The following is a 57,671-nucleotide window of genomic DNA, read 5'->3' as shown; positions in this document are numbered from 1 at the left end:
ACTACACCGGGCTTCAGTGGCTCCAAATCTGACCTAGCTGATCGTTTCGGGCATTACGATGAAGAGCTTTACGACCTTCAGGAGCGTCTCTTTGCCAATGGCCGCGCCCACGAAGAAGGCGCTCCTTCCTTGCTCGTAGTTTTACAAGGAATGGACACCTCCGGCAAAGGCGGTGCCATCCGTAATGTCTTTTCGGTCTTTGACCCGCAAGGCACCAAAACTGTCGGCTTTGGCAAACCGACAGACGAGGAACTGGAGCACGACTTTTTGTGGCGCATTCGCAAACATGACCCCGTGCCGGGCCAAATCGTGGCGTTCGACCGCTCCCATTATGAAGATGTGCTCATCCAGCGGGTGCATAAATGGGTAGACGAAGACGAAGTGGACCGCCGTTTTGCAGCCATACGGGACTATGAGCAGGAACTGGCCGGCAACAACGTCAAGATTTTAAAGATATTCCTGCATATCTCTCCACAGTTCCAAAAAGAAAACTTGCTGGAGCGCACCGAACGCGAGGACAAATATTGGAAATACGACCCCTCCGATATTGAGGAGCGCGGATACTGGGACGAGTACATGGCTGCTTATGAAGATGCCATTCGCCGAACGGATGAGATCTGGGCACCGTGGTACGTCATCCCCACAGATAATAAGAAGTACGCCCGCATGGCATTGAAGTTCCTCATCGTGGACGCGCTGCGCCACCTAGAGCTTTCTTGGCCCGCACCGGATTTTGATCCGGAAGAAGAACGCCAACGCATTCTCGACGCCGAGTAATTGTGCACAAAAAGCTCCCTTTCTGCCGCCTTTTCCATGTGAGGAACGGCGGGCTCAGGGAGCTTGGTTCTTTGGCGGGCTTAGCTAACTCGTGGCATCTCCAGCACCCGAGTTATCGCCTTCCGTGCTGGCCTTGCCAGCAGTTTCGGAGCCAAACTTGGCCATCTCTTCTGCAGCAGAGACCATGGCGTCCTGCCCACGAATTACGCCGTCTACTGCAGACTTTAAGGCTGCCTGCAGCTGCTCGTCATTCATACCAGCGGCAGCGGGGATATCGCGCTCGGTGCGCACGACGAGCATGTCATCGTGCTCTGAGATAACCGCGCGCGCACCGAAAGCTACCGAGTTGATCTGGTTTGCAGCCAAGAATAGGCCGGCGTCGGCCTTGGAATAGGCGGCGTCGGTAGGCACGTCGCAACGAACGATAACGACGGAGTCTAGTACCGCGAACATGGTGGGCAGGCCATTGAGGTTAGCGGTGGCTGCGTCGATATCAGCGTCCATTGTGGTCAGCTCAATATCGAAGGTACGCATTGCCTCGATAACGCGGTCCAGGCTGATTTCTGGCAGGTTATTTTCCGTAGATGCATTAGTCATGGTTGTGCTCCTCCCAGGTCACGAGCTGTGGGTAATGTTCCTCGACGAAGGCGAAGGACTGCAGCATAGAGTCCAGGGTGGACATCACAAAGGAACCAATCTGGTTCCGGGATAGGCCGTGTGCCACATTAATTTCGCGTACACCGGAGACCGCGAGGTTGTTTTCTGCGGACTCGAAAAAGCGCAGGGTCGGTGCAAAGTGCTGCTGGTTCCACTGGTTGAGAACCATCAGCAGGCTAGGTCCCTCAGAAGAAGGGACGTTGCCGCGCCACACAGAATCGGCGACGAGGACGTCATCGCGAACCTGCATAGCAATGGCAACATTGGAAAAGCCGGTACGCAGGATACGTACGGTCTCGTCCTCGCCTACAGGCTGCTCTTCTAGGCGGTACTCGAGGTTTTCGGACTCAAAGATCTCACCAATACGCTCGAGAGTAACGGGCTCTACCGGCGTATCGGGATACAGGGTTGGTTCTTCAGACACTTAAACAGTCTCAATCCATGTACTAATCGGGGTTAAGGTCAACCCTTCCTAGCCTACCTAACTACACCCGTGCTTTCCGGCAGGAGAAGAACACCGCAGGTCTTGCTCGGAAGTTATATCGGGGTGGTGCAGTACGTGCGCGTTGCCGCAACGAGCTGCGATGGTGAATCACTGCCCACAACCTTTGGCTGACCGACAAATTGCGTCGCACTCCGGTGGCGCTGCGCCAAACGTGTCTGGGGCGTCCACGGGGAGTGGCCCGCAATTAGCAGAGGCTTTCGCCACCCAGTTCATGCGCCAAGGCGGCGTCGATAGTGGAGTAGCGGAAGCTATGACCGATCTCGGTGAGCACGGTGGGGGCTACGCGCTGTTCTGCCAAGGCTAACTCCTGGGCGCCCTCGCGCCCGAGCAAGAGCGCAGGACCAAAGGAGGGCACGGGCACAATAGCCGGCCGGTGGAGCTCTTTGCCCAATGCAGCAACGAACTCCTTATTTAGGACCGGGTTGGGGGAGGCCGCATTGACCGGGCCGGAAAGCGAATCATCCACGATGGCGCGGAAATAGGCATCCGTAAGGTCATCGATAGCAACCCAGCTAAACCAGAATTTGCCATCGCCAAAGGGGCCACCCAGTCCGGTGGAGAAGAGGGCTCGCAGCAGCGGCAGTAGGCCGGAGCCGCCTGACATGGCAATGCCGGTGCGGATATTGACTACGCGGGTGCCCGCTGCGCGGGCGGGTTCGCAGGCGTCCTCCCACTGGCGCACGACATCGGCTAAGAATCCCTCTCCCGGTTCGGAGTCCTCAGTTAAGACTTCCTCGCCCCGGTTTGCGCCATAAAAGCCGATAGCAGAGGCGCACACCATGGCCTTTACGGATGGCGTTTCGCCGGCGATGCGAGCCAAGCTCCGGGTAGGGCCCACGCGGGAATCCCGAATGGCAGCCTTGTGTTCCTCATTAAAACGGCCGAAGATGGGCTCGCCCGCCAGGTGGACAAGGACGTCCACGCCGTCTAGCAAGTGCGGATCGGGGAGGTTGGTATTCCAGTGGCGCTGGCCACTGCCCGCCTTACCACGCACGAGCTGGATCACTGTATGGCCGGCGGTACGTAGCTGCGCGGTAAGCGCCGTGCCGACACTGCCGCGCGAACCTGTCATCGCAATGGTCAATGGTCGGGTATTAAGTCCTGCATCGCGCAGGCGTTTGAAGAAGGCAAAGTCTTCAATCAGCTGATGCTGCCGATAAGCAAAGACTGATTTCAATGCGGCGGAAGGAACGCGCGTGTCCACCTCATCCGTCACCCGGGTACCGGCTGGGTCCTCGGCGAAGGTGTGGGTGTGGCGCCACTGAGTCAGCTGGCGCAGTGGGGAATTGACGCACTCATCACTAAAGGAATAGCCCTCCTGGTAACGGGACAACACATGTTGTGCCTTCCACTGCAGGCCACCAGGCAAGCGCAGAATCGAAGTGCCATCACCCAGGCTCTGTGCTTGTTGCACTGGGGTCATAAAGGCGAACGGGGCGTTGAGCCGGGTGAGAGCACCTGGGCGGGTATGCCAGGCCCAGACATCTGTGCGGGGTGCAGGGACTACGTGTTGTGCAGAAAAACTCACCGTCGAAGTACCTTTCTGGGTTGCCTCACCCGAATGGCGGGTGGGGTGCTAAAGTATCTTGTGTCTAACACCATAGACACTTTTGAGACCATCTATCGGCATCCTTTAAAGACCGCACCGTGAGGCGGGGAAGGAGGTCACGATGAGTGAAACTAACGCTACCGCGAAACAATTGGAGCTTTTAAGCTCCGATGATGTCTCGCGTACCGTTGCACGCATCGCGCACCAGATCATTGAAAAAACGGCGCTCGATTCCGCGGAGGCTCCGCGGGTCATTCTGCTTGGCATTCCCTCTGGTGGCGTGCCGCTAGCACAGCGTCTTGCACTTAAGATCGCAGAATTTTCCGGGGTAGAAGTCCCATGGGGCTCCCTCGATATCACCCTCTACCGCGATGATTTGCTCAATAAGCCGCATCGCGCATTGCAACCCACCACCATTCCTACCGGCGGTATCGATAACGCGATTGTCATCCTGGTTGATGATGTTTTGTATTCCGGCCGCACGATTCGCGCCGCCCTTGATGCGCTAAGCGACGTTGGCCGGCCCGATATTATCCAGCTCGCAGTTCTGGTAGACCGCGGCCACCGCGAAGTTCCCATCCGCGCAGATTATGTGGGCAAAAACCTGCCTACCGCGCGAGAAGAAGACGTCACCGTATATAACAATGAGATTGACGGTCGAGACGCAGTCGTGCTGACCCGAGCTGCCGTCAACCTCGATGCCGCAGGCACTGAGAAGGGGGAGGCATAACCATGAAGCACCTCATCGATATGGCGGAGCTCGATAAGTCTGAAATTATCGGCCTGATGGATGAAGCGGATCGCTTCCGCGAGGCCCTCGAAGGCCGCGAAGTTAAAAAGCTTCCTACCTTGCGCGGGCGCACCATCTATACGCTTTTTTATGAAAACTCCACTCGCACCCGTTCCTCCTTTGAAACGGCCGGCAAGTGGATGTCGGCGGACGTCATCAACCTATCCGCCTCTACCTCCTCGGTAAAGAAGGGCGAGTCCCTGAAGGATACGGGCCTTACCTTGGCCGCCATCGGCGCCGATGCGATCATCATGCGTCACCCTTCCTCTGGTGCACCGCAGCAGCTGGCCCAGTGGGTAGCCCCTGAGGGCAAGGGCCCCTCCGTTATCAACGCCGGTGATGGCGCCCACCAGCACCCAACGCAGGCGCTGCTTGACGCGGTAACCATGCGGCAACGACTCGGCTTGCAGGGCGAGCAAGGCTTTGCCGGTCTCAAAGTGAAAATTGTGGGCGATTGCCTGCACTCGCGCGTGGTGCGCTCTAACGTGGATTTGCTTAACACGCTGGGGGCAGAGGTAACCCTCGTGGGGCCAGCTACGCTCATGCCCTTCGGGGTGGAGAATTGGCCGGTGCGCGTGTCCTATGACTTTGATGCAGAGATCGCCGAGGCCGATGTGGTCATGATGCTGCGCGTGCAGCAAGAGCGCATGAATGGCGGTTTCTTCCCGTCCCACCGCGAATACGCCAACCTCTTCGGCCTGTCCAAGGACCGCGCGGCGGCAATGCACAAAGACGCCGTTGTCATGCACCCTGGCCCTATGCTGCGCGGCATGGAGATCAACTATGGCGTGGCTGATCTGGATAAAACCGCCGTCCTGCAGCAGGTACACAACGGCGTGCACGCCCGCATGGCCGTGCTGTTTACGCTGCTGACCAATGGCGAAAACGCCGGCATTTAATATCGCGACCCGCAATCAACCTTAGGGAGAGAAAATGACTACTTACCCAGAAACCGGTCGCCTTTCCGCGCCGGCGGAATCCCCACTTGTGATTAAGAATGTGCGCTTGTATGGCGAAGGCGAGCCCACCAATGTGCTGGTTAAAGATGGCGTTGTTTCAGCCATTGGCGGTGACGTTGCGGCACAAGACGCTAAGGTCATCAACGGCGAGGGCAACGTTCTTCTACCGGGGCTCGTAGATATGCACGTGCACCTGCGCGAGCCCGGCCGTGAGGACACCGAAACCATCGGGACCGGCTCCAAGGCTGCCGCTAAGGGTGGTTTCACCGCCGTGTTTACTATGGCCAATACCAACCCGGTGACCGATCAGCCGATCATCGCGGAATCCGTGTGGGCTAAATCCCAGGCCTTAGCGCTGTGCGACGTCCACCCAGTGGGCTCTATTACCAAGGGCCTGGAGGGCAAGACCCTTACCGAGTTCGGCATGATGGCCCGCTCGGATGCCAAGGTCCGCATGTTCTCCGATGATGGCAAGTGCGTCCAGGATCCGCAGCTGATGCGTCGCGCCTTGGAGTACGCCAAGGGTATGGATGTACTGCTGGCTCAGCACGCCGAGGATGACCGCATGACCGGCGGTGCTTCGGCGCACGAAGGCGAGACCGCAGCCAAGCTAGGCCTGCGCGGCTGGCCGCGCGTGGCGGAAGAATCCATCGTGGCCCGCGATGCACTCTTGGCGCGCGACTATGGCAATCGCGTGCACATTTGTCACGCATCCACTCAGGGAACCGTGGAGCTGCTCAAGTGGGCCAAGGAGCAGGAAATCCCGCTGACCGCTGAGGTCACCCCGCACCACCTGTTGATGACTGACGATAAGCTGCGCACCTACGATGGCCTCTTCCGCGTTAACCCGCCGTTGCGCGAGAAGCGCGATACCGAAGCCCTGCGCCAGGCGCTGCTCGACGGCACCATCGACTGCGTGGCCACTGACCATGCCCCGCACGGCTCCGAAGACAAGTGCGTGGAGTTTGAAAATGCCCGACCAGGCATGCTGGGCCTGGAATCTTCCCTGGCCGTTATCGCCAAAATCTTCGTTGAGACCGGACTGGCCGATTGGCGTTTTGTCGCCCGCGTCATGTCCGAGCGCCCGGCGGAAATCACCCGCCTGCCGGGTCACGGTCGCCCCATCGCAGAAGGCGAGCCCGCGAATTTGACCATTGTGGACCCAGCCCACCACTGGGTGTCTGATTCCTCCAAGCTGGCATCCAAGTCCGAAAACAACCCGTATGCAGGTGAAGAGTTCGGCGCCCGCGTTACCCACACCATTTTGCGAGGAGCCGTCACTTTTGACTTGGCAGCCTCCGAAGAAGACTAACCTTGCACACTGAGACCACCTATATGGCAGAGAAAGGCCACGACGTGACTGATAGAACCCCAGCAATCCTCGTTCTCGCGGACGGGCGCACCTTCCGCGGTTATGGCTTTGGTGCCACCGGCACCACCTTGGGTGAGGCCGTATTCACCACGGCGATGACCGGCTACCAGGAAACCATGACGGACCCGTCCTACCACCGCCAGATTGTGGTTTCCGCAGCGCCGCATATTGGCAATACCGGGTGGAATGACGAGGACAATGAGTCCCACGGCAACCGTATTTGGGTTGCTGGCCTCGTTATCCGCGACCTCGCCCAGCGCGTATCCAACTGGCGCGCAGAGCGCAGCTTGAGCGAGGAGATGGAAAAGCAAGGCGTCATCGGTATTCGCGGTATTGATACCCGCACCTTGGTACGCCACCTGCGCAACTACGGCTCTATTTCCGCCGGTCTTTTTTCCGGCGAGGATGCGCAGCGTCCAGTAGAGGAGCTGCTAAAGGAAGTAAAAGCCCAAGACTCCATGGAGGGCGCTGACCTTGCCGCAGAGGTATCTACGAACGAGCCCTACACGGTTGAGGCCGTGGGGGAGAAGAAGTACACCGTCGTTGCCTTCGATATGGGTGTGAAGACCGCGACCCCGCGCCACTTCTCGCAGCGCGGGATTGAGACCATCGTTGTGCCTGCAAATACCTCCTTTGACAAGGTGAAGTCCTATAACCCGGATGGCGTCTTCGTCTCCAATGGCCCGGGCGACCCGGCTACGGCCGATGAGATGGTAGGCATCATCAAGCAGGTGCTTGAGGCAAAGATTCCGTTCTTCGGCATCTGCTTTGGCAACCAGCTCCTCGGGCGCGCGCTGGGCCTGGATACCTACAAGATGAAGTTCGGCCACCGTGGCATCAACGTGCCGGTGCGCAATAACTTAACCGGCAAGATCGACATCACCTCGCAGAATCACGGCTTCGCGCTCAAGGCGCCGGAGGGCTATGACCTAGAGAGTAAAGACGCCGAGTTTGACACCGACTTCGGTCCCGCGCAGGTCACCCACATCTGCCTCAATGACGACACGGTGGAGGGCGTTGCTTTGAAGAATGGCATGGCCTATTCCGTGCAGTATCACCCCGAGTCCGCAGCTGGACCGCACGATGCCAATCCACTTTTTGATCAGTTCGAAGAACTGATGGCTAACCACACCCCGAATAAGTAAACAACCAGGAAAAGGAAGAAAAACTATGCCAAAGCGCAACGACATCAACCACGTCCTGGTCATCGGCTCCGGACCGATCGTCATCGGCCAGGCTTGCGAGTTCGACTACTCCGGCACTCAGGCCTGCCGCGTGCTCAAGGAAGAAGGCCTTCGGGTAACCCTGGTCAACTCCAACCCGGCCACCATCATGACCGACCCTGAGTTCGCGGACCACACCTACGTCGAGCCCATTGAGCCGGACTACATCGAGAAGATTTTGGTCAAGGAGCGCGAAGAGGGACACCCTATTGACGCTGTGCTCGCCACCTTGGGTGGCCAGACCGCGCTGAATGCGGCAGTCCAGCTGGACCGCAAGGGGATTTTGGACAAGTACGGCATTGAGCTCATCGGCGCCGATATTGACGCCATTGAGCGCGGTGAAGACCGCCAGAAATTCAAGGATATTGTCGCCTCCATTGGCGGCGAGTCCGCTCGCTCCGCGGTGTGCCACAACATGGATGAGGTAAACGAGACCGTCGACAAGCTCGGCCTGCCCGTAGTGGTCCGCCCCTCCTTTACCATGGGTGGCTTGGGCTCTGGTCTGGCCTTCAATAATGAGGACCTAGACCGCATTGCTGGCGGCGGCCTGGCCGCGTCCCCTGAGGCCAACGTGCTTATTGAGGAGTCTATTCTCGGCTGGAAGGAATATGAGCTCGAGCTTATGCGCGATGGCGACGACAACGTCGTGGTCGTGGCCTCCATCGAAAACGTTGACGCCCTCGGCGTGCACACCGGCGATTCCGTTACGGTTGCCCCAGCGCTGACCCTGACCGACCGTGAGTTCCAGAAGATGCGCGACCTCGGTATCGCGATTATCCGCGAGGTCGGAGTCGATACCGGTGGCTGCAATATCCAGTTCGCCGTCAACCCGGAAGACGGTCGCATCATCGTCATCGAGATGAACCCGCGCGTGTCCCGTTCCTCCGCGCTGGCGTCCAAGGCCACCGGCTTCCCCATTGCTAAGCTGGCTGCCAAGCTCGCCATTGGTTATACCTTGGACGAGGTGCAAAACGATATCACCGGCGAAACCAAGGCCGCATTCGAGCCGACCTTGGACTACGTCATTGTCAAGGCCCCGCGCTTTGCCTTTGAGAAGTTCCCGGGCGCAGACGATACCCTGACGACCACCATGAAGTCTGTGGGCGAGGCCATGGGCATCGGCCGCAACTACATCGCGGGCCTCAATAAGGTCATGCGTTCTTTGGAAAACAAGCCCAATGGCTTCTGGACCAAGCCGGATGAGTACTTCGCCGGCGAGCGCGCTGGTGACCTCAAGGCGGTACTCAAGGATCTTGAGCGCCCGACCGAGGGCCGCATGTACGACATTGAATTGGCCCTGCGCCTCGGCGCCTCGGTGGACGAGGTCCATGAGGCTTCCGGCGTTGACCCGTGGTTCATCGCTGAGCTGGCCACGCTGGTAGCCTTCCGCCAAGAGCTTATCGATGCCCCAGTGCTCACCGAGGAGCTGCTGCGCGAGGCCAAGTTCTTTGGGCTTTCCGACGCCCAGATTGCCGCCCTTCGCCCCGAATTCAACGGCGAAGATGGCGTACGCAGCCTACGCTGGCGCATGGGTATCCGCCCTGTCTACAAGACCGTTGACACCTGTGCCGGCGAGTTCGAGGCACAGACCCCATACCACTACAGCTCCTATGAGCTTGATCCGGAAGCCGAGACCGAGGTTCGCCCCGCACCGGAAGGCTCCAAGGGTAAGGTCATTATTCTGGGCTCCGGACCGAACCGCATCGGTCAAGGTATCGAATTTGACTACTCCTGCGTGCACGCAGCTCTCGAGCTCTCGGAGCAGGGCTATGAGACCGTCATGGTCAACTGCAACCCAGAGACCGTGTCCACTGACTATGACACCGCGGACCGCCTCTACTTCGAGCCGTTGACCTTCGAGGACGTCATGGAGGTCTACCACGCAGAGGCCGCTTCCGGTGATGTTGCCGGCGTCATTGTTCAGCTCGGCGGCCAGACTCCACTGGGCCTTGCAGCCCGGTTGGAGGAGGCAGGAGTTCCTGTTGTGGGCACCAGCCCAGCAGCTATTGACTCCGCTGAGGACCGCGGCGAGTTTGGCAAGGTCCTCGACGAAGCCGAATTGGCAGCACCAGAGTATGGCACCGCCACCTCCTTTGCTGAGGCGCGCGAGGTTGCCTCCTCTATCGGCTACCCAGTATTGGTCCGCCCGTCCTATGTTTTGGGCGGCCGCGGTATGGAGATCGTCTACGACGAAAAGGCGCTGGAAGACTACATCGAACGTGCTACCGAGCTTTCCCCGGACCACCCGGTCCTAGTGGACCGTTTCCTAGATTCCGCGATCGAGATCGACGTCGACGCACTCTGCGACGGCAACGAGGTCTACTTGGGCGGTGTGATGGAGCACATCGAGGAAGCCGGCATCCACTCGGGCGACTCTTCCTGTGCACTGCCGCCTATGACGCTGGGACCAGAGGATATCGAAAAGGTCCGCACCTCCACCCGGCTTCTAGCGGAGGGTATTGGCGTCAAGGGCCTGATGAACGTTCAGTTCGCCCTGAAGGACGACATCCTCTACGTCATCGAGGCCAACCCACGTGCTTCCCGTACCGTGCCATTTGTCTCCAAGGCGACCGGCGTTCCACTAGCTAAGGCAGCTTCTCGCGTCATGATGGGCTCTACCATCGCGGAGCTGCGCGCCGAAGGCATGATTCCTTCTGAATATGACGGTGGTTCCTTGCCGCTGGAGCACCCGATCGCAGTCAAAGAAGCGGTCTTGCCGTTTAACCGCTTCCGCCGGACCGATGGCAGCCTGCTCGATACGCTGCTGTCGCCGGAAATGAAGTCCACCGGTGAGGTTATGGGCTTGGCTACCAACTTCGGTGCGGCCTACGCCAAAGGCGAAATCGCTGCCTTCGCCGTGCCGCCTACGGAGGGCACTATCTTCGTATCCGTCGCCAACCGGGACAAGCGCACCTTGATTTTCCCGATCCAGCGCTTGGCGAACATGGGTTACAACATCGTCGCTACCGCCGGTACGGCGCAGATGCTGCGCCGCAATGGCATCGAATGTGAGGTTGCCGCCAAGGTCTCTGAGGCTAAGGAAGGCGAAGAGTCCATCGTGGATAAGATCTTCAACGGTGAAATCGACTGGATTCTCAACACCCCTGCGGGCTCTGCAGGCGCGCGCCACGACGGTTACGATATCCGCGCTGCCGCGGTCCACATGGAAATCCCGCTGGTAACCACCGTGCAGGGCGTAACCGCAGCCGTCCAAGGTATCGAAGCGATGCGCATTGGCAACCTGCAGGTACGCGCGCTTCAGGAGCTTGAGCATGGCCCACAAAACTAAGGGATTTGGTGAGCTGCTTGAGGCAGCGGGCCAGGCGCGTGGTCGCCTCTGTGTGGGTATAGACCCGCATCCGTATCTGCTGGAAAAGTGGGGACTGGAGCCCACCGCTGATGGTCTTCGGACCTTCAGCATGCGCTGCGTAGAAGCCTTCAGCGATACCGCTGCCTTGGTAAAGCCGCAGGTTGCCTTCTTCGAGCGCTTCGGTTCCCAGGGGTTTGCGGTCCTCGAGGACGTCTTGGCGTCCCTACGCGAGGTGGGATGCCTGACCGTGGCCGATGCCAAGCGTGGCGATATTGGCTCGACCATGGCCGGCTACGCAGATGCTTGGCTAGGTGATAGCTCACCCCTGCGCGCAGATTCGGTGACCGTGTCTCCCTATCTAGGCGTTGGTGCGTTAGGCCCGGTGTTTAGCAAGGCCGAAGAAACCGGACGCGGCGTATTCGTCTTGGCGGCTACCTCCAACCCGGAGGCACGTGCCATCCAAGCTGTCCCAGTAGGCGAGGAGAGCACCATCGCACAAGGAGTGGTCGATGAATGTGCCGCGCTCAATGTAGCGGCGCAGAAGGCCGACAAGCCGGGAGACATCGGGGTAGTCGTTGGGGCTACTTTGGACAATCCACCTCGCCTGGATGCGCTCAATGGCCCGGTTCTTCTGCCAGGCGTTGGCGCCCAAGGTGCTGGCCCAGAGCAAGTGCACAGCATTGTCTCTGCTCGGCCATCGCTGGGATTCGCGAACGTGTCCCGAGCAGTATTGGAACAAGGACCTGCTCTCGCTGACCTGCGCAAAGCGGTGAATCGCGTGGCTCAGGAGTTCCGGGACTAAAAGGGGCGGCGTGGCAGATTACTGGCCGCGCTGCTTACCTGGTACTTTGTTTAAGGTATGTGCGGTGACGTGCTAAAATAGGCGTGCTTTTGGACCCGCTAATCGTCACCGTTCAATGAGCAGTGCTAGGATTACCAGAAGTCGGTTTGCCCGAAGGTTATTGATAACTTTCCGCGGTGTATAAACTGCGTTAGGCAACCGTAATCTGGTACCAAGTACTAGACGTAACAGAATCAATCTAATGAATCGGAGGAAACCCGTGGCCCTTCCAAAGTTGACTGATGAGCAGCGCAAGGAAGCTCTCGCAAAGGCCGCTGAGGCCCGTAAGGCTCGCGCTGAGCTCAAGGCTGCGCTCAAGCGCGGCGAGACCGACCTGAAGGACGTGCTCGAAAAGGCTGAGACCGATGAGATCATCGGCAAGACCAAGGTTTCTGCACTCCTCGAGGCTCTGCCGAAGGTTGGCAAGGTCAAGGCTAAGGAAATCATGGAGGACCTGGAGATCGCTCAGACCCGTCGTCTGCGCGGCTTGGGTGAGCGTCAGCGTCGTGCTCTCCTCGAGCGTTTCGGTTACGGCGAATAGTTACAACCATGGCTGACGCAACTGCACGCGGTCGCCTCGTCGTTCTGGCGGGGCCATCCGCAGTGGGAAAATCCACCGTGGTTTCGCGTCTGCGCAGTGACGTCGAGGGGCTGTACTTTAGCGTGTCGATGACTACGCGCCAGCCCCGTCCCGGGGAGCAGGATGGTGTCGACTACTTCTTCGTCACCCCAGAAGCCTTCCAGCAGCGAATCGACGCCGGGGAAATGCTCGAATGGGCTGATATTCACGGTGGATTGCAGCGCTCTGGAACCCCTGCTCAGCCGGTAGAGGAAGCTTTGGCCGCAGGACGCCCAGTGCTCGTTGAGGTTGATCTTGCGGGCGCTAGGAGTGTTAAGAAAGCACTGCCGGAGGCAGACTTGGTCTTTTTGGCACCCCCATCATGGGACGTGCTTGTGGAGCGGCTCACCGGCCGCGGTACCGAGCCGCAAGACGTCATTGACCGTAGGTTGCAAACTGCGCATGAGGAACTAGCCGCACAGGATGAGTTCGACCACGTCGTTGTTAACGAGGATTTGGACCAGGCAGTGGCTGCCATCAGTGATATCCTGCAGGCATAGACCTCCTTTTTGACCATCTTCAATCAATGTAAAGGTGCATGTGACTAACGTGACCACCCCTTCTAACACTGAAGCCGCAAAGGCGGAGCCAGTATTTGATGATCCGATCGGCATTACTGATCCCCCGATCGATGAGCTTTTGGACAAGGTTTCCTCTAAGTACGCTTTGGTCATCTTCGCTGCTAAGCGCGCCCGCCAGATCAATAGCTACTACCAAGAGCAGGATGAAGGTGTCTTCGAATTCGTAGGCCCACTGGTTACTCCAGAGCCAGGCGAAAAGCCTTTGTCCATCGCATTGCGCGAAATTGACGCTGGCTTGCTGGACCACGAGGAAGGCAAGTAGCTAGCGCACAAGCGTGCAATAGCTTGTAGGCTCCACGCGTCGCCACGGACGTGTATCCCCGGCTAGGGGTGCACCTTCCCGGGGCGGCGAGTGGGGCCTTTCTTTGTGCCGCCAGGTACCATCGTGCGGTGTGATTGAAAAAGATAGCTCTCGCAATATTGTTGTAGGCGTTGCTGGCGGCATCGCCGCCTACAAAGCGTGCCACCTTGTGCGCAATCTCAAGGAGGCGGGCGATGATGTGCGCGTTGTCCCTACGGAAAGCGCACTAAACTTTGTTGGCGCTGCAACGTTTGAAGCCCTGTCCGGCCACCCGGTTTCCACCAGCGTTTTTGAGGCTGTGGATGAGGTGCAGCACGTTAACATCGGGCAGCGGGCGGATGCTGTGGTAATTGCGCCCGCAACTGCGGATCTAATCGCGCGACTGGCCGCCGGTCGGGCTGATGATCTACTTACGGCGACCGTGTTGGTGGCGACGTGCCCGGTCATCATTGCTCCGGCCATGCATACAGAGATGTGGCACAATCCCGCCACGCAAGACAACGTCGCTACTTTGCGGCGGCGCGGTATTACGGTTATTGAGCCCGCCCATGGCCGTTTGACCGGCAAGGACTCAGGTCCTGGTCGCCTTCCGGAGCCGGAGCAGATTGCTGAGGTAGTGCGCACCGAATTGGCTGGTTACCGGGTTGAACATACCTGGCAAGACAAAAGGGTAGTCATATCAGCGGGAGGCACCCAGGAAGAACTGGACCCAGTGCGGTACTTGGGTAATCGATCTTCTGGTAGGCAGGGATTCGCGCTCGCGGAATGGGCCGCCCAGAAGGGGGCTCAGGTCACCCTTGTGGCTGGGAATACTGCGCAGCTGCCTGTCCCCAGCGGTGCGAAGGTGCGCCACATTGTTTCCACCCGGGAACTGGAGGAAGCGATGCACGAAGAGGCCCGTGATGCGGACGTGATCATTATGGCTGCCGCAGTTTCTGATTTCCGCCCCGCGGAGGCAGCTGAGTCAAAGATGAAGAAGGGGCAAGCAGACGACGCACTCTCGGCCCTACATTTGGTAGAAAACCCGGATGTCCTCAAAGGGCTTGTGGCCGCACGAGAGCGCTCGGAGATTCCGGCGGAGTGTGTGATTGTGGGGTTTGCCGCCGAAACGGGTGACGCCCACAAGTCTGCCTTGGAATATGCCCAAGAAAAGTTTGTTCGCAAAGGCTGCGATGTGCTTATGGCCAATGAGGTCGGTAGGGCCAAGACCTTTGGCCAAAAGTCGAATGAGGGATGGATTTTGCGGCCAGAGTCCGCGCCGCAACGGGTGGAACATGGCTCGAAACAAGTAGTCGCCGCACAGATTTTGGCGGCTGTGAATGAAATGTTTCGGGTGTAGACAGCTAAAATTGCATTTATAGACCGCTTGGTCTAGGATTGCGAGGTATTAGGCTTGGGCGTAGAAAACCCACAGCATCGAATCAACAGTGAGAACGAAGGAAGTTTTTGTGACTGATAACGCTGCAGTGGCAACTCGTCTTTTTACCAGCGAGTCCGTTACGGAAGGCCATCCCGATAAGATTTGTGACGCCATCTCGGACGCCATCCTCGATGCCCTGCTGGAAAAGGATCCCGTATCCCGCGTCGCCGTTGAGACGTTGGTTACCACCGGTCAGGTTCACGTGGTGGGAGAGGTACGCACCGAGGCATATGTAGAAATCCCGGCGCTCGTGCGCGATACCCTAAAGTCCATTGGCTTTACCTCCTCTGAGGTGGGATTTGATGGCAATACCTGCGGTGTCAATATTGCCATCGGTGAGCAGTCCCAGGAGATCGGCGCCGGCGTAGATAACTCCACCGAAGCCCGCGCCCATGACGAGGACTATGACGAGGAAAATGACACCGCTGGTGCAGGTGATCAGGGCTTGATGTTCGGCTATGCCTCCAATGAGACCGCCGAGTATATGCCCCTGCCTATCGCCTTGGCACACCGGCTTTCTCGCCGCCTGACGCAGGTGCGCAAGGAGGGCATCGTGGATCACCTGCGTCCGGATGGCAAGACCCAGGTGACCTTCGCCTATACCGATGACAATGAGCCTTCCCACCTAGATACCGTGGTGATTTCTACTCAGCACGATACTGAGGTTGATAGCGCTTGGCTGGAGGGCCCATTGCGCAGCGAGGTCCTTGAATGGGTCATTAAGGACGCGGGCTTGGAGAAGTACTACACCGAAGACACGACGTTGTTGGTCAACCCTTCAGGGTCTTTCATTCTCGGTGGACCCATGGGTGATGCCGGTCTTACCGGCCGGAAGATCATCGTCGATACCTACGGTGGTATGGCTCGTCACGGCGGTGGCGCCTTCTCCGGTAAGGACCCCAGCAAGGTAGACCGCTCCGCTGCTTATGCAATGCGCTGGGTGGCTAAGAATATCGTCGCCGCTGGTTTGGCGGATCGCGCCGAGGTTCAGGTTGCCTACGCAATTGGTCGTGCTAAGCCGGTGGGCTTGTACGTGGAGACTTTCGGCACTGCCAAGGAAGGCCTGAGCGATGCGAATATTCAGGCTGCGGTAAATCAGGTATTCGACCTGCGTCCAGCCGCGATTATCCGCGAACTCGACCTGCTACGGCCCATTTATGCCCAGACTGCGGCCTACGGTCACTTCGGACGCACCGACGTTGAGCTGCCGTGGGAGCAGTTGAACCGAGTAGAGGCACTGCGCGCTGCCGCCGGTCTGTAGAATCGGGGCTTATGCCTAAGAAAACACCCGCCATCCGGAAACCGGTTGTGCGGGTGTTGCCTCTTTTAGGGGTCGCGCACCTTGACCGGGGTTTTGATTACCTTGTAGAAGAGGCAGATTCGGAGGACGTTCAGCCGGGCATTAAGGTCCGCATCCGCTTTAATGGACGCTTGGTTGATGCGATAGTGCTAGAGCGGCTGCATGATTCTGAATTTGGCGGTAACCTGCGCTTTATCGAGCGCATCATCTCACCGTTCCAGGTGTATCCGCCGCAGCTTGCCCGGCTTATCGACGCCCTAGCGGACCGCTATGGCGGAGTGCGCTCAGATATTATCCGCTCTGCTATTCCACCTAGGCACGCAAAGGCGGAGGAATCCGATTTGGAAACCCCGTGGGAGGAGCTCGGTACCACGAGCGAGCCTGACCTTTCGGGGTGGTCTGCTTATGAGCATGGTGAGGCTTTCGTTGATTCAATCCTGTCTGGCAAGCTCGCCCGTGCCGCATGGCAAATCGCCCCGGGCGATGATTGGGCGCATGCCTTAGCTGCGCTCGCGGCCAAGGTGGCGTTAGACGGAGGCGGGGTGCTCTTAGTTGCCCCGGACCAGAAGAGCGTTGATGCGGTAGAAGCAGCCCTTCGCCAGGTATTAGGGGCGAAGCAGATTACAGTGCTGACTAATAGTATGGGCCCGCAGGCCCGCTACCGCCGCTACCTATCAGCCCTGGTAGGCCAGGCGCGCGTCGTAATTGGTACTAGGTCCGCCGCCTTCGCCCCAGTAAAACATCTACAGCTGGCGGTTATCCTCGATGATGGCAACGATAATTTGGTAGATAACCTCAAACCTTATGTCCATGCCAGGGAAGTGCTAACCACCCGTTCTGCTTTTGAAGGTTGCAGCATGGTCTTGGCAAACCATTCGCGGACTGCGGAAACGCAGCTCCTCGTGGAGTCAGGCTGGGCGCACGATGTGGTCGCCAAAGAACAAACGATCGGGGCGCGTTGCCCAGCCATTGAGGCGGTAGGCCCATTCGGTCTATCGATTGCTCGCGATTTAGAAGGCGGCACCACTTCAGTTCAGGCACAGGCCTTCCAAGCCGCCCATCAGGCGCTGGATAGGGGAGAGCCGGTATTGGTGCAAGTACCGCGCAAGGGATACGCACCAATTTTGGCCTGCGGCCGATGCCGCGCGCCGGCGCGCTGCCGGCACTGCAACGGGCCATTGGGGCTGCCGCCGACGGGGGCGTCGCCAAGCAAGGGCGGCGCGGAGGAGACAGGAATGCCCACCTGCCGCTGGTGCGGTCGCATCGAGGCGCGCCATCGCTGCAGTGAATGCGGATCCCCGCGCCTGCGCGCCATCGTTTTAGGCTCAGAGCGCACCGCGGAGGAATTGGGCCGTGCCTTTCCTAATACCCGGGTAGTGGTCTCTGGCGGAAATAAGATCCTCGAGGCAGTGGATAATGCGCCGGCCCTTGTCATCGCCACCCCTGGCGCCGAACCGAATGTACGAGATGGCGCCTACGGTGCGGCGCTGCTCTTGGACGCTGGTGCATTGCTCAACCGCCAAGATCTGCGTGCTACTGAAGACACGTTATCGAAGTGGGCGCAGGCGGCCACGCTAGTGCAGCCGCATTTCAAGGGCGGCCGGGTAATTGTGGCTGCCGATGAGTCTCTTAGCGTGGTTCAGCATTTCTTGCGCTGGGATATGGTTGGCGCGGCCGCAGCCGAGCTTGCTGCCCGACGAGAAGTAAGATTCCCACCTGCGGTGCACTTTGCCGCCATTGATGGTGCGGATGCGTCCCTGGATGGCTTTGCTGAGCTTGTGGATCTTCCTGAGCATGCGGAGGTTTTGGGCCCAGTTCCTCTTCCCCCGGGCCATAGCCTGCCCGGCGACTACGATAGCCAGCGCTTTGGTCCCGCGCAGCGGCTGGTGATCCGCACCCCATTGGGGCCTCGTTCCCAATTAGGGCGCGCCTTGCGCAGTGCAAACGCGGCACGTAGCGCGCGCAAGGATGACTTGCCACTGCGTATCGTGGTTGACCCCATCCACGTGGGTTAGCCGTAGCGGGCGGCTAGGGCTTATGCGCTAGTCTCGACGGGGAAACCCTCCATTGTCAGCCGGCTTTATTTCAGCGTATTAGAAAGGTGTGATTGCCATGTCTCTTCGCGGAATCCGTATCTACGGCGACCCTGTCCTGGGCAGTCGCGCAGAAGAAGTAAGCACGTTCGATAGCGGACTGCGTATTTTGGCCAACGATATGCTCGAGACCATGGATGAAGCTGGGGGAGTAGGGCTGGCGGCCAATCAAGTGGGCATACTCAAACGGACTTTTGTCTATGACTGCTCGCACACCCAATCTGGCTTGCGTGGCGCGATAGTTAATCCCGTCTGGACGCCGCTGGGCGCGCAGCAGCAAACAGGCCCGGAAGGGTGTCTTTCTATTCCCGGCATTAGCGCGCAAACCACCCGCTTCAACCGCGTCTTTGTCAGCGGTCAGGATATAGAGGGCCGCCCCTTATCCATGGTGGCCGCGGGGCTGATGGCTCGGTGCATCCAGCATGAAACGGACCATCTCGATGGAGTGCTTTTCCTGCAGCGCCTCGATGCCGTGGACCGAAAAGACGTTATGCGCGCCATCCGTGAATCCGAGTGGTTTAACGCCTCATAGCCCGCTTACTGTGGCGGCAGCGCTACGGCGTTGTAGCCTAGTAGTTTGAACGAGATTAATAGGAGAGTTTCCCCGCATGCGGATTATTTTTGCCGGTACCCCTGAGCCCGCCGTTGTGGCCTTGGAAAAGCTAATTGCCTCCTCGCATGAGGTGGTGGCGGTAATTACCCGCCCAGATGCTAAGAAGGGCCGCGGCCGTAGCCTTCACCCCAGCCCGGTGAAAGCAGTAGCCCAAGAACATGGCATCGAAGTGCTAACTCCTAGCAGCTTGCGTCCGGACACGGAGGACGGGCAGGCCCTGCGTGCCCGCCTGCGGGAGCTCGAACCCGAGGCAATTCCGGTGGTGGCTTATGGCAATCTGGTCACCAAGGACCTGCTGGAGCTGCCGCAGCATGGTTGGGTGAACCTGCATTTTTCCCTGCTCCCGGCATGGCGTGGCGCGGCACCGGTACAAGCTGCCATAGCTGCCGGTGATGAGATTACCGGCGCATCTACGTTCCGCATTGAAGAAGGCCTAGATACCGGTCCGGTGCTGGGCACCGTGACGGAGGAAATCCGCACCACCGATACTGCCGATGACCTGCTCACTCGCCTTGCCTATTCCGGCGGCGATCTGCTCGTCGCCACCATGGATGGCCTAGCGGCGGGTCAGTTGGAGGCACAACCGCAGCAGGGCGAGGCCACCTATGCCCCGAAAATCTCTACCGCACAAGCTCGCGTGGAGTGGTCCCAGCCTGCCTTTGCCATCGACCGGCATATTCGTGCGCACACCCCAGGTCCTGGCGCATGGACCATGTGGGACGAGGCCCGGGTAAAAGTGGGACCAGTAAGCCCCGTGGAGGCAGCAGCCGCGGTACCGGAGCACTTAGAGCCTGGGCAGCTCTACATTGCAAAGAACGCCGTTTTTGTTGGTACCGCAACGCAGCCGGTCCAGCTGGGTAAAATCCAGCCACCAGGCAAGAAAATGATGAATGCGGCCGACTGGGCCCGCGGACTAGGCAAGGATGCCGAGGTGAAGTTCCAATGAGTGGTGGTTTCCGTTCCCGTAGTAAATCTGGTGATAAGTCGCCGGAAGGCAAGCCGCAGGACCCCCGGAAATCCGGTGGAGCGAAAGGCCGTGGTGGCCGCCCGCACCAGCAGCAACATGGTGGACGTAACGGCCACCGCAGAGGTCGACAGGCTCATGCTTCTGGTCAGCGTTCCGGCAAGCGCCAGGAAGGCAGTCTGATTCAGGCTGCACTGACCGCTGGTGTGGACGCGCCGCGTGCGGTGGCTTTCGACGTCGTGCGTCGGGTGAGCGATGACGATGCCTTTGCCAACCTCATCTTGCCCACAGCACTGCGTAAGCAAAAGCTCACCGGGCGAGACGCCGCCTTTGCCACCGAGATCACCTACGGCACCCTCCGCACCCTCGGCGTAGTAGATGCCGTCATCGCAGAATGCTCCTCGCGCAGCCTCGAAGCCATTTCTCCAGCTGTGGTTGATGCCTTGCGCTTGGGCGCGTATCAGGTTCTCTATACCCGCGTGGAGGCCCATGCGGCGGTTGATACCACCGTGCGCTTGGTGGAAGCCAGCGGTGAGGTCAAGGCCAAGGGTTTTGCCAATGGCATTATGCGCACCATTACCCGCACGCCGGCCAAGGCGTGGCTGGACAAGCTTGCCCCGGAGGGAGAAATCGCCGGCATTGCCTTCAAACATGCCCATCCCACCTGGATCGCGGAATCGTTTAGTCGTGTGCTGGGGCTGGGCGAGCTAGAGGCCGCCCTGGCTGCGGACTCCGATAGGCCTGCGGTGCATCTGGTGGCCCGCCCCGGGGAAATCTCGGCCGAAGAATTAGCACTTGTGACCGGCAATGAGGAAGGGCGCTTTTCCCCCTACGCCGTGTATATGGAGTCCGGCGATCCCGGCCAATTGGAGCCGGTACGTCAGGGTTTGGCTGCAGTCCAAGATGAAGGCTCGCAGCTTATCGCCCGCGCGGTATGTGAAGCGCCGGTGGAGGGCGAAGACACTGGTCGGTGGCTGGATCTCTGCGCCGGTCCCGGCGGTAAAGCGGCCTTAATGGGTGCGCTTGCCCGCATCGACTCCGCGCACGTGGACGCGGTGGAGGTATCCCCGCACCGTGCGGCTCTGATTGAAAAAACGGTAAGTGATTTACCTGTGGACGTTCATGTGGCAGATGGACGCAATCCGGGCGTGGGTCAGGGGTTTGACCGAGTGCTTGTCGATGCCCCGTGTTCCGGACTCGGCGCACTCCGTCGCCGCCCCGAGGCGCGGTGGCGCAAGTCTGAGTCCGACATTGCCGAGCTTACTCAGCTGCAATTTGAGCTTTTATCCTCGGCCTTAAACCTGGTGCGCCCAGGCGGAGTGGTCATTTATTCCACGTGTTCGCCAGACTTGCGCGAGACTCGTGGCATCGTCGACCGCGCCGTACGCGAGCTCGGTGCCACAGAGCTAGACGCGCAGAGGCTCATTCCTGATATGGGCGATGTAGGGCATGAAAAGTCCGTGCAAATGTGGCCACATCGGCACGGTACCGATGCCATGTTCTTTGCGGCTCTGCGCCGCGCGGCTGACTAATCGCGATAGACTAGTGGGCATGTCCGCACCGATTATTTCCCCTTCCATCTTGGCCGCTGATTTTTCTCGCTTGGGCGAGGAATTAGCGGCGATTGAAACCGCAGACTGGGTCCATGTGGACATTATGGACGGGCACTTCGTGCCCAACCTGTCCTTCGGCCCGGATATCACGGCAACGGTCCATCGGCTTACCAATAAACCATTGGATGTCCACCTCATGATCGAGGAACCCGAGCAATGGGTGGAGACCTATGCCAAGGCGGGTGCGCATACCATTATCTTCCACGTGGAGGCTGTCGCCGATGAGCAGGCGGCGGTGGATGTGGCGCAGAGCATTCGAGAACTAGGGGTGCGTGCTGCCTTTTCCATTAAGCCGGGTACGGCTATCGAACCGTGGCTGGATAAATTGCATCACTTTGATGAGGTGCTCGTGATGTCCGTGGAGCCTGGTTTTGGCGGGCAGAAATTCATGCCAGAGATGCTGGAAAAGGTCCGGGTGCTGCGCCAAAGTATTGATGAGCAGGGGCTCGACACCGTCATCGAGATTGATGGCGGAATTTCGCCAGACACCATCGCCCAAGCCGCCGCGGCTGGGTGCGATGCTTTTGTAGCTGGCTCGGCCGTATTCAAGGCAGAAGATCCCGCCGGAATCGTACATCAGCTGCGTGAATTGGCGGCTGGTGCCTAGTGGGCGCGGAGCTAGAGGAGAGTACCCTTTCCGCAGCGCTGTCTCGGGCAATGGCCGCGGGAGCTGAGGTGCGTGGAACCACGAGCCCCAACCCGCCGGTGGGCGCGGTCATCGTGTCCACTGCCGGTGACATCGTGGGCGTCGGTGCTACGCAGCCCGTGGGAGGCGCGCATGCCGAGGTCATGGCGTTGCGCGAGGCTGGCGATAGGGCGCGAGGAGCCACCGCCGTGGTCACCTTGGAGCCGTGTGCGCATACCGGTCGCACGGGTCCGTGCGCACAGGCGTTTATCGATGCCGGCGTGGCTCGCGTGTACTACCTTCATGCAGACCCCACTCCGCAGGCCGCCGGTGGAGCGCGCGTGTTGGCGGAGGCTGGGGTGGACGTCGCCAAGCTGGAAAAGCCCCCGCACGCCGATGATGCGCTCGTGCCTTGGCTCTTTGCCATGAAAGCACGCAGGCCGCACGTAACCTTAAAGTTCGCCCAGACGCTGGATGGCTTTACTGCCGCAGCGGATGGGTCAAGCCAGTGGATTACGGGCGAAGGGGCGCGCGATTGGGTGCATGCAGATAGGGCTCACCGCGACGCCATCATCGTCGGCACCGGCACTGCGCTTGCTGATAACCCGTCACTTACCGCGCGGTTTAGCGACGGCAGTTTGCGGGAACACCAGCCACGCCGGGTGGTAATTGGCAAGCGAGATTTGGAATCGGCAGGCGATGCGGCAAGCAACCTACGCGAGTTGGGATATGAGCACTACGACAGCATCGAGGAAGCGTTATACGAGCTCTACGCCAGCGGGGCACGCGACGTCCTTGTAGAAGGCGGCGCCGGACTCGCCAGTAGCTTCCTCAAGGCCGACTTGGTCGATGCTATCTCTGCCTATATTGCGCCCCTGTTGCTGGGGGAAGGCCGTGGCGTGCTCGCCCATCCCGTGACCCAGACTCTGGCGGGGGCCACCCGATTCCAGCGCGTGGGAATGAAGGCGCTGGGTGATGACGTTCTAATTGAATATGTGCGCTAGGCGCTCGGATTAGCAGATAACGAGAAAGGCTGGATGTGTTTACTGGGCTAGTACAAGAGTTGGGCACCGTAGCCGGTATGGAACCGCACGCGGACGCCTTGCGCTTGAGCATTCGCGCCCCGCGCACCGTCGCGGAGGCTGCACTGGGGGATTCCATTGCTATCGATGGCGTATGCCTCACCGTGGCGGATCTATCTGGAGATATATTTTGCGCAGATGTGATGCAGGAGTCCCTCGACCGGACAGCTTTGGGCCGCCTAGCTGAGGGCGATTCGGTCAATGTGGAACCGGCATTGCTGCCTACCACCCGGCTAGGCGGTCACATCATGCAAGGACACGTGGATGGCACCGCGACGCTGCAGAGCCGGACTACCTCCGAGAACTGGGATATCCTCCGGTTTAGCTTGCCCACCGAGCTTGCCCGGTACGTCGTAGAAAAAGGCTCAATTGCCGTTAGCGGCACCTCGCTGACTGTTAGCGCCGTGGGGCCGGACTGGTTCGAAGTATCCCTTATCCCCACCACTTTGCGGGACACTATTCACGGTGCATTGCCAGTTGGAGGAGAAGTCAACCTCGAGGTGGATGTGCTGGCCAAGTACGTAGAAAAGATGCTTCACCCCGAAGCGCTAACCCCTGAGGGCAAGGACTAGACTGCTACCTTATGAGCGCGAGTGATAATTGTATCCGTCTTGATTCCATTGAGCAGGCCATAGCGGATATCGCCGCTGGTAAGCCGGTAGTTGTTATCGATGACGAGGATCGCGAAAATGAAGGCGACCTGATTTTCGCCGCTGAGCTAGCCACCCCGGAACTGGTGGCCTTTATGGTGCGCTACTCTTCTGGATATATCTGCGCACCATTGTTGCCAGAAGATTGTAACCGCCTGAATCTACCGCCGATGTTGGCGGTCAACGAGGATGTGCGCGGCACCGCTTATACGGTGACGGTGGACGCAGCTACGGGTAGTACCGGTATTTCTGCGACCTCGCGGGCAGCAACTATTCGCCGGCTAGCAAACCCTGATACCACGCCGGGCGAATTCACCCGCCCGGGTCACGTGGTGCCGTTGTGCGCGCGCCCTGGTGGTGTTCTAGAGCGTGATGGCCATACGGAGGCTTCCATTGACCTTGCCCGATTGGCGGGCCTGCGCCCAGCCGGTGTGCTGTGTGAGATCGTTTCTGAGGATGACCCCACGGACATGGCACGGTCGCCAGAGCTGCGCCGCTTCGCAGATAAGCACGGCCTGTCCATGATCTCTATTGCACAGCTCATCGAGTGGCGCCGCCATAATGAGAACCAGGTCATTCGCCAGGTAAGCACCCAGCTTCCCACCGAGTATGGTCATTTCACCGCCATTGGCTATCGCCATGAAATAGATGGACAGGAGCATGTCGCGTTGGTGGCAGGCGATCCCGCCGAACTGCGCGGCGCGCGTGAGGTCATGGTGCGAGTCCATTCGGAATGCCTGACCGGTGATGCCTTCGGCTCGCGGCGCTGCGATTGCGGTCCGCAACTACATGAGTCCATGCGCCGTATCAGTCAGGAAGGCAACGGCGTGGTTATCTACTTGCGCGGTCAGGAAGGCCGTGGCATTGGTCTGTTGCATAAGTTGGAGGCATACCGGCTGCAGGATTCTGGCATGGACACCGTCGATGCCAACCTAGAACAGGGCCTGCCCGAAGACGCACGCGAGTATTCCGTAGCCGGCCAGATCCTGCGTGATCTTGGCATAGAGTCCGCGAACCTGCTGACTAATAACCCACATAAGGGCGAAGGCCTGAGCGGTTTTGGTGTGGATGCAGGTCATCACACCCCGCTAGCAACCCCGGCGCATGCGGATAATATTGAATATCTGCGTACGAAGCGCGACCGCATGGGCCACGATCTTCCGCAGGTTGCCCAGTGGGATGAGGCGCATAAGTAGATCTTTAGTAGCTCTGTGGAGATCACGCGAAAGGAAAGAAATGAGTAAAGAAGGCCTACCCGAAATTGCCCAGGTAGATGGCAGTGGACTGCGCGTTGCCGTGGTGACTGCGACATGGAACGCGGAGATCTGCGATCAGCTCCACGCCCAAGCGGTAGAGACCGCTACGGAAAATGGCGCCGAGGTTGCCGAGTACCGCGTAGTTGGCGCCTTGGAACTTGGCGTTGTTGTCCAGGCGGCCGCCCGCGCATACGATGCAGTGGTGGCATTGGGCTGCGTTATCCGTGGGGGAACGCCGCATTTTGACTACGTCTGTGACTCGGTTACCCAGGCGCTTACCCGCATCGCGCTCGATGAATCCACCCCGGTAGCGAACGGCGTCCTTACCGTCAATGACCAGCAGCAGGCCATTGATCGCGCCGGCTTTGCAGACTCGGCAGAAAACAAGGGCGCCGAGGCAATGATGGCGGCTTTAGATACCGCCCTGCAGTTGCGTAGACTAAACGCAGCAGATAAGTAACTTTTAGCAATGCGTCAGCGCCCCACGCTAGATCACCACGATGGACTGTGGGGTGTTCCAGAGGAGTATGCACATGAACGAGGCGCAGGCCCCAAAGAATCCGCAGCGAAGCCGGCAGCTTAGCGACGCCGAAGTATTGGCCTATACCAGTGCCGATCCCTTTGCCCAGACAACGTCTAAGCCGTGGGAGTTTAAGGCGACCTCGCCCTTTTTGCGTAAGGTGGCAATCGGCTGGGTGATCCTCGTTATGGCTATCCATATCTTCATGGGAATCACCTTGGATGTGTCTTTTACCGGCGCGCATGTCACCACCATTGACAAATTCGCCTTTCCCGGCGTGGGCCTCCTTATTTCCATTTTGTCTTGGGTTGCCCTTAACCGGCCGCGCCTGCGCGCCAATGAGGATGGGGTAGAGGTCCGCAATATTGTGGGTACCCGCTTTTATCCCTGGCAGGTGGTCTATGGGCTGTCCTTCCCCGTGGGCCAACGTATGGCGCGTCTTGAGCTTCCCGAGTTCGAGTTCGTTCCCGTCTGGGCTTTGCAGTCTGGTGATAAAGACACCGTCATCGACAACGTCCGCCGCTTCCGCGACGTGGAAGCTAAGTACATGCCACAGGATTAACAATTGGCTGACCCCACTACCTACCGCCCGGCTCCGGGAACCATTCCCACTGACCCGGGCGTCTATAAGTTCCGCGATGAAAACCGCCGCGTAATCTACGTGGGCAAAGCCAAGAATCTGCGCGCGAGACTATCGAACTATTTTCAGGACATTACTCAGCTGCACCCGCGCACACGCCAAATGGTGCTCACGGCCAATTCCGTGGAATGGACGGTAGTGGCCAGCGAGGTAGAAGCCTTGCAGTTGGAGTACACGTGGATTAAGCGCTTTGATCCCCACTTCAACGTCATGTACCGCGACGATAAAACCTATCCTATGCTCGCGGTTTCGGTCGGAGAAACAGTTCCTCGCGCCTTTTTCTACCGCGGCCCTCGCCGCAAGGGCGTGCGCTACTTCGGCCCGTATTCCCATGCTTGGGCCGTGCGCGAAAGCCTAGACCTGCTCACCCGCGTCTTCCCCATGCGCACCTGTTCGAAGGGCGTTTATAACAGGCACGAGCGCCTTGGGCGGCCGTGTTTATTGGGCTACATCGGCAAATGCGATGCCCCCTGCATCGGCAGGGTAAGCAAGGAAGAACACCGGGATACCGTCAATGAACTCGTTTCATTCATGAATGGAAACACCGGTGCAGTCCGCCGCAAACTCACCCATGACATGGAGCAGGCCGCCGAGAATCTAGAGTTCGAACGCGCCGCACGCCTACGCGATGACTTGGGCGCTATTGACAAGATCATGGAGCAACAGGCCGTGGTCTTCACCGACGGTACAGATGCCGATCTCATTGCTTTTAACTCGGATGAACTCGAAGCAGCGGTGCAGATCTTCCATGTGCGTGACGGACGCATCCGCGGGCAGCGCGGGTGGGTAGTAGAACGAGCCGGTGACCAAGCTAGCTCTGAGCCCTTGGAAGAAGGCCAGCCTGATCCCGCGCTGCCGGCATTGGTACAAAACTTCCTCATCCAGTTCTATTCGGATGCAATGGAGCGAGAGAAGCAGGAGGCGCGCGAGGACGCCGCGCTTGCTGCGGACGTAAAACGGCGCGGGGTGGACCAGGAATCGCACATGAAGTCCCGCCGTGTCCAAGTCATCCCACGCCAAATTTTGGTGCAGGCCCTGCCGGATGAACCCGATCAGGTCGTCGCCCTCTTAGAGGAACTGCGTGGCGCCCAGGTGGACCTGCGCGTTCCCCAGCGCGGCGATAAAAAGCAGCTCATGGCCACGGTGGAGAAAAACGCCAAGGAGCAGTTGCGCCAGCACAAGCTCAAGCGGGTGGGAGACCTCACCGCCCGGTCGGCGGCTTTGCAAGATATTCAAGAGGCTTTGGGCATGGAGCAAGCCCCATTGCGCATCGAATGTACCGATATCTCCCATATTCAGGGCACAGATGTGGTTGCTTCTTTGGTTGTTTTTGAAGATGGTTTGCCCAAGAAGTCGGACTATAGGCGCTACCGCATTAAAGAGGCAGCGGGCGATGGCCGCTCTGATGACGTCGGATCTATCGCAGAAGTCACTCGCCGTCGGTTTAAGCGCTATAAGGAAGACAAGCTGGCCCAACCGGATGAGGAAGTAGAAGAGTCCTCTTTCGCGGAAGAAAAAGTGGCGGAAGAATCTGCCGAGGCAGGCCGTCGCTTTGCGTATCCACCGCAGCTTTTCATTGTGGATGGCGGCGCACCCCAGGTTGCCGCAGCTCAAGAAGTATTCGATGAGTTAGGCATCGTGGATGTGACCTTGGTGGGCCTGGCTAAGCGCCTCGAAGAAATCTGGGTTCCCGGCGATGATGAGCCGGTCATTTTGCCGCGAAACTCGCAAGCTCTATTTCTCCTGCAGCAAATTCGCGATGAAGCGCACCGCTTCGCCATTACATATCACCGGCAGCAGCGCTCTAAGCGAATGCGCTCTTCAGTACTCGACTCAGTTCCGGGCCTAGGTCCGCAGCGGCGCACCGATCTGGTGAAGTATTTTGGCTCGGTGAAAAAGCTCAAGGCCGCCACGGTGGAAGAGATCTGTGAGGTTGATGGCTTTGGGCCAAAGCTTGCCCAGACCGTGTACGAGAATTTGCACGGTTCTGCGGCTAAATAAGCGGCATTCTCCTAGAAGCGGCGAATCCTAAAGCGCTAGACTGAAAGTCATGACGCATTTCGAAACTCCACCCATTTTGATAACCGGCATGTCCGGCGGCGGGTTGAGTTCCGCTGCCAAAGTATTTGAGGATAAGGGCTACTATGTGGCCCATAATATTCCGCCTCGCGCCATTGTGGATCTGCTTAAGCTGTGCAATCAGGAAGAAACTCCGGTGGGTAAGGTTGCTGCCGTAACGGATGTGCGCTCGCGCATGTTTCCAGGGTCTCTGCTAGAGATTATGGAAGAGCTCACGGAATTAAATATGAAGCCCACCGTGCTCTTTTTGGATGCTCGTGATGACGTGCTCATTCGTCGTTTTGATTCAGTACGCCGCACCCACCCGTTGCAAGAGGGCGACACACTCAAAGTAGGCATCCAACGCGAACGTCAAGCAGTAGCAGACGTGCGAGCTCATGCGGACATCATCATTGACACCACCAACCTATCCATTCATGATCTCCGCCGTGCTATTGAGGCGGCGTTTGGTGAGATGCAAAATGAAAAGCAGCATGTGACCGTTGAATCCTTTGGGTTTAAAAATGGTTCACCCCGCGATGCAGATTTGGTGGTTGATGTGCGTTTCCTACCCAATCCCTATTGGGTACCGGAGCTGCGTAGATACCGTGGCACGGATGAGCCGGTTGCTCAGTATGTGCTCTCACAGCCAGCGGCACAGGAATTCGTGGATAATTTCATAAGGATGTTTTCCACCATGCTGGATGGTTACCGGCACGAAGGGAAGAATTTCATAACTTTAGGCGTGGGCTGTACGGGTGGCCATCACCGCTCCGTTGCCGTAGCAGAGGCTATTGCGGCACGGTTGCGGGACAATGACACTTTGGACGTCAGCACCTTGCACAGGGATATTGCTCGAGGCTAGAGCGCAGGAGTTTTAACGCTTTTATGACCAATCCTTCACACATGGTCTGCCTAGGAGGCGGCCATGGACTTTATCAGACTCTTTTGTCCGCCCGATTGAGCGGAGCAGGCGACATTTCCGCCATTGTTACTGTTGCAGATGATGGTGGCTCCTCCGGCCGATTGCGCCGCGAGCTAGAAATAATCCCGCCTGGAGATCTGCGCATGGCGCTAGCTGCGTTGGCTAATAGTGATCCGGTGGGTGACCTCTGGGCGCGTACCTTGCAGCACCGTTTTAGAGGCACCGGTGCAATGGCGGGGCATGCGGTGGGCAATCTAATGATTGCAGGGTTGACCGAGGTGCTCGGTGATTACCAGGCCGCGTTAGATACCATCGCAGAGCTTACTAATTCCCAGGGCCGGGTATTCCCTGTGGTCAACCAAGCCTTAGAGATTGAGGCGGAAGTAGCCGGGCTTGACGACGACCCCCGTGTCATGCGCCAAGTCCGGGGGCAGGTCGCGGTTGCCTCCACACCGGGGCAAGTCCGGCGTGTGCGTATCGTGCCGGAAAACCCCAAAGCAAATCCGGATGTCCTCGATGCCATTGAGCGCGCGGACCTAATTACTATTGGCCCGGGTTCTTGGTTTAGTTCGGTATTGCCACATACTCTCGTGCCTGAGGTCGTGGAAGCCATTTCTGCGTCTGATGCGCTGCGCGTAGTTGTTTTAAACCTTTCCGCCGAGCCGGGCGAAACGCATGGTTTTTCCGCAGAGCGCCATTTGCATGTGCTTTCTCAGCACGCTCCGGATTTGCGCATTGATCGCATTCTGGTGGACGGGGCGGCTTTGCCTACTGATAGTGAGCGCGTGTATATCCAGCGCGCCGCCCAGTCCCTTGGTGCCCGTGCCACGTTCGCGGATGTGAGCGAAGTTGATGACAATGGCCGGAGCATCAATAAACACGATCCGGAGAAGCTGTCTGCGGCACTCCTCGACCTGTATTCGGACTATCGCAACACTGGCGATCCCAACCGGAGCTGATACATCTCGGCAAAGTCCCATCGCTCGCGTCGTTCGGGTTCGGCCCACTGCGCGGTGCCTGAGCGCGCGCGGTATGATGGCAGAAATCCTTTCACCGCACCGGGCCTTGCATAGTGGCCCTGGCCTGTGCGTATATCTTGTGACTGTGAGAAAAGAAATGGGGCGAACTAGGTGACCACACCATTGACCGACCAGGTCAAAGAAGAATTGACGGCTGTCGTTGTGCCACGCCAGTCCGCTCGCGCTGCCGAACTAGCCGCGATGCTGCGATTCGCCGGCGAGCTAGATATTTCCGGCGACAACATGGCCTATGAGTTGGAATTAGAAAGCCACGCTATTGCGCGGCGCGTGATCGCTGCACTCGATGAGCTTTATGGGATTTCCGCTGATAGTCACGTAGCGGGCCCAGCAGGAACCACGAAGAAATCCCGAGTTACGGTGCGCATTTCCACCGGGGCGAAGGAACTTACGCGCCGTCTCGGCCTTATTACCCGCTCCGGCCACGCGGTAGTGGGTTTGCCCCCGCAGGTCATTTCCGGCACCGTAGCTGATAGCGAAGCAGCGTGGCGCGGAGCCTTCCTAGCCCATGGCAGCCTCACGGAGCCGGGTCGTTCTTCTGCGCTTGAAGTTACGTGCCCGTGCCAGGAGGCGGCATTGGCCCTAGTGGGTTGCGCCCGCCGCTTGGGCATTTCTGCCAAAACCAAGGAAACTCGCGGGGAAGACCGCGTCGTCGTCCGCGATGGCGATGCCATTGGGGCACTGTTGACCCGTATGGGCGCTCAGGAGACGCGATTAAGCTGGGAAAAGAAGCGCGTCAAGCGAGAGGCGCACGATACGTCCCGGCGCTTGGACAATTTCGATGATGCAAATCTCCGTCGCTCGGCTCGTGCTGCAGTCACCGCGGCGGCCCGCGTTGACCGAGCGATGGAGATCCTTGGTGATGACGTCCCCGAGCACCTTGCTGATGCAGGACGCCTGCGCGTGCAGCACCGTGAGGCCTCGCTGGAAGAATTGGGCCGCTTGGCTGAGCCTCCCATGACTAAAGATGCGGTAGCCGGGCGTATTCGCCGCTTGCTATCTATGGCCGATAAGCGAGCGGAAGAGCTTGATATCCCCGATACTAACCAAGCGATCACCGACGACCTCTTCAAAGAGTCCTAAACGCCGCAATCACCGGCACATACACAACTCCCCGCAGCGCGGATACCTAAGCGGTAGCCGCTACTGCGGGGAGTTTCCTCTGTGATAGCTAGCTGGTGGGGAAACCAGCTAGCCGCGGAGAATTAAATGCCTAGGGAACGAGGAATCCGAGGGCGTTGGTCATCAAGAACACGATGATGCACACAACGGCCAAGAAGACCACGGAGTAGCCCACTACGTTTTTCAGGATGACAGACTCCTTGCCTTCCATCTTTACAGCGGTGGCCGCAATAGCGAGGGACTGCGGGGAGATCATCTTGCCCACAACGCCGCCTGCGGTATTAGCGGCCAGCATGAGGTCCGGGTTCACGCTGATACGCTCGGCCGCTGCTACCTGCAGGTTGGCGAAGAGGGCATTGGCGGAGGTATCGGAGCCGGTGACCGCTGTACCAATCCAGCCCAGTACCGGAGCGAAGAGTGCGAAGATGCCGCCCGCAGAAGAGACGAACTCACCAATAGCAATCGTTTGGCCGGAGTAGTTCATCGTATAAGCCAATGCCAGCACCAGAATGATGGTGAGGGCCGAGAACTTCATGCGGCTGGCGACGTCCCCAAAAGCGCTGACCGGCTGCCCGAAGCTGAGACTGTAGCGGCCATTTTCATTAAAGAAGTGGTAGACAACCGCAACGATAATGCCCGAGAGCAGCAGGAGCGTACCTGGGTTACCAAAGACATTGAAGCTGAAGCTAGTGTCCATAAGGTTGCCGTCGGCGTCGATAATCGCGTCATCCAGCAAAGGCCAAGCAAAGTGGAGCTTGAGGAAACCAAAGATGGCTGGGGCCGCAGTAGCAACAGCAAAAACAATAGTTACTACAGCGTAGGGAAGTAGCGCCATCCAAATGCGGCGACCATTCAGGTCAGTGGTCGACTCAGCGGCGGGCAGCTCGAGGCGCTCGCGCAGCTCCTTAACACCCTTAGGCTTCCACACTCGGAGGAAGGCAAAGGCACAGCCCAGGGAAACGATGCAGGCGATAACATTGGTGAGCTGGTAAGCAAAGAACGTTGCGGCCAGCCACTGTGCCAAGGCAAAGGAAACGCCAATCACTGCGGCTGCCGGCGCAGTTTCCTTGACGCCGCGGACACCGTCCAAAATAAAGGCGATCAAGAAAGGCACGACGGCGGCGATGATGAGCACCTGCAAAGAGATAAGTGCGGCAATATCATGGGTTTGTTCAGCGCTGCGTCCAGCGACCTCGCCAGCGGTGGTCACTGGGATGCCCACCGCGCCGAAAGCAACCGGGGCCGTATTAGCAATGAGCACTACGATTGCTGCGCGTAGGGGCTTTACACCGAGTGCCATAATCATGGTCGCGGTAATGGCTACGGGTGCGCCGAAGCCGGCGAGGGCCTCTAGCAAGCCGCCAAAGCAAAAGGCGATAAGAATTGCTTGGATGCGAATATCGCCATCGCCTAGAAGGTCGAAGGTTTTACGAAGGTCCTCGAAGCGTCCTGAAGCGACGGTGATTTCATAAAACCAGATTGCGGTAATGATTACCCAGACAATGGGAAGTAGTCCGAAAAGGCCGCCGCGCACGGCGGAGGACAAGGCCATATCTACCGGCATAGAAAAGCCTACGATGGCGATAAGAAGGGATACTGCGAGGGCGACGGCGCCAGAAGTGTGTGCGCGCGCTTTGACGCCGAGCAGCATGATAAAGAATGCGATGAGAGGGAGAATCGCCACCAGGGCGGTAAGCCCGAGGCTGTCACCCACAGCAGAGGTATTAATTTCGAACAAGAGACGTCCTTGGGTTCTACGGTGGTCCTGCCCGTTGAAGAACAACGAGCACCTGAAGCATTCTCACGGTGACCAACGATTGCGCTGGAACAGATGTAGTGGACTGAAACGCGAATGTGAGCCAGTGAGTATTGAAAGCATATCGTGTGATGGTCGAGGCGAAAACAATTCGGTCGACTTGATTGCCATCAGGACTGAGGCTCGGAAATGTCCGACCGGACAGAGGCGGGCGTAACCCTGGAAGCTATACAGTGACATATTTCACGTTAACAGCGTCAAGGCCACATAAACCCACGCGTTCGGGCGTATCCAGCGGGTTTATGGCGGAGAAATAAAAAGGATCGGCAAAGTGTACGCTCTTTTGGATAATCTGTCATCCGATAGTTCTCAAGGCTGCTAGGGCACTGCACTGTTAAAAAACGCTCGGTAGTATCGGCACTGTAAGGGAAAACGCTCGGGCGCTTCTCAAGCACCGAATATATCGAAGGGCCCGCGCACATACCCATACGCACATTTACTCGACTCTTTGAGGAGAAATACAGTGACTATCCGCGTAGGTATCAATGGCTTTGGCCGTATCGGCCGCAACTTTTTCCGTGCAGTCGCTCAGGGCGACAACAACCTCGAAGTTGTTGCAGTAAACGACCTGACCGATAACGGTACGTTGGCTAACCTGCTCAAGTACGACTCCGTACTGGGCCGCTTCGATGGCGAGATTACCCATGATGATGAATCCATTACGGTTAATGGTCACCGCATCGTGGTCACCGCGGAGAAGGACCCGAAGCAGCTCAAGTGGGGCGAATACGACGTAGACCTCGTGATCGAGTCCACCGGCCGTTTCACCAATGGCAATGACGCCAAGGCTCACCTCGAGGCTGGCGCCAAGAAGGTCATCATCTCTGCTCCGGGCAAGGAAGTAGACGGAACCTTCGTCTATGGCGTTAACTCTGACACCTACGATCCGGCAAACCACAATGTTATTTCCGCAGCATCCTGCACCACCAACTGCCTGGCGCCGATGGCAAAGGTCCTCAATGACAAGTTCGGCATCGAAAAGGGCTTGATGACCACCGTCCACGCCTACACCGGCGACCAGCGCATCCAAGACGCACCGCACAAGGATCCGCGCCGCGCCCGCGCCGCTGCTGTAAATATGGTGCCTACCTCCACCGGCGCAGCTAAGGCTGTCTCCCTGGTACTGCCTGAGCTGGAAGGCAAGCTGGATGGCTACGCCATGCGTGTTCCAGTTATCACCGGCTCTGCTACCGACCTGACGTTTACCGCTTCCCGCGACGTAACCGTTGAAGAGATTAACGCCGCCCTGAAGGAAGCTGCTGAAGGCGAGCTCAAGGACACCCTCGCTTATACCGAGGACCCGCTGGTTTCCACCGATATCGTAACCTCCCCGCACGGCTGCATTTTTGACTCCGGCATGACCAAGGTCTCCAACGGCAACCTCGTTAAGGTTCTGGGCTGGTACGACAATGAGTGGGGATACACCTCCCAGCTTGTACGTATGACTTGCCTGGTGGCAGACAAGCTCTAAACTTAGAGCTTTAATAGAGCTTTAATAATGAGAGTCCGGCCCCGATGCAAGCCTAAACGGCATTGTGTCGCGGTCGGTATTCTTATATCTACAGCCTTGTGAACAATCCGAATTTAAGAAGGAGAAAATAATGGCTTTCCAGACTCTGGATGATCTTCTCAAGGAAGGCGTCGAATCTCGTCACGTCCTTGTTCGTTCTGATTTCAATGTTCCCCTTGATGAAGAAGGAAACATTACTGACCCGGGTCGCATTAACGCTTCTCTTCCCACCATCAAGGCTTTGGTGGAAGGCGGCGCTAAGGTCATTCTGTCCGCGCACCTTGGCCGCCCCAAGGGAGAGGTAAACGCTAAGTACTCCTTGGCCCCAGTCGCTGAAGCTCTGTCCGAGGCTCTTGGCCAGTACGTTGCCTTGGCCGGCGATGTCACCGGCGAGGACGCTCATGAGCGTGCGAACGGGCTCAACGATGGCGATGTCATGTTGGTGGAAAATGTCCGCTTCGACTCTCGCGAGACCTCCAAGGATGAAGCGGAGCGCGGCGCATTTGCTGATGAGCTCGTTGCTTTGGCAGCCGATAATGGCGCTTTCGTCTCCGATGGCTTTGGCGTTGTCCACCGTGCCCAGGCATCTGTGTATGACGTCGCAAAGCGCCTGCCGGCTTACGCAGGCAAGCTCGTAGAAAAGGAACTCTCCGTCCTTTCCACCGTGGCCCAGAAGCCGGAGCACCCATACGTAGTAGTACTTGGCGGCGCCAAGGTCTCGGATAAGCTCGGCGTAATTGAGGCGTTAGCAGATAAGGCAGACAAGGTCATTATCGGTGGCGGCATGTGCTACACCCTTCTGGCCGCCAAGGGCTACAACGTCCAGGAGTCCCTCCTGCAAGAAGACCAGATTGATAACTGCAAGGAGCTGCTCGAACGCTTCGGTGACAAGCTGGTCCTTCCTGTGGATCTCATTGCCGCAAGCAAGTTCGCAGCGGATGCGGAACACCAGGTTGTCGAGCTCGACGGCATCCCAGAGGGCTGGATGTCCCTAGACATCGGGCCAAAGTCTGTGGAGCACTTCGCAGAGGTGCTTGCTTCTTCCAAGACCGTCTTCTGGAACGGTCCGATGGGTGTCTTCGAAATGGAGGCCTTCTCCAAGGGTACTGCGGGCGTCGCGCAGGCTATTATCGACGCCACCGAAAACAACGGCTCCTTCTCGGTTGTCGGTGGCGGCGATTCCGCGGCCTCCGTGCGCATGCTCGGCCTGGACGAGGATGGCTTTAGCCACATCTCCACCGGTGGCGGCGCCTCCCTTGAGTACCTAGAGGGCAAGGAGCTTCCGGGCGTCTCCGTCCTTGAAGCCTAAAATCTGCTGAGTCACTTGCTAAAAGAGAGGAAAAATCATGGCACGTACGCCACTTATCGCAGGTAACTGGAAGATGAACCTCGACCACGTCGAGGCTATCGGTTCCGTTCAAAAGTTTGCGTTCTCCCTGCCTAAGGACTACTACGAAAAGGTCGACGTGGCCTATATGGTCCCGTTTACCGATATTCGCACCATCCAGACGCTGGTAGAAGGCGACAAGTTGCAGATCACCTACGGCGCGCAGGACATCTCTAAGCATGAGTCTGGCGCCTTCACCGGCGAGGTATCTGGTCAAATGCTAGCCAAGCTCGGCTGCAGCTGGGTAGTCGTGGGACACTCGGAGCGCCGTCAGTATCATGGCGAGACCGATAAGCTCGTCGCAGAAAAGGCCGCCGCAGCCTTGGATAATGACATTAGCCCCATCGTGTGCGTAGGCGAGCCACTGGCCGTTCGCGAGGCCGGTACTCACGTGGACTACGTGGTTAACCAGACCCGTAATTCTTTGGCTGGCCTTAGCGCTGAGCAGCTTGCCAAGACCGTCATTGCTTATGAGCCGGTCTGGGCCATTGGTACCGGCAAGGTAGCCTCCGCAGACGACGCACAAGAGGTTTGTGCCGCCATCCGCGAGCTCGTGAAAGAGCTCGCCGGTGACGAGGTAGCGGAAGGCATTCGTATTCTCTACGGCGGTTCCGTCAAGGTTGATTCCGTTGCGGAGATCGTCAGCAAGCCAGACGTAGACGGCGGCCTCATCGGTGGCGCCTCCCTGGTGGGCGAAGAGTTTGCCAAGTTGGCTGCCAACGCAGCTAATGCCCTGAACTAACAGGAGATATCACCTGTCACAGGTTCGCGTTCGGCGCGGGTTGGAATGGTTCCGGCCCGCGCCATCGTGTACAGTGGGCCGGTGTGACTGCTTTGCTGGACGCAAAGCCTAAAAGTACGATTCCGCGCTAGTGGGTGGCAAGAGTCAACCACAAGGCGCATGTTAGAAATAAGGATTATCCTCATGGTCTTGGCACTGGAAATCATCTTGGTCATCGCAGCTATTTTGATGTCCATCTTCGTGCTGCTGCACAAAGGTAAAGGCGGCGGCCTGTCCAGCCTCTTCGGCGGTGGCGTGCAGTCGAACCTTTCCGGCTCGACCGTCGTGGAAAAGAACTTGGATCGCTACACCGTGGTGATGGTTATCATCTGGCTGGCCTGCATTGTGGGCCTAAACCTGATCCAAGCCTTCGCTTAAGCGAAAAGCCAGGATAGCGAAAGCGCCGGCACTAGCTTCCTACCACTAATTTTCCTAGGGGATCTGAAAGTGGGGAAGCGGTGCCGGCGCTTTTCGATTGGCGTCAGGCGCTAAAAGCAATGTGCCCGAACGCACACTGCGGATTGCCTGCTTATATCTCGGAAGCAGCGTCATCGGCAAGGAAGAGAACGGTTTCCTTCCTACCGTGTACGCCGGCTGCCGGCCATTCCTCGGCCGCAGCGCCCTCTACCACGTGCTTGGCCGCTTCCGACTTGGCTTCGCCGGCCACAAGGAGCCAAATGCGATCGGATTTATTGACCGCCGGAAGGGTGAGGGTAATGCGCTCGCTGGGCGGCTTTGGGGAATCGTGGACGGGAACAGCTAGTTCTTCTTGCTCCCGAATAGCGGAGGAATGCGGGAACAAGGAATTAATATGGCCCTCCTCACCCATGCCTAGTAGGTGTAGGTCGAAACCATGAGGGGCAAATTCCTTCAACTCTGGTTCGTATGCGCTTGCCGCTGCTTCCATAGACACCGCGCCCAGATCAAAACCGTGAATATTTTGGTTTGGGATATCTACGTGGTTGAGCAACGCATTGCGCGCCTGGCCCTCATTAGAATCTGCGTCGGAAACGGGTACATTGCGTTCGTCGCCGAAGAAAACGTGAACACGCGACCAATCGATGCGCTGAGCAGGAAAATTTTCACCTTGCTGCTGTGCGGCGAAATCCAAACGGGCCAACTCGTGGAGAACGCCAATTCCGGCTCCGCCGCCAGTGAGGACAACACGCGCGACACCATCGTCGTGGAGGCCGCCACCCGATGCTTGGATACGCGCTACGGTATCCACGAATTTCAGTGCGGCCTGGGAGATAAGGTCATCCACATCGCTCACGCGGTGAAGAGTTACCATTACGTATCGCTATCCTTTACAAAGATTCAGATTAAAGCCGTTTACTGATTACTGTAGTCTACCTGGGCTAGTGCACGGAGCGCTTGTGCATAGGTTTTATCGGCATCCAAATGGCGCAGTTCTTCAGAAAGCACCTCAGCTTGTGAGCGCTTATTGAGGCTCACCAAGGATTCCGGCGAACCCGGAACACACACACGCACCGTGCGCTCGTCAATGACATCGACGTCTACGTGGGTTGTCTCCCGATTGAACCGCAAATGAGTCACTGGGAAGTGGTCCTCCTCGGAGTCGGCCACTGTGCGATGTACGGGAACTGCCAGGCGGTCGAGCAACCATCCAGCGGCGAAATCCGGGGCTGGGTGGCCGGCCGGACCTGCTACCTCTACCGACTTCACCGGCTCGTGGGGATGACGGTCCAAGGCGGAGGCAACGACACCGCGCCACAAGGTGATGGCAGCCCAAGACATATCGGAATCACCCGGCGTGTACCCGGCAGATAGGGTGCGAAGATCTTCGCCGGTCACGCGTCCGTCAAAGGCAACGTTAGTTATGCGGCGCTGCGCCAACTTTCCCACCGAGCTGGAGGCAGGGTCCGGTGGGCACAGAGTAGGCCACCAAGCGACCAGCGGGGTATCAGGTAGTAGCAGCGGCGTGACTACTGCTTCGTCTTGGTTTGCCAAAGCACCGTGCAACTTCATGATGACCATCTCGGAGGCACCTGCTTCGCCGCCCACGCGTAGCTGTGCATCAAGGTGGGTTTCGACCTGCGGGTCTCCCGTTACTACGACCAACACACGTGACGGGTGCTCGTGGGAGGCATCGCGCACGGAAGCGAGAATGCTTTCAAGGTCATCATCCTCACGGGCCGCCACGATTAGAGTGAGCACTCGGCCGGTAGTCAGGGTGTAATGTTCTTGCGCCTCTACTAACTTCTTGGAGATTTCACGCGTAGTGGTATTGGGCAATGGAATAATCATTGTCTGCGTCCCTCCTATGGGCGGCGCCAGGAGTGACCCCGGCGACGCAGTATTTTATCGGCGGATTCTGGTCCCCAGGTGCCAGCGCGGTACTCCTCGGGCTGTCCTGCTTCGGCCCAGTAGTCGATGATGGGGTCCAAAATCGACCAGGAAAGTTCTACCTCTTCATTGGTGGGGAATAGCGAAGACTCGTCCAAGAGGGCATCCAAGATCAATCGCTCATAGGCCTCCGGGGATTCCTCGGTAAAGGCCTCAGCGTAGGCAAAGTCCATATTGACGTCGCGCACCTCCATAGTGGAGCCGGGCACCTTGGAACCAAAGCGCATGGTGACACCCTCATCCGGCTGCACGCGGATAACGACCGCGTTTCTGCCCAGCGCATCGGTTTGACCATCGACGAATGGCTGGTTAGGAGCCGCCTTGAAAACTAGCGCAATCTCGGTCACTCTGCGGCCCAAGCGCTTGCCCGTCCGCAGGTAGAAAGGTACTCCTCCCCAGCGGCGGGAGTTGACTTCCAAGGTACAGGCAGCGTAGGTCTCCGTTGTGGATTCCGGATCGAAGCCTTCTTCCTCGCGCAACCCCTTGACAAACTCGGAGCCTTGCCACCCCGCGGAATATTGGCCGCGAGCAGTGGTCTTATTCAGAGGGTGAACGGCATGGGTAGCGCGCAAGACCTTTACCTTTTCAGCCCGCAATTCTTCCGGCTCGAAGGACGACGGTTCTTCCATCGCGACGAGGGCCAAGAGCTGCAAAAGATGGTTTTGGATGACGTCTCGAGCTGCGCCGATGCCATCATAGTAGCCAGCGCGACCGCCTAGGCCGATGTCTTCAGCCATGGTGATTTGGACGTGATCGATATAGTGGGCATTCCACATAGGCTCAAAAATCTGATTTGCAAAGCGCAAAGCCAAGATATTTTGTACCGTTTCTTTGCCCAGATAGTGGTCGATGCGGAACACCGCGGACTCAGGAAAGACAGCGTTGACAATCTCATTGAGCTTGCGTGCAGATTCCTGGTCATGGCCGAAAGGCTTTTCAATGATGACGCGGCGCCATGAGTCTGCAACGGAGTTGGCCATGCCCACCCGCTCCAGCTGGTGGCAGATATTGGAGAAAAACTCCGGTGGAACGGAAAGGTAATATGCCCAGTTGCTGCCGGTTCCTCGCTCTCGGTCTAGCTCGCCCAAGCGGGCGGAGAGGCGATCGAAGCCGGCATCATCGAAGGAACCTTGGACAAATTCGATGCCCTGCGACAGGTGCTGCCAGACATCTTCATTAAATTCGGTGCGCGAGCCCGCCACTACAGCTGACCGAACGTAGTCACAAAATGCGACCTTGTCCCAGTCACGGCGACCATAACCCACCAGGGTAAAACCAGCGGGCAAGAGACCTCGGCTCGCTAGGTCGTAGATTGCGGGCAGAAGCTTTTTATATGCTAGGTCACCGGTAACGCCGAAGATGACCATGCCCGCGGGTCCTGCGATTCGCGGCAATCGCTTGTCGCTGGCATTGCGCAAGGGGTTGACCCAAGCGGCTGAGTCGGTCACGAAGAATCCTTCCTGAGTTTATGGGCCTTTAGCTCGCTAATATTCTAGCGGCAGAATGCCCCGCCGAATCTTCGGCGGGGCACAAGTCACACGGCTAGTTTACGCGAGTCGTTCCTCGATGGAAGCAAGTAGTTCATTCCAAGCGGCAACAAACTTTTCTACTCCCTCGCGCTCTAGCACGGCAAAGACATCGTCGAAATCAATGCCAACCTCGTTTAGCTGGGCAAAGACGCCTTCTGCCGTCTCGCGGCTGTCCGATAGGGCATCTCCGTGAAGATTGCCTTGGTCGAGAACCGAATCGATGGTCTTTTCCGGCATGGTGTTGACCGTATGCGGACCGGCTAGCTCAGATACGTACAAGGTGGCTGGGTAATCGGGATTTTTCACACCGGTCGAAGCCCACAATGGACGCTGAAGGTGGGAGCCTTCTGGCAAGTCGGCGTCGTCAAGCAAAGTGTCCTGGAAGAGGGCATAGGCGCGCTGTGCATTGGCGACGCCCGCCTTGCCCCGCAGTGCTAGAGCTTGCTCGCTGCCAATGGCCTCCAAGCGCTTGTCTACTTCGGTATCCAAACGGGAAACGAAGAAGGACGCTACGGAGTGGATAGTTGCGACGTCCTTTCCGGACTCGGCGGCACGCTTGAGACCGGTACGGAAGGACTCGATGACAGCGCGGTAGCGTTCCACAGAGAAAATGAGGGTGACATTGACACTGATACCTTCCGCCAGGGCATCCTCAATTGCTGGGAGGGAGCCGGTGGTGGCTGGAATCTTGATCATGACATTAGGGCGATCGACCTTCGACCACAGCTCACGGGCCTGTTCGAGTGTGGCGGTAGGGTCATCCGAAATTCGCGGATCGACCTCAATGGATACACGGCCATCTGCCCCATCAGTGGAGGAGTAAATATCCGCAAAGAGGTCACACGCATTTTGAACGTCTTCAATGGCAAGGGCGTATACCGCTTCATCGGCGCTGGCCTTTGACTCCTTTAGCGTTGCCAGCTCGGCGTCGTAAGCGGTGCCATTGGTCATCGCCGCAGCGAAAATCGCTGGGTTGGTGGTCACGCCCACAATGGACTTGGTTGAAATGATTTCCTTGAGGTTGCCGGAAACGAGACGCTCGCGAGAAAGATCATCAAGCCAGGTCGAGGTTCCCAGCTGGGCAAGTTCCGAGATATGGTTCATGCTTTATCCTTATCCAGTCCTGTTAGGGGTTACTTATTCGCGGCGGCTAGGGACTCCTGTGCCGCCTCAACTACCGCTGCAGTGGTGAATCCAAACTTTTCAAAGAGCTCGCCTGCAGGAGCAGATGCGCCGTAGTGCTCAATGGAGATGCTGCGGCCAAAGGAACCGGTGTACTTATGCCATGGCATTGCAATACCGGCCTCAATAGAAACGCGCGCCTGCACCTTGCTGGGGAGCACAGATTCGCGGTAAGCGTCATCCTGCTCATCAAACCACTCGAGGCAGGGTGCGGACACAACGCGGGTCGCCGTTCCAGCTGCCTCTAGCTCCTTCGCGGCAGCGACAGCGAGCTGCACCTCAGAGCCTGTAGCAAGAAGGATGACCTCTGGTGTCTCCTTGGACTTTTCCACCAGAACATAGGCACCGCGGCGGACGCCGTCATGCGCCTTTTCCTTGGTGCCTTCCAGCACTGGTAGTCCCTGGCGGCTCAGCGCCAGGCCCTTAGGCGCGGCCTTGTACTCAAGGGCTGCCGCCCATGCCTGTGCAGTCTCGTTGGCATCCGCAGGGCGGATAACGGACAGGTTGGGAATGGCACGCAGGGCAGAAAGAGTCTCTACTGGCTGGTGGGTAGGGCCATCTTCGCCCAAACCGATGGAGTCATGGGTCCACACGTAGTAGGTATCGGTCGACATCAGGGAACCCAAGCGCACAGCCGGGTACTGGTACTCGGAGAAGATAAGGAAGGTGCCGCCGTAGACGCGGGTATTACCGTGCAGAGCAATACCGTTCATAATCGCAGACATTGCGTGCTCGCGAATACCGAAGTGCAGGTTGCGGCCATAGGGTTGAGCCGACCACATATCGGTAGTAATGGCCGCGGGGCCGAAGGAATCCGCGCCCTTGATCACGGTGTTATTAGAACCGGCAAGGTCGGCAGAACCGCCCCACATCTCCGGCAGAGAAGCAGCCAAGGCCTGGATGGCGGCTTCAGAAGCCTTGCGGGTGGCCAAAGTTTCGCCTGGTTCCCATTCCGGTAGATCAGCACTGAAGTCTTGCGGCAATTCGCGCGCATTCATGCGGTCAAAAAGTGCCTTATTCTCCGGATTAGCTGCAGCCCATGCGTCGAACTTTTCTTGCCACGCAGAGTGTTTTTCTGCGCCGCGCTCGCGCAACATGCGGGTGTGCGCAATGACCTCATCATCGATGTGGAAGCTGCGCTCCGGATCAAAGCCCAAGACTTCCTTGGTGGCAGCTACCTCGTCATCGCCCAACGCAGCACCGTGGACACCGCCGGTATTCATCTTATTCGGGGCAGGGTAGCCGATAACCGTCTTTACGCGGATGAAGGACGGACGATCGGTTTCTGCTTGAGCAGCCTTGACAGCAGCCTCAATGGCTACGACATCTTCTCCAGATTGCACCGTTTGGACGTGCCAGCCGTAGGCCTCATATCGGGCCACCACATCTTCATTGAAGGCAATATTTGTATCGTCTTCAATAGAGATTCGGTTATCGTCCCAGAAGACGATCAAGTTGCCCAGCTTTTGCGTGCCAGCCAGAGAAGAAGCCTCCGCGGTAACGCCTTCTTGTAGGTCGCCATCGGAGGCGATGGTGTAGATGTAGTGATCGAAGGGGGATTCACCAGCAGGGGCTTCTGGATCGAAAAGGCCGCGCTCCTTACGCGCCGCCATGGCCATTCCAACGGAGGACGCTAGACCTTGGCCGAGGGGGCCAGTGGTGATTTCAACACCGTCGGTGTGGTGGACCTCGGGGTGGCCTGGGGTGCGTGACCCCCACGTGCGCAGCTGCTCGAGGTCTTCCATTTCCAAGCCAAAGCCGCCCAAGTAGAGCTGGATGTACTGGGTAAGGGAAGAGTGGCCAACCGAAAGTACGAAGCGGTCACGGCCGGCCCAGTGCACGTCAGCGGGATCGTGATTAATGACCCGCTGGTAGAGCGTGTAGGCGAGGGGAGCGAGTGACATTGCCGTGCCGGGGTGACCGGAACCGCACTTTTGTACCGCGTCGGCGGCTAGTACTCGCACGGTGTCGATAGCGCGGGTGTCAAGCTCCGACCAATCCTCCGGATAACGGCGCTCAACCATAGTTTGGAGCTCTGGGGACAACTTATCTTTCGACACGAAAAGCCTCGCTTACGTCTAGGCAAAAAGTACTTAACTTTATTAAGTCTAGTAATTTTTTAGCCGGCGGTGCGCAATTATAGAAAGCCAGGCATAACCGGTATGCTGGCATGGCTAAGCGGTGCACGCGAGCACGCAAAAGCGTGTGCCAAATCTAGCGGACATGGGTCTGTAACCTCTCGCGCCTGCGCCGAAAAATGTGAGTGAGAGAACTGGAACTTTTTCACGGGCATGTGCGACCGCTAGGGGTGACCGCGCGCAGGAGATGCGCGAGGCACAGTTCACCAACGTTCAGATAGTGGAGGAATTCCTTGGAGACCATCAAGGCCTATTTTGCGCTAACGAAACCGAGGATCATTGAGCTCCTCCTCGTGGCCGCAATCCCGGCGATGCTCCAAGCGCAGCGCGGCGTGGAGGCTGTGTCAGACAATATTTGGCTCATCGTGTCGACCATTTTCGGCGGCTGGTTGGGCGCTGGCGCCGCCCACACGTTCAATAACGTCGTGGACTACGAGTTGGATCAAAAGATGCAGCGCACGAGGGCTCGTCCGCTCGTAAGAGCGAAGATTTCGAAGCGGAACGCAGCCATTTTTGCCTGGGTAATGCTTATTATTTCCGTGCTGTGGCTGGGCCTCCTTGCCCATTCTTGGCTCGCAGCTTTCTTCGTCGTGTTGACGAGCTTCTTCTATGTCTTCGTCTACACCAAGTTTTTGAAGATGCGCAATGCGCAAAACATCGTCTGGGGCGGCCTCGCAGGCTGTATGCCGGCCATGGTTGGCTGGGCCGTAATTCGGGATAATGCCCCAGCCGGAGAGCCTGACCGCTGGTGGCAGGCAGTGGTGCTCTTCCTCATCATCTTCTTCTGGACCCCGCCGCACACGTGGGCGCTGGCCATGAAGTACAAAGAAGACTACCGAAAAGCCGGCGTGCCGATGCTGCCTGTGGTGGCGGGCGAAGCAGAAGTCACTCGCCAGATCGTGTGGTACACCGTTGGAACGGTTATCGTGACCCTACTCATCGTCCCCGCAGCTTCGTGGATCTACTTGGTCGCAGCGGTTGCTTCGGGCGCGGTATTTCTGTGGATGGCTATCCGTTTGCATAAGGGAGTGAAAAACGGCGCCAAGGTTAAGCCGATGCGCTTGTTCATCTACTCCAATAACTACCTTTCGGTGCTCTTTATCGGTTTGTCCATCGACGCAGTCTTAGGCTGGGAGCCCTTAGGCCGGATGCTGGGTTGGTCGGCCACGTTATTCTAACTGCGCCCCATTCCAAGAGCAGGGCAAAAAGAGCGCGGGAGAAGCAATGCTGCTTTTCTCCCGCGCTCTAGGTGTAGGTGGGGCTAGTCCTCGTCTCCGTCGGCGTCTTGGACGCGCAGAACGATGGAGCCGGTAGTCTTGCGATCCTGCAAGTCGCGGTGAGCCGCAGCGGCTTCTGCCAAAGGATAGGAGGCCGTGACGTTAAAGCGTAGGTCGCCGTCCATGACAGCTTGGACGACTGCTTGGGCGCGCATTTGAAACTCGCCCTCTTGTGCCGTCCATGCGCCGATGGAAGGCCGCGTCAGGAAGATGGACCCATGCTTGTTCAGCAGCTGTGGGTCGATAGGCTCAACCGGACCAGAGGCGGCACCAAAAAGCGCGACGGTGCCGCGTGGACGTACTGCCTCTAGCGATTCCTGGAAGGTAGCTTTGCCGACGCCGTCATAAACCACGTCGACGCCCTTGTCACTGTTGTAGCGGCGAACTTGCTCGGCGAGTCCCTCGCCGTAGCGAAAAACCTTATCCGCCCCGGCCGCGTAGGATAGTTCTTCCTTTTCGTCCGTGGACACGACGGTATAAACGGTAGCGCCTAGCGACGATGCCATCTGGGTGAGGATTTGCCCCACGCCGCCGGCACCGGCGGTAATCAGGCAAGAAGCACCTTCGCCCAATTGATAGACCCCGTGCGCCAGATAGTGCGCGGTAATGCCTTGGAGCAACATGGATGCTGCAACCTCAGGTTGGAAATCGTCTGGGACTGCCACCAGTCCCTCGCGCGGGACGCAGACCTTCTCGGCGTAGGAGCCGAAGGCCTGGTTCCACGCCACCATTGTGCCTTCCGCAACTTCTCCCTTTGGGTCGTGGACGACTCGCCCAGTACCTTCGAATCCGGGAATGAAAGGGGCGGTCGCATTATAGATACCCTCACGGTAATAGGTATCGATGTAGTTGACGCCGGCCATGATGACGTCTACCAAGACCTCATCGTCATTCGGGGTGGGGGCGGGAACTTCGGTATAGCGAAGTACTTCTGGTCCGCCGGTTTCTGTGACCTGAATTGCGTGCATATAGCCAGGCTAGCGCAAAAAGCCGGCCGAGTGCAGGACTTCGGCCGGCTGGTTGCGCTGCGTGTTAAGCCGTCGCGCGTGCTGCTTCTAGCGAGGCTTGGCGTGCGGCGTACTTTTCATCGCCGCTAGGGGAGCCGGTGATGAGATCCGCGGTGCCATCGGTACGGCGTACGCCGTGTGCCCACAGTAGTGCGGTATAGGCCGTGACAAAGGAGGATAGCCCAATGTGGAAAGGAACAGTCCAGCGCGGAATGCTCATATAGAACTGGTAGACGCCTACGGTCCACTGGATAAGGATGCAGGCGATGAGGACCCAGCCCGCCTTCTTCGCGTCCTGTGGGGCACGGTTCTTATAGAGCAGGAAGATGGTAATAACGGTAAGCGTCAGGTAGACGTACATGCACATGGCGTGGGTGACGGCCATGGCTTCGGTATCCACCTGCAAGCGGCCTTCCATTCCGACCCCGGAATCGCCAGAGTGGACGCCCGAACCGGTAACCATAGTGCCGGTGATAAGAACAATGCTGAGGGCAATTGTTGCGACTGCAGCGAGCAAGCGAATCGCCTGGGGGAATCGTGCTCGTGGCGTTCCGTCATCGGGTTCCAAGATGCGGGAATAGAGCATTGCCGCCAGCCATACCAAGAGCATTGATGGCAGGAAGTGCAGTGCTACAGACCACCAGCGCAGGTCGAGATGGACAGAAATTCCGCCAATGACCGCCTGCAGCACAATGCCAGCGACATTGAGCCATGCATACACCTTAAGCTCTGTGCGCCGACGTGCCATGCGCATGGCGATGACGGCGGCTACCGCCGCAGCGGTGACGACGAACGTGAGCAGGCGGTTACCAAACTCGATGGCCTGGTGCAGTGCAGGAGCGGCGCCTTCCATGGGGACAAGGGAGCCAGGCTGGCACTCGGGCCAGGTAGGGCAGCCGAGTCCCGAGCCGGTCACGCGGACAATGGACCCAGACACGGTAATGCCACCCTGGCATAAGAGAAGGATGAGCGCGATGAGGCGCTGTTGCTGCAGCGTAGGGGCGGCTTCTTTAAAGAAGCGCTTGATTTTTGTCCAGTAATTCACGCATAGCATCCTACTAGTCGGGAGATTTTGGGCATAAAAATTCCTCTTGTTTCGGGCGGAACCGGACAAAAGTCACATTTAGCCCTCGAAGCGGAACCAACGGACCGCTGCGAACGACGCCACGGCGAGCCAAGCTACCAAGGAAATAAGTTCGAGGCCGGGGAAGGTGGAATTGGAGGCGTCGGTAAGTGCGCCTGCCAGAGCGACGGTGGGGACCACGTTGAGGATGCCATTATCGCCCAATCCCTGGGAGTATAGGGTCCACCCGACCACGCCGAGGAGCAGGAACCAGATGAGGTTGGCCAGCGCGAGCACCATCTCTGAACTAAGCGTGCCGCCAAGCAGTAGCCCCATGGCGGTAAAAGCCGCGACGCCAAAGAAAAGGGAGAGGAGCATGAGCAACACCCCACCCGCGCTGATACGCAGACCCAAAATGAAGGCGGCTATACCCAAGACAAGGATTTGGAATACCACCATCGTGAGCACGCCGAGGATTTTGCCGCCGATAATGGCCCACGCCGGCACCCCGGATGCCCCGGTGCGCTTGAGGGCCCCGTATCGTCGGTCAAAGGCAAGTGAAATAGCTTGACCGGTAAAGCCCGCAGAGGTGGCCGCAACTGCAAGCACCATGGGGAAAACCTCGTGCAGGCCGTGCTTGGTAACGGACTCCAAGTGGGCCGCACCAATGAGGATGGCCAGTGGAATGATGACGCTGAGCAGTTGCTGCTCGCCGTGGCGCAGCATGAGCTTAGCTTCCATCGTGCCTTGCGCGAGCAGCATAGCGCCGGCGCTGGTCCGCTTGGGGGCGGGAGTAAAGGTCCCGGGTTTAAAGGTGGTGCTCATAAATGGCTTCTTTCCTCGACACAATGAATTGAATATTTTCCCAAGATGGGATTGCAGCTAGCTGCGCAAGTGGCGGCCCGTGAGGTCAAGGAATACCTCTTCCAGATTGCGGTGGGCCGCATCTAAGTACCGCAGTAAGACTCCTTGGCGGGCGAGCTCAGCGCTGAGCGTGGCGATGGTCTCGGGAGTGCCGGCTTGGCTCAAGCGGTAATGCAGGGGACGGGATTTGGTGGCATTAATCCCCGCCGCAGCTAGGGCCTCCATATCTACGTCGATGTCGGTGCTGAAATTAAGCCCTGCCGATTCCGTCTGGGCGGTAAGTTCTGCGGGGGTGCCGTGAGCTACCAGCTGACCATGATCCATGATGGCCAAGCGGTCTGCCAGCGACTCCGCCTCATCCATCAGGTGGGTGGTTAGAACGATGGTTACGCCATCCCGCTGCAGGGCTCGGACTAGGTCCCAGACCGCCAACCGGGATTGTGCATCCATGCCTGCCGTAGGTTCATCCAGAAAAACCAACTCGGGTCGTCCGATGATAGCCAAGGCGAGGGACAGGCGTTGCTGTTGTCCTCCAGATAGCCTGCGATAAGGGGTGCGCGACACCCCCTCAAGCCCCAACGTTTCTAGTAGCCACTGCGGGGAGAGAGGCCGGGCGCTGTATCGGGCAGAAAGCTCCAGCATTTCTAGCACGCGGATGCCGGAATAGGAACCGCCGCCTTGGAGCATGATACCGACCTTTTCTCGCACCCTATCTGGTTCGGTACTTGGGTTTAGCCCTAGGACGTCGATGGTGCCGCTGGTGGGATGGAGAAAGCCCTCTGACATTTCAATCGTCGTGGACTTTCCGGCACCATTGGGGCCAAGGAGACAAAAGACCTCGCCCTGGGCAACGCTGAGGCTAAGGCCATTTACGGCAGTGGTGGAGCCAAACTTCTTCACCACGTTGTCCAAGGTTAGGGCTGGGCGGTCGGCTGAAATGGAATTCACGTGGCATTAGTTTAGGACACGGATTCCGCTGCGCCGCACTGCAACCCACCACAGGGTGGCGATAGCAGTGAAGGCACAGGCGGCTGACACGTAGACCACAATGATGGTGCTGGGGGGAAGGCCGAGACCGCGCGGCAGCACAAAGAAGCTCATCGCTGCGGAATAGGCTACGACGCTGAAGCGGAAAATGAGCCTATTAGCCCACGCGGCCAAAGGTAGTACGGCCCATAGGATGTACCACGGATGGACGACGGGGAAAAAGATAACCAGTACTAAAGAGGCGATGCCGAGTCCTCCCACGGGGTGGATGTGGCCGCGCAAGGTGGCAAAGAGCATGCGGGCCATGAAGGCTACCGCCACGAGAACACCAAAGGTGCGGGTGACTGTGAGAATGGCTTCGGTGTGGTCGCCAAGGCCTAGGAGCATTCCGATAAAACCGGTACCTACGCCTACGGCGGTGGACGTAGAAAGCCACGAGCGAATGGACGCCGCCCCGCCTTGCCCGGTAATCCACCCCAAGCTAATGCCGGTGCAGACGCTAATAAGAGCAACGGTTGCTACTAAAACGATTATTTGCAAAGCGATGGCGTAGGCCAGGGCCTTCCAGCGTGCCGTACCGTGTGCGTTGATGAGGCGGCGAGCGTAGGCCATGCCCACAAAGCCCAGCCCAATAAAGCCAGTAACCTTGACCATTCCGGCACAGGAAAGGCAAAAACCGGAAGCTACCAGGGCTAGGTAGGCACTGCGTCGGGAGGCATCCAGCTTGTCGACGCCGCGGAGACCCAGTTCCATGCCCACCAATAGCAAACCCAACATGATGGACTCATTATGGATTCCGCCCACTAGATGCAAGATGGTCAGCGGGTTGAGGATGCCGAGCCACAGTGCAGATTCTGGAGATACCCGGCAGCGCTGCGCGAGACAGCTTATGGCCCAACCAGCAACAATAATCCCGGCGATGGACAATAGGCGATGGGTGATAACGCCCAAGAGGATGGAGTTAGAAGTAACCGCGCTGACCACAGCTGCGAGGCCGAGTGCTACCGGGCCATAAGGGGAAGGGGAATTAGCCCAGATAAACGGCACGGAGCGGGCGAGCTTATTACCTGCCCCTAGCAATTGAACGGGCCCGGCAGAATATGGATCCATGCCCTGTGCCACGATGGAACCATTAGCCAAGTAGGAGTAGATATCTTGGGTGAATAGCGGGGCGGTAAAAATCAACGGGATGACCCACCCCGCCCAGGTTTGCCACAGTTGATGCGTGGTCACCAGACGGCGAGCACCCGCTGGGGCGGTGGCCTTGTCCTGAGGTTGGCGCAAGGGGGTTCCGACAAAGGGGGCGAGGAACACCCAAGCGGAGACCAATAGGCCTACTCCCACCATTACTATGGCGGAGGAAGTTTGCAGCATGCGGGACATCAAGGAGCCGAAGGGCACGTTGTCGTAGGGATTGCCCACCACGGGGAGTGCGCCGGCGCCTAGGGCGCCGAACGCAATGAGCAGGGAGCCTACCGTGCCTACCCAGCGCAGAATGAAAAATGTCCGCCACTGTGCTGTGGTGGTGCGCTTGAGGCCATCCGCATTGGCGGGGACAAAATCAAACCGAGAATCGGGTTCGGCGGCCCCCGTGTCTTCGGCGTGTAACCGTGCCGACCGGGAACCAGCGGTACCCAGCTGCGGCAGCTCTGCCTTCACGCCAGAAAATAAGCCGCGGATTTTGCCTGTCATGGCATATGACTTTACGCGAATCAATTGCTTAAACCCCAGCGGGCCCGCCCACATCGTGGGCAGCACGGTCGAGTCGGGCCGTTAGGGGAGTGTTGCCACCCCCGTGCCACGCCGAAGTTTGGCCAATGGTGGCATTCCGGAATGAATTAAGGAACACTAGTGTTGTCTAATATTGAAGGCGCTGTTGAACTGCGGCGAGCATCCCGGAGCTACGGGAGGACGTTGCGGGGCGGCAGTAAGTGTCTGAAGCGCGAAGGGAGGTCCCAGCATGAGCAGTCCGCAACGTAGTGTGGCTACGCCGAAGCCGGCGAAGGAATCCCGCACCACGGATGGTGATACCCGCCGTCAAGTTATGCTGTTGCTGTTGAAAGACGGGCCCGTTACCGCTTCCCACTTGGGTGAACGCCTTGGCCTTTCTGCTGCCGGAATTCGCCGGCACTTAGACAACTTGGTGGAAGAGGAACTGACGGAGGTCGTGCGCCGCCGACCCGCTACCCGCGGCTCTGCGGGCAGCGGTTCTGGTCGCGGGCGACCAGCCAAATACTTCCGCCTCACCGATCGTGGCCGCGCACAATTCGGTCACGCTTATGATGATCTGGCCTCAGAGGCCCTGACAGCTTTACGCGCGGTCGGCGGGTCTGAGGCCGTCAAACACTTTGCCAAAGTCCGCTTTGAGCGCCTCGTGGCAGATGTTCGGCCTCTGATAGAAGAGGGCGAGTCTGTTGAAGACGTGGCTCGCAAGCTGGCCGAGGTGCTGGATGAGCACGGGTATGCCGCCACGGTGGACCGCGCCGGCCAGGGAGTGCAGATCTGTCAGCACCATTGTCCGGTCTCCCACGTGGCGGCCGAGCATCCAGAGCTGTGTGAGGCGGAACAGGAAGTCTTTTCTGCTTTATTAGGCAAACACGTACAGCCTTTGGCTTCCATTGCTGGAGGTCACGGAATCTGTACCACTAACATCCCCTTGACACCCGTTAATACAAATACTGAAAGGAGCGAGTCATGACCCAGGCACAATCGGCACCCGATAACAAGATGACCGATGATGAAATCATTGATTCCATTGGTGCATATGAGTACGGCTGGCACGACTCGGACGCGGCTGGTGCTTCTGCTCGCCGCGGCTTAAACGAAGATGTAGTACGCGATATTTCCGCCAAGAAGGGCGAGCCAGAATGGATGCTTAACCAGCGCCTAAAGGCTCTCAATATCTTTGATAAAAAGCCCATCCCCACGTGGGGTGCGGACCTATCTGGCATCGACTTTGACCAGATCAAGTACTACGTGAAGTCCACCGAGGAGCAGGCCCAGACGTGGGAAGACCTCCCGGATGACATTAAGGCCACCTACGATAAGTTGGGCATTCCAGAGGCCGAAAAGCAGCGCCTCGTTGCAGGTGTGGCAGCCCAGTACGAGTCTGAGGTTGTCTACCACCAGATTCGTGAGGACCTAGAAAGCCAGGGCGTTATCTTCGTCGATACCGACACCGCGCTGCGTGATTACCCAGAGCTCTTCAAGGAGTATTTCGGTACCGTCATTCCCGCGGGCGATAATAAGTTCTCCGCGCTGAACTCCGCCGTGTGGTCGGGTGGCTCCTTCATTTACGTGCCAAAGGGAGTGCACGTGGATATTCCGCTGCAGGCTTATTTCCGCATCAACACGGAAAACATGGGTCAGTTTGAGCGCACCCTCATCATCGTTGACGAGGACGCCTATGTGCACTACGTCGAGGGCTGTACCGCACCTATCTATAAATCCGACTCTTTGCACTCTGCAGTAGTAGAGATCATCGTGAAGAAGGGCGGCCGTTGCCGCTACACCACCATTCAGAACTGGTCCAGCAACGTCTACAACTTGGTGACCAAGCGCACCAAGGTAGAAGAGGGTGGCACCATGGAATGGGTCGACGGCAATATTGGTTCCAAGGTCACGATGAAGTACCCGGCAGTGTGGATGACCGGACCATATGCAAAGGGCGAGGTCCTCTCCGTTGCCTTTGCTGGTGAGGACCAGTTCCAAGACACCGGTGCCAAGATGACCCACATGGCCCCGCACACCTCTTCCAATATCGTTTCCAAGTCGGTGGCTCGTGCCGGCGGTCGCGCCGCTTACCGCGGCTTGGTGCAGGTCAATCAGAACGCGCACCATTCCACGTCGAATGTCGAATGCGATGCACTGTTGGTCGACAATATCTCGCGTTCGGATACATACCCGTATAACGACATCCGCAATGACCACGTCACGCTGGGCCATGAGGCAACCGTTTCCCAGGTTTCTGAGGAGCAGCTGTTCTACTTGATGTCCCGCGGCATTGCGGAAGAAGAAGCAATGGCGATGATCGTGCGTGGCTTCGTTGAGCCGATTGCTAAGGAGTTGCCGATGGAGTACGCCCTCGAGCTCAACCGCCTCATCGAACTGCAAATGGAAGGATCGGTCGGCTAAAGAAAATGGTCGCTTCGAACGAATTCAATCCGGATAAGATCACCAAGGGTGATGTCTTTACCTCCACCAACGTGGAGGACTTCCCGGTGCCACACGGCCGTGACGAGGTCTGGCGCTTTGTTTCCCTGCGCAAGCTCCGTGGCCTGCATAATGGCGAGTTTGCTGAGGCTGTAGCCCAGGATGTCACCGTGAGCGAGCACCCGGGCGTAAGCTCCGAGACCGTCGCTCGTGATGATGAACGATTGGGCCGTGTAGGTACCCCGTCTGATCGTGTCGCGGCACAGGCATGGACCTCCATGCCAGAAGGCCAGGTTGTCACCATCGATGCAGAGGCTCAGGTCGAAGAACCCGTCGTCATTACCTATACCGGCAAGGGCGAGGGCGTAACGTCCTTTGGCGCCACCTCCATCGAGGTAGGCCACCACGCTGAAGCTACCGTCATTTTGAAGTATGTCGGCTCCGGCACCCACGCGGATAACGTCGAGTTCATCGTGGGCGATGGTGCTCACTTGACCGTTGTCGTTGACGTTGACTGGGAAGACGATGCGGTTCACCTGTCCAACCACGTTGCCCAGCTCGGCCGCGATTCCGTGCTACGCCATAACTCCGCCATCTTTGGCGGCGAAGTAGTACGCATCGTGCCGCGCGTGAACTTCACCGAGCAAGGTGGCGACGCAGAGCTATTGGGCGTGTACTTCGCGGACGAAGGCCAGTACTTTGAGAACCGCATGCTCGTGGATCACTCCGTTCCTAACTGCCGTTCCCATGTTCTTTATAAGGGCGCGCTGCAGGGTACTAAGCAAAATGAGGCCCGCACCTGCTGGGTGGGCGATGTTCTCATTCGCTCCAATGCACAGGGCACTGATACCTACGAGACCAATAACAACCTGATCCTGACCGAGGGCGCTCGCGCGGATGCAATCCCTAACCTGGAGATTGAGACTGGTGAAATTACCGGCGCCGGCCACGCAGCCACCGTTGGTCGCTTCGATGACATTGAGTTGTTCTACCTCATGTCTCGCGGCATTCCAGAGGCTGAAGCCCGCCGCCTCATCATCCGTGGCTTCTTCAATGAGGTCATCCACCGCATCCCGGTGCAGTCCCTGTCTGAGGAATTGGAAGACCGCATTTCCGAAGAACTGGAAAAGATCTCCGCCTAAAGCTTTCATAGAAGGAAACCACACACATTATGTCTACTCTGGAAATTAAGAACCTCCACGCTCAAGTGCTGCCGACGGAAGAAGGCGGCGAGCCGAAGGAAATTCTCAAGGGCGTCAACCTGACGATCAACTCTGGCGAGATCCACGCCATCATGGGCCCGAACGGCTCCGGCAAGTCCACCTTGTCCTACACCATCGCCGGCCACCCAAAGTATGAGGTTACCGAGGGCGAGGTGCTGCTCGACGGCGAAAACCTACTGGACATGCCCGTCGATGAGCGCGCTCGTGCCGGCCTTTTCCTGGCAATGCAGTACCCCACTGAGGTCCCGGGCGTAAAGGTCTCCCAGTTCATGCGTTCCGCCGTCACCTCCATCCGCGGTGAGGCACCGAAGCTGCGTGAATGGAATAAGGAGCTTACCCAGGCCCGCGAGAACCTGAAGATCGATAAGTCCTTCATCTCTCGCTCCGTTAACGAGGGATTTTCCGGTGGCGAGAAGAAGCGCCATGAGGTTATGCAGCTGGATATCCTCAAGCCAAAGTTCGCAGTGATGGATGAGACGGACTCCGGCTTGGACGTTGACGCCTTGCGCATCGTTTCTGAGGGCATCAACAGCTACCAGAAGGAAACCAATGGTGGCATTTTGATGATTACCCACTATAAGCGCATCCTGAACTACGTGAAGCCGGACTTTGTCCACGTCTTCGCTGATGGCCACGTCATCAAGACCGGTGGCGCCGAATTGGCCGATCAGCTCGAGTCTGACGGCTACGACCAGTTCCTCAAGTAAGGACCGGCCACCGGCCGGTCAACCGAGACTATCCTAAGAAGATTCATGTCTGGATTTGATGTAAACGCAATCAGGGAGCAGTTCCCGATTCTCCAGCGCACCGTCCGAGGCGATAAGCCTCTGGTGTATCTGGATTCAGGCGCTACCTCCCAGCGCCCGCTTTCGGTGTGGAAGGCGGAAGAGGAGTTTGTGTTGCATACGAACGCCCCTGTTCACCGCGGTTCCTACCAGTTGGCGGAAGAAGCCGATGATGCCTATGAGTCCGCACGGCAGGCTATCGCCGCGTTCGTAGGCGCGGACCGCGATGAAATCGCCTTTAGCAAAAACGCCACCGAGGCCCTGAACGAGGTTGCTTATGTGCTTAGCGACGAACGCGCGGGGGACCTCTACGTAGGCGAGGGCGATACCGTTGTGATCACCGAACTGGAGCATCACGCTAACTTGGTGCCGTGGCAGGAGCTTTGCGCTCGTACCGGCGCTACGTTGAAGTGGTACTCCACGACCGAAGACGGTCGCATCGATCTCGATTCGCTCGAACTCGATGAATCCGTCAAGGTCGTTGCGTTTACCCATCAGTCCAATGTGACCGGTGCTGTGGCGGATGTCGATGAGCTGGTACGCCGCGCCCGCGCGGTTGACGCCATGGTTGTACTCGACGCCTGCCAGTCGGTGCCGCACATGGCGGTAGATTTCCACGCCTTGGATGTGGACTTCGCGGCGTTTTCCGGTCACAAGATGTGTGGCCCCAGCGGCGTTGGTGTCCTCTACGGCAAGGAGGAGCTGCTCAAAAAGCTGCCGCCTTTCTTGACCGGTGGCTCCATGATTGAGATTGTCAAGATGGAACAGACAACCTTTGCCGAGCCGCCGACACGCTTTGAGGCAGGCACGCAGATGACCAGCCAGGTAGTAGGCCTCGGCGCCGCGGTGAAGTTTTTGGAAGAAGTGGGCATGGATAATATCCACGCGCACGAAAAGAAACTTACGGAGCGCGCACTGCGCCAGCTGAAGGAAATCCCGGGCCTGCGCATCATCGGCCCGGAAACCACTGAAAACCGCGGCGGTGCCATTTCTTTCACCGTGGACGGCGTTCACCCGCATGACTTGGGCCAGGTCCTCGATGACCACGGCGTGTCCATTCGCGTTGGCCACCACTGCGCGTGGCCATTGCACCGCGCCTGCGGGGCACAGTCCACCGCCCGAGCCAGCTTCTACCTCTATAACACCGAGGAAGAAGTAGATAAGCTGGTGGAAGCAATCAAGGCCGCCCGCGAATTCTTTGGAGTTGCCTCATGAACCTAGATTCCATGTACCAGGACGTCATCCTGGACCACTACAAGAACCCGCAGCACGCCGGACTGAGGGAGCCTTATCAGGCTGAGGTTCACCATGTGAACCCGTCCTGCGGAGATGAGCTGACCCTGCGCGTGCGTCTTTCCGATGACGGCAAGACCGTTGAGGACGTCTCCTATGACGCGGAAGGCTGTTCCATCTCGCAAGCTTCTACCTCGGTTATGGCTGAAGAAATCGTTGGGCTACCGCTCGCGCAAGCCAATGAGAAGCTGGCCGAGTTTGAAAAGATGATCACCTCTCGCGGCCAGGACGAGGGCGATGAAGACCTCATCGGTGATGGCGTAGCCTTCGCCGGAGTGTCCCAGTACCCAGCGCGCGTAAAGTGTGCGCTCCTCGGATGGAAGGCCTTCCAGGCTGCTTCCGCCGATGCACTAACAGAAGTGGAGAGCTAGATGACTGATCCCGTAGATCCTTATCAGAACGAGAATTCCTCTTTCTCCGGCAGCGGCGAGCGACCGGAGCAAACCGAAGAGCAGATTTCCAAAGCCTTTGACGTCACCGAATTTATGCGAGACGTCATTGACCCTGAGCTCGGGATCAACGTTGTTGACTTGGGCCTTGTCTATGATCTGTGGTTCGAAGAGGACAATGGCAAGGAGATCGTCATGATTAATATGACGTTGACCTCGCCGGCCTGCCCATTGACCGATGTCATTGCTGAGCAGGTGGAAGACATCGTCAAGGCCAATAAATTGGCCGATGCCGTCCGTATCAACTGGGTATGGATGCCACCATGGGGTCCGCAGATGATTACGGAAGAGGGCCGCGAGCAACTTCAGGCCCTCGGCTTCGCGGTTTAAATCGCGTCCTACGCACACGCCTCCAGCAGCGCATTTCCCGGTCTAGGGAGACAGTTGTTGGGGGCGTTAGCGCGTCTTAGCGTCGGCAGCGTCAATTGCTAGACTGTTTCTTCGTGATTGTAACCAATG

At 58.2% G+C, this 57,671-nt stretch carries 53 protein-coding genes (2 of these 53 cut by a window edge); 39 read left to right on the top strand and 14 right to left on the bottom strand.

Going from position 1 to position 57,671, the window contains the following annotated elements; genetic code table 11:
• Positions 1-777, top strand: the 3' portion of a protein-coding gene (locus tag QP904_RS00815) for a PPK2 family polyphosphate kinase (RefSeq protein ID WP_200287452.1). The gene continues 78 nt to the left of window position 1, outside the view; only the last 777 of its 855 coding nucleotides appear in the window; its start codon lies beyond the left edge, outside the window; it ends in the stop codon at positions 775-777.
• Positions 778-861: 84 nt separating this feature from the next.
• On the opposite strand, the gene QP904_RS00810 is transcribed toward QP904_RS00815, so the two are convergent.
• The 3 genes from QP904_RS00810 to QP904_RS00800 all read right to left on the bottom strand — a co-directional run bounded on the left by QP904_RS00810 (position 862) and on the right by QP904_RS00800 (position 3,467).
• The gene (locus QP904_RS00810) at positions 862-1,374 is read right to left on the bottom strand and encodes a YbjN domain-containing protein (protein ID WP_284835364.1); all 513 of its coding nucleotides are present in this window, start codon (positions 1,372-1,374) and stop codon (positions 862-864) included.
• Positions 1,367-1,858, bottom strand: a complete 492-nt coding sequence (locus QP904_RS00805; RefSeq protein WP_023021470.1) for a YbjN domain-containing protein — start codon at positions 1,856-1,858, stop codon at positions 1,367-1,369. The genes QP904_RS00810 and QP904_RS00805 overlap by 8 nt, the downstream gene beginning before the upstream one ends.
• A gap of 265 nt (positions 1,859-2,123) precedes the next feature.
• Positions 2,124-3,467 carry a TIGR01777 family oxidoreductase gene (locus tag QP904_RS00800; protein WP_284835363.1) on the bottom strand — a complete coding sequence of 448 codons (1,344 nt, stop codon included), beginning with the start codon at positions 3,465-3,467 and terminating at the stop codon, positions 2,124-2,126.
• Between the two features lie 142 nt (positions 3,468-3,609).
• On the opposite strand from QP904_RS00800, the gene pyrR reads away from it, so the two are divergent.
• The 25 genes from pyrR (at position 3,610) to whiA (ending at position 31,363) form a co-directional block, all read left to right on the top strand.
• Positions 3,610-4,218 carry a bifunctional pyr operon transcriptional regulator/uracil phosphoribosyltransferase PyrR gene (gene pyrR / locus QP904_RS00795; protein WP_049360744.1) on the top strand — a complete coding sequence of 203 codons (609 nt, stop codon included), beginning with the start codon at positions 3,610-3,612 and terminating at the stop codon, positions 4,216-4,218.
• A 2-nt stretch (positions 4,219-4,220) separates the two neighbouring features.
• A complete protein-coding gene (locus QP904_RS00790) occupies positions 4,221-5,177 on the top strand; it encodes an aspartate carbamoyltransferase catalytic subunit (RefSeq protein WP_200287458.1) in 957 nt (318 codons plus the stop codon).
• Positions 5,178-5,211: 34 nt separating this feature from the next.
• Positions 5,212-6,549, top strand: a complete 1,338-nt coding sequence (locus QP904_RS00785; protein ID WP_200287460.1) for a dihydroorotase — start codon at positions 5,212-5,214, stop codon at positions 6,547-6,549.
• Between the two features lie 23 nt (positions 6,550-6,572).
• The gene (gene carA / locus QP904_RS00780) at positions 6,573-7,754 is read left to right on the top strand and encodes a glutamine-hydrolyzing carbamoyl-phosphate synthase small subunit (RefSeq protein ID WP_200289036.1); all 1,182 of its coding nucleotides are present in this window, start codon (positions 6,573-6,575) and stop codon (positions 7,752-7,754) included.
• Between the two features lie 25 nt (positions 7,755-7,779).
• Positions 7,780-11,121, top strand: a complete 3,342-nt coding sequence (gene carB, locus QP904_RS00775; protein WP_284835362.1) for a carbamoyl-phosphate synthase large subunit — start codon at positions 7,780-7,782, stop codon at positions 11,119-11,121.
• Complete coding sequence (pyrF, locus tag QP904_RS00770) at positions 11,105-11,944, top strand: orotidine-5'-phosphate decarboxylase (protein WP_284835361.1); 840 nt, start codon at positions 11,105-11,107, stop codon at positions 11,942-11,944. Before carB ends, pyrF begins: the two co-directional genes overlap by 17 nt.
• Before the next feature lie 259 nt (positions 11,945-12,203).
• Entirely contained in the window at positions 12,204-12,524 is a 321-nt protein-coding gene (gene mihF / locus QP904_RS00765; protein WP_005328460.1) for an integration host factor, actinobacterial type, read from the top strand.
• Positions 12,525-12,532: 8 nt separating this feature from the next.
• Complete coding sequence (gmk, locus tag QP904_RS00760) at positions 12,533-13,102, top strand: guanylate kinase (RefSeq protein WP_023021478.1); 570 nt, start codon at positions 12,533-12,535, stop codon at positions 13,100-13,102.
• Positions 13,103-13,142: 40 nt separating this feature from the next.
• The gene (gene rpoZ, locus QP904_RS00755) at positions 13,143-13,445 is read left to right on the top strand and encodes a DNA-directed RNA polymerase subunit omega (protein WP_005324891.1); all 303 of its coding nucleotides are present in this window, start codon (positions 13,143-13,145) and stop codon (positions 13,443-13,445) included.
• 130 nt (positions 13,446-13,575) lie between these two features.
• A complete protein-coding gene (coaBC, locus tag QP904_RS00750; protein ID WP_023021479.1) occupies positions 13,576-14,823 on the top strand; it encodes a bifunctional phosphopantothenoylcysteine decarboxylase/phosphopantothenate--cysteine ligase CoaBC in 1,248 nt (415 codons plus the stop codon).
• A gap of 109 nt (positions 14,824-14,932) precedes the next feature.
• Positions 14,933-16,165 carry a methionine adenosyltransferase gene (gene metK, locus QP904_RS00745; RefSeq protein ID WP_023021480.1) on the top strand — a complete coding sequence of 411 codons (1,233 nt, stop codon included), beginning with the start codon at positions 14,933-14,935 and terminating at the stop codon, positions 16,163-16,165.
• A gap of 11 nt (positions 16,166-16,176) precedes the next feature.
• The gene (locus QP904_RS00740; RefSeq protein ID WP_284835360.1) at positions 16,177-18,219 is read left to right on the top strand and encodes a primosomal protein N'; all 2,043 of its coding nucleotides are present in this window, start codon (positions 16,177-16,179) and stop codon (positions 18,217-18,219) included.
• Positions 18,220-18,316: 97 nt separating this feature from the next.
• The gene (gene def, locus QP904_RS00735) at positions 18,317-18,829 is read left to right on the top strand and encodes a peptide deformylase (RefSeq protein ID WP_284835359.1); all 513 of its coding nucleotides are present in this window, start codon (positions 18,317-18,319) and stop codon (positions 18,827-18,829) included.
• A gap of 76 nt (positions 18,830-18,905) precedes the next feature.
• Positions 18,906-19,856, top strand: a complete 951-nt coding sequence (gene fmt / locus QP904_RS00730; RefSeq protein WP_239207660.1) for a methionyl-tRNA formyltransferase — start codon at positions 18,906-18,908, stop codon at positions 19,854-19,856.
• Positions 19,853-21,406, top strand: a complete 1,554-nt coding sequence (locus tag QP904_RS00725; RefSeq protein WP_284835358.1) for an RsmB/NOP family class I SAM-dependent RNA methyltransferase — start codon at positions 19,853-19,855, stop codon at positions 21,404-21,406. The genes fmt and QP904_RS00725 overlap by 4 nt, the downstream gene beginning before the upstream one ends.
• A gap of 19 nt (positions 21,407-21,425) precedes the next feature.
• On the top strand, positions 21,426-22,094 hold the full coding sequence (gene rpe / locus QP904_RS00720) for a ribulose-phosphate 3-epimerase (RefSeq protein ID WP_034655367.1): 669 nt from the start codon (positions 21,426-21,428) through the stop codon (positions 22,092-22,094).
• Positions 22,094-23,116, top strand: coding sequence for a bifunctional diaminohydroxyphosphoribosylaminopyrimidine deaminase/5-amino-6-(5-phosphoribosylamino)uracil reductase RibD (gene ribD, locus QP904_RS00715; RefSeq protein ID WP_239207662.1), 1,023 nt, complete (start codon positions 22,094-22,096; stop codon positions 23,114-23,116). Before rpe ends, ribD begins: the two co-directional genes overlap by 1 nt.
• Positions 23,117-23,151: 35 nt before the next feature.
• Positions 23,152-23,766, top strand: a complete 615-nt coding sequence (locus tag QP904_RS00710; RefSeq protein ID WP_239207663.1) for a riboflavin synthase — start codon at positions 23,152-23,154, stop codon at positions 23,764-23,766.
• Positions 23,767-23,777: 11 nt separating this feature from the next.
• A complete protein-coding gene (locus tag QP904_RS00705; protein ID WP_023021488.1) occupies positions 23,778-25,040 on the top strand; it encodes a bifunctional 3,4-dihydroxy-2-butanone-4-phosphate synthase/GTP cyclohydrolase II in 1,263 nt (420 codons plus the stop codon).
• 40 nt (positions 25,041-25,080) lie between these two features.
• Complete coding sequence (gene ribH / locus QP904_RS00700) at positions 25,081-25,560, top strand: 6,7-dimethyl-8-ribityllumazine synthase (protein WP_023021489.1); 480 nt, start codon at positions 25,081-25,083, stop codon at positions 25,558-25,560.
• A 73-nt stretch (positions 25,561-25,633) separates the two neighbouring features.
• Complete coding sequence (locus QP904_RS00695) at positions 25,634-26,182, top strand: PH domain-containing protein (RefSeq protein WP_023021490.1); 549 nt, start codon at positions 25,634-25,636, stop codon at positions 26,180-26,182.
• A gap of 3 nt (positions 26,183-26,185) precedes the next feature.
• Positions 26,186-28,261 (top strand): excinuclease ABC subunit UvrC, encoded by a 2,076-nt coding sequence (gene uvrC / locus QP904_RS00690; RefSeq protein ID WP_200287479.1) that lies wholly within the window; start codon positions 26,186-26,188, stop codon positions 28,259-28,261.
• A gap of 40 nt (positions 28,262-28,301) precedes the next feature.
• The gene (rapZ, locus tag QP904_RS00685; RefSeq protein WP_200289037.1) at positions 28,302-29,183 is read left to right on the top strand and encodes an RNase adapter RapZ; all 882 of its coding nucleotides are present in this window, start codon (positions 28,302-28,304) and stop codon (positions 29,181-29,183) included.
• A gap of 23 nt (positions 29,184-29,206) precedes the next feature.
• On the top strand, positions 29,207-30,202 hold the full coding sequence (locus tag QP904_RS00680; protein ID WP_200287481.1) for a gluconeogenesis factor YvcK family protein: 996 nt from the start codon (positions 29,207-29,209) through the stop codon (positions 30,200-30,202).
• Positions 30,203-30,373: 171 nt separating this feature from the next.
• Positions 30,374-31,363: a DNA-binding protein WhiA gene (gene whiA / locus QP904_RS00675; protein ID WP_023021494.1), complete on the top strand. Its 990-nt coding sequence runs from the start codon at positions 30,374-30,376 to the stop codon at positions 31,361-31,363.
• Positions 31,364-31,493: 130 nt separating this feature from the next.
• Here whiA and QP904_RS00670 read toward each other — a convergent pair whose 3' ends face one another.
• The gene (locus tag QP904_RS00670; protein WP_200287483.1) at positions 31,494-33,140 is read right to left on the bottom strand and encodes an L-lactate permease; all 1,647 of its coding nucleotides are present in this window, start codon (positions 33,138-33,140) and stop codon (positions 31,494-31,496) included.
• 541 nt (positions 33,141-33,681) lie between these two features.
• Here QP904_RS00670 and gap point away from each other — a divergent pair.
• The 4 genes from gap to secG all read left to right on the top strand — a co-directional run bounded on the left by gap (position 33,682) and on the right by secG (position 37,274).
• Entirely contained in the window at positions 33,682-34,689 is a 1,008-nt protein-coding gene (gene gap / locus QP904_RS00665) for a type I glyceraldehyde-3-phosphate dehydrogenase (protein WP_200287485.1), read from the top strand.
• A gap of 130 nt (positions 34,690-34,819) precedes the next feature.
• On the top strand, positions 34,820-36,037 hold the full coding sequence (locus QP904_RS00660) for a phosphoglycerate kinase (protein WP_023021497.1): 1,218 nt from the start codon (positions 34,820-34,822) through the stop codon (positions 36,035-36,037).
• 37 nt (positions 36,038-36,074) lie between these two features.
• Positions 36,075-36,857: a triose-phosphate isomerase gene (gene tpiA / locus QP904_RS00655; protein WP_023021498.1), complete on the top strand. Its 783-nt coding sequence runs from the start codon at positions 36,075-36,077 to the stop codon at positions 36,855-36,857.
• Positions 36,858-37,040: 183 nt separating this feature from the next.
• Positions 37,041-37,274: a preprotein translocase subunit SecG gene (gene secG, locus QP904_RS00650; RefSeq protein ID WP_005324856.1), complete on the top strand. Its 234-nt coding sequence runs from the start codon at positions 37,041-37,043 to the stop codon at positions 37,272-37,274.
• A gap of 151 nt (positions 37,275-37,425) precedes the next feature.
• On the opposite strand, the gene pgl is transcribed toward secG, so the two are convergent.
• The 5 genes from pgl to tkt all read right to left on the bottom strand — a co-directional run bounded on the left by pgl (position 37,426) and on the right by tkt (position 43,998).
• Positions 37,426-38,187, bottom strand: coding sequence for a 6-phosphogluconolactonase (pgl, locus tag QP904_RS00645; RefSeq protein WP_023021499.1), 762 nt, complete (start codon positions 38,185-38,187; stop codon positions 37,426-37,428).
• A 41-nt stretch (positions 38,188-38,228) separates the two neighbouring features.
• Complete coding sequence (locus QP904_RS00640; RefSeq protein WP_023021500.1) at positions 38,229-39,164, bottom strand: glucose-6-phosphate dehydrogenase assembly protein OpcA; 936 nt, start codon at positions 39,162-39,164, stop codon at positions 38,229-38,231.
• 14 nt (positions 39,165-39,178) lie between these two features.
• Positions 39,179-40,711 carry a glucose-6-phosphate dehydrogenase gene (gene zwf / locus QP904_RS00635; protein ID WP_023021501.1) on the bottom strand — a complete coding sequence of 511 codons (1,533 nt, stop codon included), beginning with the start codon at positions 40,709-40,711 and terminating at the stop codon, positions 39,179-39,181.
• A gap of 99 nt (positions 40,712-40,810) precedes the next feature.
• Entirely contained in the window at positions 40,811-41,896 is a 1,086-nt protein-coding gene (gene tal / locus QP904_RS00630; protein ID WP_023021502.1) for a transaldolase, read from the bottom strand.
• A gap of 29 nt (positions 41,897-41,925) precedes the next feature.
• Positions 41,926-43,998, bottom strand: coding sequence for a transketolase (tkt, locus tag QP904_RS00625; RefSeq protein ID WP_198010472.1), 2,073 nt, complete (start codon positions 43,996-43,998; stop codon positions 41,926-41,928).
• A 347-nt stretch (positions 43,999-44,345) separates the two neighbouring features.
• Here tkt and QP904_RS00620 point away from each other — a divergent pair, with 347 nt between their 5' ends.
• On the top strand, positions 44,346-45,290 hold the full coding sequence (locus QP904_RS00620; protein WP_284835357.1) for a heme o synthase: 945 nt from the start codon (positions 44,346-44,348) through the stop codon (positions 45,288-45,290).
• Positions 45,291-45,373: 83 nt separating this feature from the next.
• On the opposite strand, the gene QP904_RS00615 is transcribed toward QP904_RS00620, so the two are convergent.
• From QP904_RS00615 to mptB, 5 genes are all read right to left on the bottom strand, one after another.
• Positions 45,374-46,357 carry a quinone oxidoreductase family protein gene (locus QP904_RS00615; protein ID WP_284835356.1) on the bottom strand — a complete coding sequence of 328 codons (984 nt, stop codon included), beginning with the start codon at positions 46,355-46,357 and terminating at the stop codon, positions 45,374-45,376.
• Positions 46,358-46,421: 64 nt separating this feature from the next.
• The gene (locus tag QP904_RS00610) at positions 46,422-47,450 is read right to left on the bottom strand and encodes a COX15/CtaA family protein (RefSeq protein ID WP_284835355.1); all 1,029 of its coding nucleotides are present in this window, start codon (positions 47,448-47,450) and stop codon (positions 46,422-46,424) included.
• A gap of 69 nt (positions 47,451-47,519) precedes the next feature.
• The gene (locus QP904_RS00605; RefSeq protein ID WP_239204004.1) at positions 47,520-48,284 is read right to left on the bottom strand and encodes an ABC transporter permease; all 765 of its coding nucleotides are present in this window, start codon (positions 48,282-48,284) and stop codon (positions 47,520-47,522) included.
• A gap of 57 nt (positions 48,285-48,341) precedes the next feature.
• Complete coding sequence (locus tag QP904_RS00600; protein WP_284835354.1) at positions 48,342-49,271, bottom strand: ABC transporter ATP-binding protein; 930 nt, start codon at positions 49,269-49,271, stop codon at positions 48,342-48,344.
• A gap of 6 nt (positions 49,272-49,277) precedes the next feature.
• A complete protein-coding gene (gene mptB, locus QP904_RS00595) occupies positions 49,278-51,002 on the bottom strand; it encodes a polyprenol phosphomannose-dependent alpha 1,6 mannosyltransferase MptB (RefSeq protein ID WP_284835353.1) in 1,725 nt (574 codons plus the stop codon).
• 268 nt (positions 51,003-51,270) lie between these two features.
• Between mptB and QP904_RS00590 the strand changes: the two genes are divergently transcribed.
• The 8 genes from QP904_RS00590 to QP904_RS00555 form a co-directional block, all read left to right on the top strand.
• On the top strand, positions 51,271-52,008 hold the full coding sequence (locus QP904_RS00590) for a helix-turn-helix transcriptional regulator (RefSeq protein WP_023021510.1): 738 nt from the start codon (positions 51,271-51,273) through the stop codon (positions 52,006-52,008).
• Positions 52,005-53,444, top strand: coding sequence for a Fe-S cluster assembly protein SufB (sufB, locus tag QP904_RS00585; protein ID WP_023021511.1), 1,440 nt, complete (start codon positions 52,005-52,007; stop codon positions 53,442-53,444). The genes QP904_RS00590 and sufB overlap by 4 nt, the downstream gene beginning before the upstream one ends.
• Positions 53,445-53,449: 5 nt before the next feature.
• Positions 53,450-54,604 (top strand): Fe-S cluster assembly protein SufD, encoded by a 1,155-nt coding sequence (sufD, locus tag QP904_RS00580; protein ID WP_023021512.1) that lies wholly within the window; start codon positions 53,450-53,452, stop codon positions 54,602-54,604.
• A 29-nt stretch (positions 54,605-54,633) separates the two neighbouring features.
• Positions 54,634-55,392 (top strand): Fe-S cluster assembly ATPase SufC, encoded by a 759-nt coding sequence (gene sufC / locus QP904_RS00575; RefSeq protein ID WP_023021513.1) that lies wholly within the window; start codon positions 54,634-54,636, stop codon positions 55,390-55,392.
• A 45-nt stretch (positions 55,393-55,437) separates the two neighbouring features.
• Positions 55,438-56,685: a cysteine desulfurase gene (locus QP904_RS00570; protein WP_248098359.1), complete on the top strand. Its 1,248-nt coding sequence runs from the start codon at positions 55,438-55,440 to the stop codon at positions 56,683-56,685.
• The gene (gene sufU / locus QP904_RS00565) at positions 56,682-57,134 is read left to right on the top strand and encodes a Fe-S cluster assembly sulfur transfer protein SufU (protein ID WP_023021515.1); all 453 of its coding nucleotides are present in this window, start codon (positions 56,682-56,684) and stop codon (positions 57,132-57,134) included. Before QP904_RS00570 ends, sufU begins: the two co-directional genes overlap by 4 nt.
• Positions 57,135-57,542, top strand: coding sequence for a metal-sulfur cluster assembly factor (locus QP904_RS00560; RefSeq protein WP_023021516.1), 408 nt, complete (start codon positions 57,135-57,137; stop codon positions 57,540-57,542).
• A gap of 113 nt (positions 57,543-57,655) precedes the next feature.
• On the top strand, positions 57,656-57,671 hold the beginning of the coding sequence (locus QP904_RS00555) for an ABC-F family ATP-binding cassette domain-containing protein (protein WP_023021517.1). 1,616 nt of this gene lie beyond the right edge of the window; only the first 16 of its 1,632 coding nucleotides appear in the window; the start codon lies at positions 57,656-57,658; its stop codon lies off the right edge, out of view.

Origin of the sequence: Corynebacterium nasorum (genome assembly GCF_030229765.1) — a bacterium.
In the GTDB taxonomy this organism is placed as follows: domain Bacteria; phylum Actinomycetota; class Actinomycetes; order Mycobacteriales; family Mycobacteriaceae; genus Corynebacterium; species Corynebacterium kefirresidentii.
Note: the sequence above shows the minus strand (reverse complement) of the source record. Positions and strands in the feature narration are given on the sequence as shown.

Bases quoted from the DNA above. Each gene is read 5' to 3' on its own strand.
- QP904_RS00810 (WP_284835364.1), bottom strand. From the start codon at position 1,374: ATGACTAATGCATCTACGGAAAATAACCTGCCAGAAATCAGCCTGGAC.
- pyrR (WP_049360744.1), top strand. From the start codon at position 3,610: ATGAGTGAAACTAACGCTACCGCGAAACAATTGGAGCTTTTAAGCTCC.
- QP904_RS00790 (WP_200287458.1), top strand. From the start codon at position 4,221: ATGAAGCACCTCATCGATATGGCGGAGCTCGATAAGTCTGAAATTATC.
- QP904_RS00785 (WP_200287460.1), top strand. From the start codon at position 5,212: ATGACTACTTACCCAGAAACCGGTCGCCTTTCCGCGCCGGCGGAATCC.
- carA (WP_200289036.1), top strand. From the start codon at position 6,573: ATGGCAGAGAAAGGCCACGACGTGACTGATAGAACCCCAGCAATCCTC.
- carB (WP_284835362.1), top strand. From the start codon at position 7,780: ATGCCAAAGCGCAACGACATCAACCACGTCCTGGTCATCGGCTCCGGA.
- pyrF (WP_284835361.1), top strand. From the start codon at position 11,105: ATGGCCCACAAAACTAAGGGATTTGGTGAGCTGCTTGAGGCAGCGGGC.
- gmk (WP_023021478.1), top strand. From the start codon at position 12,533: ATGGCTGACGCAACTGCACGCGGTCGCCTCGTCGTTCTGGCGGGGCCA.
- QP904_RS00740 (WP_284835360.1), top strand. From the start codon at position 16,177: ATGCCTAAGAAAACACCCGCCATCCGGAAACCGGTTGTGCGGGTGTTG.
- def (WP_284835359.1), top strand. From the start codon at position 18,317: ATGTCTCTTCGCGGAATCCGTATCTACGGCGACCCTGTCCTGGGCAGT.
- fmt (WP_239207660.1), top strand. From the start codon at position 18,906: ATGCGGATTATTTTTGCCGGTACCCCTGAGCCCGCCGTTGTGGCCTTG.
- QP904_RS00725 (WP_284835358.1), top strand. From the start codon at position 19,853: ATGAGTGGTGGTTTCCGTTCCCGTAGTAAATCTGGTGATAAGTCGCCG.
- rpe (WP_034655367.1), top strand. From the start codon at position 21,426: ATGTCCGCACCGATTATTTCCCCTTCCATCTTGGCCGCTGATTTTTCT.
- QP904_RS00705 (WP_023021488.1), top strand. From the start codon at position 23,778: ATGAGCGCGAGTGATAATTGTATCCGTCTTGATTCCATTGAGCAGGCC.
- ribH (WP_023021489.1), top strand. From the start codon at position 25,081: ATGAGTAAAGAAGGCCTACCCGAAATTGCCCAGGTAGATGGCAGTGGA.
- QP904_RS00695 (WP_023021490.1), top strand. From the start codon at position 25,634: ATGAACGAGGCGCAGGCCCCAAAGAATCCGCAGCGAAGCCGGCAGCTT.
- QP904_RS00680 (WP_200287481.1), top strand. From the start codon at position 29,207: ATGACCAATCCTTCACACATGGTCTGCCTAGGAGGCGGCCATGGACTT.
- QP904_RS00660 (WP_023021497.1), top strand. From the start codon at position 34,820: ATGGCTTTCCAGACTCTGGATGATCTTCTCAAGGAAGGCGTCGAATCT.
- tpiA (WP_023021498.1), top strand. From the start codon at position 36,075: ATGGCACGTACGCCACTTATCGCAGGTAACTGGAAGATGAACCTCGAC.
- secG (WP_005324856.1), top strand. From the start codon at position 37,041: ATGGTCTTGGCACTGGAAATCATCTTGGTCATCGCAGCTATTTTGATG.
- pgl (WP_023021499.1), bottom strand. From the start codon at position 38,187: ATGGTAACTCTTCACCGCGTGAGCGATGTGGATGACCTTATCTCCCAG.
- QP904_RS00640 (WP_023021500.1), bottom strand. From the start codon at position 39,164: ATGATTATTCCATTGCCCAATACCACTACGCGTGAAATCTCCAAGAAG.
- tal (WP_023021502.1), bottom strand. From the start codon at position 41,896: ATGAACCATATCTCGGAACTTGCCCAGCTGGGAACCTCGACCTGGCTT.
- tkt (WP_198010472.1), bottom strand. From the start codon at position 43,998: ATGGTTGAGCGCCGTTATCCGGAGGATTGGTCGGAGCTTGACACCCGC.
- QP904_RS00615 (WP_284835356.1), bottom strand. From the start codon at position 46,357: ATGCACGCAATTCAGGTCACAGAAACCGGCGGACCAGAAGTACTTCGC.
- QP904_RS00610 (WP_284835355.1), bottom strand. From the start codon at position 47,450: ATGCTATGCGTGAATTACTGGACAAAAATCAAGCGCTTCTTTAAAGAA.
- QP904_RS00605 (WP_239204004.1), bottom strand. From the start codon at position 48,284: ATGAGCACCACCTTTAAACCCGGGACCTTTACTCCCGCCCCCAAGCGG.
- mptB (WP_284835353.1), bottom strand. From the start codon at position 51,002: ATGACAGGCAAAATCCGCGGCTTATTTTCTGGCGTGAAGGCAGAGCTG.
- QP904_RS00590 (WP_023021510.1), top strand. From the start codon at position 51,271: ATGAGCAGTCCGCAACGTAGTGTGGCTACGCCGAAGCCGGCGAAGGAA.
- sufB (WP_023021511.1), top strand. From the start codon at position 52,005: ATGACCCAGGCACAATCGGCACCCGATAACAAGATGACCGATGATGAA.
- sufD (WP_023021512.1), top strand. From the start codon at position 53,450: ATGGTCGCTTCGAACGAATTCAATCCGGATAAGATCACCAAGGGTGAT.
- sufC (WP_023021513.1), top strand. From the start codon at position 54,634: ATGTCTACTCTGGAAATTAAGAACCTCCACGCTCAAGTGCTGCCGACG.
- QP904_RS00570 (WP_248098359.1), top strand. From the start codon at position 55,438: ATGTCTGGATTTGATGTAAACGCAATCAGGGAGCAGTTCCCGATTCTC.
- sufU (WP_023021515.1), top strand. From the start codon at position 56,682: ATGAACCTAGATTCCATGTACCAGGACGTCATCCTGGACCACTACAAG.
- QP904_RS00560 (WP_023021516.1), top strand. From the start codon at position 57,135: ATGACTGATCCCGTAGATCCTTATCAGAACGAGAATTCCTCTTTCTCC.